This window comes from Paraburkholderia sp. CNPSo 3076 (genome assembly GCF_026343935.1).
Taxonomy (GTDB): domain Bacteria; phylum Pseudomonadota; class Gammaproteobacteria; order Burkholderiales; family Burkholderiaceae; genus Paraburkholderia; species Paraburkholderia nodosa.
This window is the reverse complement of the sequence record NZ_JAPMAL010000003.1, coordinates 393004-437690: the sequence shown is the minus strand read 5'-3', so window position 1 is coordinate 437690 and position 44687 is coordinate 393004. Positions and strand designations below refer to the sequence as shown.

Genomic DNA, 44687 nt, shown 5'->3' with positions numbered 1-44687 from the left:
GCCGCCGCCCTGGCTGATCGTGAAGCCGCCGCCCGCGCTGCTCTGGTGCGCGGCGCTGTTCGTCACGTCCTGCACACTCGCGATATTCAGGTTGCCGCCCACGTCCGCGATCACCTTGCCGCCGTTGATCTGCGAGCCGGTGACGTTCGTGTCGCCGCCCGAGATCACCGTCACGCTGTTCACGCCGTTCACGTGCGAGGCATTCTGGATCGCCGCGTCGCTGTTCGCGTCTCCGTGCGCGTTCGCCATCGCAGCCGACACACCAAAGCCGCCGGCCAGCGTGTACTGCACGCCAACGCTCGCGCTACTGGAGCTGTTCGAACTGCGCGTCGAATCGGTGTTCGTGGTGTTGACCACGTTCACCTGGTTCTTCGCGGCCAGCAGCACGTCGTTCGCACTCACGTTCGAACCGGCAATCGTGACGTTGCCGCTGCCGGGTGTACCGTCGCCCGTTGCGACGAACGCCGCCGTGCCGCCCGCCGCCACGTTCGAGCCTCGCTGCGTCGTCATGTCCTCCGACGACTGGCTTTGGCTCTTGCTCGAACCGATGCTCACCTTGATGCCGATATCGGGCTTCCCACCATCGGCAAGGGCCTTCACCCCCGTGCCTGCCATTGCCGCATCGCTACCTGCCGCAATCGCATGCAGTGCCGCCGCGCGGTCATTGCCGCTGCCCGCAGAATGGCTGACGGCGCGACCTTCCGAATACGCGTTGTTGATCGCATCGCCAACCGAACCGGCGAGGCCAATCGTCAGGCCGCTGCTGCTGGTCCTTTGCGTCTGCGCCCGCTGGGCGGTATCGGTGGCCGAATCGATGATGATGTTCGACGCCATCCCCGTGACGTTGCCACCCGCCAGCAGGTCACTACCCGTCACATGCAGCGTATCGCCCGCCTGGATCGCCAGATTCCCGTTGATCGACCCGACCGTGCTCGCGTGGTTCGTAACGCTCGACTCCTGGTCGGTCGTCGCGAGCTTGCTGGTGCCGACCGTCACCGTCAGGCCGCTCGTGCCCAGGCCAGTGCGCTTCTCCGCATAGCTGCCCGAGGACTGCATGGTGTCCTGCGACGTGCCGATGTTCACGTCATGCGTGGCAGCGAGCGCCACATCGTTCGTCCCGACAACCGTGCTGCCGTTCACGTTGATATCGCGGCCGCCCGAGATCGACACGCTATCCGCCGAGATCGTGCTGCCCTGCGAAAGCGTGACGGTCGTATCGCGCGAACTCGCCACCTCCTTGCCGCTGACCACGTTGCTGTGGCTGTGCTGTTCCTGCGAGTTATCGACGTGTGTTTCGGTCGCCGCACCAATATTGACATCGCCCGTTGCCGCAAGCGCCAGCGTGCCCTTGTCCAGGTTGACCGAGCTGCCGCTGACGTCGATGTTCTTGCCCGACACCACCGCGAGCGAATCCCCGGCATTGAGCGTGGTCGCCGTCAACGCATCGTGCGATCTGTGCGATGACTCCGAATAGCTGCCGTGACCGTCGCTGCCGGAACTGTTGCTATCGACGGTCGAGGTTGCCTTCGCTGCATCGAGCGTGACGGCGCCCTTCGCTGCGATGGTGCCGCCGCCGCCCAGGTTGAGCTTCGCGCCGCTCGCCGTCAGGTCGCCGCCCACGCCAATCACCGACACACCGCCCACGTTCACGGTGCTGCCCGTCACACTGTTGATGTTCGTGTCCGACACGCCATTCGCGCGCTCGACCACCTTGTGCTCGCCCGTCTGCACCGTGCCGATATCGTAGTTGCCGCCTACGGCCATACCGAGATTGCCGCCGACATTGAGGTTGCCCCCGTGCTGCTCGAAGTTGCCCCCTGTGATGATCGCCGCATCGCCCGCCAAGTTCATGCTCGCAACTGGCCCCATCGTCGCGCTCACGCGCGTGGCCCCCGTCGCACTCACCTGGTTGAGCGTTTTCGTGGCCATGTCGAGGATCACGTTGCCGCCCGCGTTGAGCACAAGACTCCCGGCGTTCACCTTCGCTGAGGTCAAATCGACGTTGCCTGCTGTCGCCAGCGCCATGAGGCCGCCGCTCGTAAGCGCGCCGAACGCGTTGTTGATCGACTGGCCGTCCATCTGCATCGAGTTCGCCGCCTGCACCGTGCCGCTGTTCGTGAAGGTCTGCGCGTTCTTGAGGTCGATATCGGTCGCCGCGATGAGTGGCCCGTCCATGTTCTGCTGGCTCGCCTTCGCGAGATAGACCACGGGCACGAGCACCGACTGTCCGTCCACAAGCTGCGTCTGCATGATGATGATGTTGCTCGTGAGCTGCGCCACTTGTTCGGGCGACAGGCTCATGCCGAGCGGCAGGTCCAGCGACTTCGAAAGCGACGCGCCCGCCGCAAGCATCGCTTCATACATCGACTGGAGATCGGTATAGGGTCCAGGTACCGCCTTGCCGGTGAGCGACGTGATCTGGTTGCGCACGAGTTGCTGCTCGTAGAAGCCATCGCCCAGGCGCTTTTCGGTCGTCTGCGGATTGAGGCCAAGCTGTTGCAGGTAGTAGTCGCTCGATATGAACGCTTTCTGGTTCGTGAACGCCGGGTTCGTCTCGATCAGGTAGTTCACACCAGGCGTGCTCACCGGCCTGAAGAGGCCACCCTGGGGGATCGTGAGGTTTCCCAGTACGTTCTGTGCGGTCGCGCTCGCGATGACCGGATCGACCATACTCCCACCGCCCTTGACCGAGGCCGTGCCGCCCTTCGTGCCGCCGGCATTACCGCTCACCGCGCCGATATCCACACCGGTCAGCGACTGGCCAGCGGCAAGCCCGAGTGAGGGGATGCCCGCGTTGGCCGCCGTGTTGTCGATGCGGATGCCCGTACCAGAAAGCGTGCCACCCGCGACGAAGCTGGATTCGTAACCCGGCAACGCGTAGTTGCGGATATCTGCGGGCGCGTTGCACTTGCTTGCGCAGAACGAGTAGGTCCAGTCGGGAATGCTGCCGTCATAGTTGCGGTAGTGGTAGAACCCCGAGTACGTGACCTGCACGCCAGGCGCTGCCTGTCCCGTCCAGCTAACCTGGTCGAGCGTCATGGGCGCAGCAATGTCGCCAACCGCCGCGACCGCGCTCCAGTCATTCTGGAACGTGCCGACCGATGACGTGTCGAGCCTGCCGCCCGAGACGATCTGCGCCTGCGGACTGATGCCCGCAATCAGGTTCGCGACCGCCACGCCCGTATAGGACGTGTACATGTAGTCGCTATTCATCTGGCCGCCGTGCGGCGGGTCGATGTACACGCCGCCGATGCTGTTCGGGTCCGGCGTGTTGACCTTGCCCGTGCGGCCCGAAAGGCTGATGCCACGCTGCGCCAGCAGGTCAGGATCGACAGGCTGGTTAAAGCCAGTTGCGGTCACCTCGCGCCGCGTGTTCGTCACCTGGCCGGCGTGCAGCTCCATATCGCCCGCCGACTCGACCAGCGCCGACTGATTGCGGATCAGCGCCGCGTTGGTGTAGTTTCCGTTCGCATCCTTGCCGCCCGCCAGCACGACCTTGCCGAGTCCGTAGATCGCGGTGGTCGCCTGCGTGTCGGTGGCCGTGGTGTCGTCGCGGTTCTCGATATCGTTCGCAAGCAGCTCCAGCGTGCCGTTGCTGTCAGTTGCACCGATGAGCGCGGTTGGCCCCACGTTGCTCAGGCCGCGGTTCGCATTCAGCGACACGCTGCCGCCCACCATGGCGCCCGTGTTCTGCAGTGTGCCCGAGTGCGTGGTGAGCGTGCCGCCCGCCATCATGGTCCCGCTATTGAAGATATCGTCCGCGTTGACGCCGAGGTTGTTGGCCGCCTCCACCAGCGCCGCATTGGTGAACGTTCCTGGCAGCGTGAAGGTGAGGTCGTGACCGGCGTTGAACTGCACGTCGGCCGCGGGCGCGAAATCGCCCAGCATGCTGATCGCCACGTCATTGGCTGCGCTGTACGCGCCGCCGCCCGTGAGCGTCGATGCCCTCACCGCGAGGTCGCGGGTCGCGCCGATCTGGCCGTTCGAGTTGTTGATCGCGCCCGTAGTCGTGACCGTCACATCGCCGGTCAGGCCCGTGACGTTGCCGATTGCGCCGCTGGCGTTGTCCAGGTTATCGCCCGTCACCGTGACGTTCGCGCCGCTCACCTGCGCGCCCTGGGTGTTCAGGATCGACGACGCATTGACGTCGAGACTGCCGTTGCCCGTGACCTGGCCGCCCGCATTCAGGAGTTCGCTGCCGCCCCGGACAGTCGTGTCGCCCCTGCCCAGGTTGCCGATGACACCGCGCCTGTTGTCAGTGGACGCTGCCCGTACGGCGAGCGTGCTGGCGTCGCCTGACGCCCCGCTGCCGGACTGGATCTGACCGTTCACGTTCGTGAGCGCACCGCCGCTGTCGATGGAAGCGGAAGCGAGCGAGCGCATCACACCCTGCGTGTTGTTCAGGACACCCGAGATGGTGGCCGAGAGATAGCCCTGTGCGGCGAATACGCCCGACGTGTTGTCGAAGCTCCCCGCGTTCGCGACGAGTTCGCCCGCCGTGATGATCCTGCCGCCCACGTTCGAGAGCGCACCCGCGCCGTTGCCCGGTGCAATCGTGAACGTGCCCGTGCCGGCGTGGAGGATCGAGCCTCCGTTGTTGTTGAGCGTCCCGGGCGTGAGCGAGAAGTCGGTGCTGCTGGTTTGCAGCGTGCCGCGCGACGAGTTGTCGAATGTCCCGCTGATGTTCAAGGCCATCTGCACGGCGTCGTATTGCGTGATCGTGCCGCCGTGGTTCAGCAGGTCGGTGGCCGAGAGCGCGAGCTGGTTCGCCTCGATATCGCCTTCGCTGTTGTCCAACGTACCGGCGCTCGAGATCGTGAGGTTCGGCGCGACGACCTTGCCGCCACTGTTCGTCATCGCCCCGGTGTGGATCGTCCCGTTGGCACCCGCGCCAAGCTGGCCGTTATCGTTCGTGAGTGTGGCGCTTGTGACGTTCAGGTCCGTGTTCGACAGTACCTTGCCGCCGGTATTGTCCAGCGTGCCGCTGACCGTCGCCGCGACGCCGCGCTGACCGCTGACCGAACCGGTCGTGTTGTTGAACGAGCCCGCCTGGGCCATGACATTCCCGTTGCTGGTGATCGCACCACCGGCGTTCGATACCGCTCCCGCGCCGTTGCCCGCGCTGACCGTCAGCGTGCCCGTACCGGCGTGCGCAATCGCGCCTGCGTCGTTATCAACCGCTGCTCCCGTTACGCGCAGGTTCGTCGCGTTCGACGCGATCTGCCCGCCGTTCGAGTTGTCCAGTCTGCCGCCCGCGCTCACGGTCTGCGCGCTGCTGCCCGTCTGCGTGATTGCGCCGCCCTCGTTGTTGAGGTTTCCCGGCGTCGAAACGGCTACGGTGTCCGCATCGATGTTGCCCTTCGCGTTGTCGATGGACGCACCCGTGACCGTCACGGTCGTACCTGAAAGCTTGCCGCCTGCATTGGAAAGCGCCCCGGTCGCGGTAGCCGTCAACGCATCGCCCGCGCTCGCCGAGCCGCTGTTGTTCAGGTTCCGTGCACTGAGCACGGCGTTATGCAGTGCGCTGACCTGCCCCGCGTTCGTGAAGGTGTAGGCGCTAACCTGCACATTGCCGTTACCGCCGATCACGCCACCCAGGCCGTTCAGCAGCGTGCCAGTCATGCCGAGGTTCAGCCCGTCGCCGTTCAGTGACGTAATGCGGCCTGCCGTGTTGTCCAGCGACGTGCCGGACAGCGAAAAGCCCATCGCGCTCTGCATCGTGCCCTGGCGGTTGGCGATGGATCCGCCGCCGCGCACTTGCATTGCGCCCTGCGAGACGAGCACACCGCCCTGGTTCGACACATCGCCTGCCGCCGTCGCATTGAGCGACCCCTGTGCGGAGACGTTGCCGCCCTGGTTCGAAAGTCTGCCCGCGTCGAGCGTCACGGCACCGCCCGTCATCGCGCCGTGGTCGTTGACGAGCGCGCCCGTGGCCTGCGCGTTCACCGCACCCTGCGCGCTCGTCGTCGCGCCCGAGAGACTCAGATCGCCTGCGTTCGCCCTGAGCGACAGGTTGCCGTCCGCCGCCGTTTCGCTGCCTGCGAGATTCACCGATGCACCCGAAAGCGTCGCGTCACCGCCTGCGACGTTGTGACCCCTGGCCGCAAGCGCGCCCGACGAGACGACATTCAAATTCGCCGCCTGCGTCACCACGCCATCGCCGTTCACGCCCGCGGCGAGCGAACCGGTCGAATTCACCGACCCCGCGCCCACATTGAGCACGCGCTGCGCAGCGAGCGTGCCGCTATTCGTGAGATCGCCTGCGCTATTCGCTGCAAGCGAACCCTGCGCGTAAGTGGTGCCGGTGTTCGTAATACCGGTATTCGAGTTCAGGGCGACATTGCCGCTTGCAGTCGTGCTGCCCGTGAGCAGGACGCGGCCATCCGAACTCAGCGTGAAGTCGCCCGCCTGGGCGGCAATCACGCCCGCGTTCGACACGCCCACGCCGTGCTCGTTGGATGCCAGATAAATCTTGCCGGCGTACATACCGCCTAGCTGACTGACGTCGATCGAGACGGGTGCAGGAACGCCATTGCCCGCGATCGGTGTCGCCGCGAGCGTATCGTGATTGACGTTGTTCGCGCCCGCGATGACGTTCAGGCTGTTGGCATAGACTGCCGCATTGATTTGCACGGCTCTTGCCAGTAAATCCACCTGATCGACATTCGACGCGTTAAACCCGTTGCCCTGTACGGCGATATTGCCGCCCGTGACGTTGTAGCCCGTAAGCGCGCCGTTTGCGTCGAGTTGCGGGACACCGGTCGTCAGAACGGCGCGGTTCGTATTGATGAAGCTGCCACCGTTGACGGAAATCCCCGACGGGTTTGCCAGCACCACCGTGGCACGCCGACCTGCGACTTCGAGTGGGCCATTGAACTGCGAAGGGTTGGCACTGTTGACCTGGTTGACGATGATCCGCGCCGACTGGCCCGCAGCATAGTTCTGATTCCCGTTAATCTGCCCCGCCAGCCGCGTGTTCACGATCGTCGGCGAATTATTGAGAATCGCGCCGCGTTGCTGGACGTCGAACTGCGAGTAGGTGTTCATCGACACGCCAGCGCCCGAGGGGCGATTGACGTTCACCTGCTGCAGGCCATTGGGCGTGTTGATGACGCCGGGTGCATGGGCGCCCGAAGGAACGATCTGGGCGTGCGCGAGCAGCGGCGTCCCGGTCAGCAGCAACACGGCCGCCGCCACGGCGGCCTCGCCGCTCCCCCGCTTGCCACATGCCGTCGCGCTCTCTTCGACTGCGACGAGCATGTTGCGCGCACGGCTGAACACCAGCCTGTAAATCTTGTTCATCGTCGCCCGACACTTTCAGTTGGTCAGGCGATTCTGGTCAGGCGGCTATCTCAAAACACGTCAAAAATTGTCAAAGCGGCGATTGCGCAGGAGTTTCAGATTTGTCCTAGATGTATTGACCCGTTGCGCATGAACCGTGTCGCAAACCGACAACGGCAACACCGGGTTATGAACGAGCAAAGCGTCGCGCTACGCTTCGCCCTCGCCGAACACCTCCGCACAAAACGCGCGCCCCTCATCCGACAGACTCGCCGTGCCGGTTCCATCTTCGGCCTGCGTCGTCACCACCAGCCCGCTGTCCACGAGCGCCGTGAGTTGCCTGCGCAGTCCGCTCATCGGCACGCCAGCCTGCTTCGAAAGTTTCGCGAGCGACCACGCTCGGCCCTGCCGCTCGTGATGCTCACGCTTCTCGGACTCGGCGCGCCACAACTGCTCGAGCACCGCAATCAGCACCGGATCGACGCCCTGCTCGTCTGCGTCGTCGTCTTCGCGCTCTTTGTCTGCGTTCATCGCCTGTCTCCTCATGCCATCTTCGCGGCCATTTCGCCTAGCGTCTTCAGCGCGGCTTCGGTCTGCGCGTTCCATGGGTAGCTGTAGTTCAGCCGGATGTAGTGGTGGTACTCGTTGCGCATCGAGAACATGTAGCCGGGCCCGATGGTAATGCCCTGCGCGAGCGCCGCCTGATAGAGCCGCATCGAATCGACGCGCGGCGGCAGTTCCACCCACAGCACGTAGCCGCCTTGCGGCTCCGAGGTGCGCGTGCCCGCCGGAAAGAAGCGCTCGACCATCGCCCGCATGAGCCGCGCCTGTTGCCGGTAGAAACGCCGCACGCGGCGCAGGTGCCGGTCGTAGCCATCGTGGCGCAAGTAGTCGGCCAGCGCCACCTGGGGAACCGAGGGTGTCGTGAGCGTATTGAGGAACTTGAGTTTCTCGACCTGCGCGCGGTAGCGCCCCGGCAGCGCCCAGCCGATGCGGTACGAGGCGGAAAGGCTCTTCGAAAACGAGGCGCAATGCAGCACGAGGCCGCGCGTGTCGAACTGCTTGAGCGTCGAAGGCCGCGTCTGCCCGAAGTACAGCTCCTGATAGACGTCGTTCTCGATCACGGGCAAGTCGTGCGCCTCGGCAAGCGCCACGAGCCGCGCCTTGTTCGCGTCGGGCATGCGAAAACCCAGCGGATTCTGGAAGTTCGGCATCACCATGCAGGCCGCGACCTTCTGGCGCGCCAGCACGCGCTCCAGCGCGTCGAGGTCGATGCCGGTATCCGCGTGCGTGCTCACTTCGATCGCGCGCATGCCCAGACGCTCGATGGCGTGCAACATCGCGTAGTAGGTGGGCGATTCGACGGCCACCGTGTCGCCCGGCTTGGCCACGGCTTGCAGGCTCAGGTTGATCGCCTCGGTCGCGCCCACGGTGATGACGATTTCCTCGGGATCGACGCTCACGCCGTTTTCGGCGTAGCGCCGCGCGATCTGGCGGATCAGCTCGGGGTTGCCGGGCGGCAGGTCGTCGATGAGGTTCCAGCTCGCATGGCGGCGCGCGATGGCGTTGGCGTACTGGTTGATGCGCCGCCAGGGGAACAGCGCCGGGTCCGGGTACGGCGAGCCGAGCGGCACAGCGTCCTGCGCGCCGATGCTGCGCAAGGTGGAAAGCACGAGGCGGCTTACGTCCACGTTGGCGGGCACGGGTTGCCTCGGCGCGCTCGCGCGGCGCGGCTTCCCAGGGGAAATGGCGTCCTTGCCCTGGGAGCCTTGTGCGCCCACCACGCCGCGCCCTTGCGGCGCACCCACGCGCGCACGCACGAAATAACCCGATTGCGGCCGCGACTCGATCACGCTGCGGCTTTCCAGCAGCGCATAGGCGCGCAGCACCGTCTTGATGCTCACGCCGTGCTGCTGGCTCGCGCGCCGCACGGAGAGAATGCGCTCGCCAAGCCCGAACACGCCGCGGCGCACGGCGGCTTCGATATCGTCGGCGAGTTGCTCGTAGCGGGTCACGTTCGGGTTGCGTCCTATCAGGCGAAGGGGTGGGGCCACGCGCGCGAGGCCGATCCCGGCAAGTCTATGACAAAACGCCGCAACTGTATCCCTTGCTTTTTGGTTTTTCTGTGATCTCCGGGGGCACAGGAACACAGTAGCCTTGGGTCATCGGGCAGACCGCCCTGGAAAACGAAAAGCCAACCGCATCATGAAGAAGCCGCAAGGTCGCATCGAGCCGTATCACCACCCCGCCGCCGGCTGGGGCGCGCTCAAGCAGGTCGCCATCAACCTGATCAAGGAGAAGGTGACGGGCGGCAATTACCGCACGCTGCTCAAGCAGAACCAGCCCGACGGCTTCGACTGCCCCGGCTGCGCATGGCCCGACCGCGAGCACGCTTCCACGTTCGAATTCTGCGAGAACGGCGTGAAGGCCGTGGCGGCGGAGGCGACCAGCAAGCGCGTGACGCCCCAGTTCTTCCAGGAGCACACCGTTAGCGAGCTGATGGCGCAGTCGGACTACGAGCTGGAGCAGCACGGCCGCCTGACCGATCCGCTCGTCTACGACGCGCTGCAGGACCGCTACGTGCCGATCGAGTGGAACGACGCGTTCAAGCTGGTCGCGAAGCACCTCAATGCGCTCGACGACCCGAACCGTGCTGCGTTCTACACCTCGGGGCGTGCGAGCAACGAGGCCGCATTCCTCTACCAGCTCTTCGTGCGCATGTACGGCACGAACAACTTCCCCGACTGCTCGAACATGTGCCACGAGGCCACGAGCCGCGGCCTGCCGGGCACGGTGGGCATCGGCAAGGGCACGGTCACGCTCGACGACTTCGAGCACGCCGACACGCTGCTCATCTTCGGCCAGAACCCCGCGACGAACCATCCGCGCATGCTCGGCGAGTTGCGCGACTGCGCGAAGCGCGGCGCGACCATCGTCTCGATCAATCCGTTGAAAGAGCGCGGGCTGGAGCGCTTCGCGAGCCCGCAGCACACGCTCGACATGCTCTCGCCCAAGGGCGTGCAGATCAGCTCCGTGTTCATCCGCCCGCGCGTGGGCGGTGACTTCGCGCTCATCAAGGGCGTGGCCAAGCGCGTGATCGAACTCGACGACGAAGCGCTCGCGCAAGGCACTCAACGCGTGCTCGACCTCGATTTCATCGCGGAGCACACCGTGGGTTTCGAGGCGTTCGCCGCCGACCTGCGCGCCGAATCGTGGGACACCATCGTGGCCGAAGCGGGCGTGCCGAACGAAGAAGTGCTCAAGCTCGCCGATATCTACGTGAAGGGCCGTGCCGTCATCTCGACGTGGGGCATGGGCCTCACGCAGCACAAGAATTCGGTGGCGACGATCCAGTTGCTTTCGAACCTCATGATGATGCGCGGCAATATCGGCCGCCGCGGCGCGGGCCTGTGCCCCGTGCGCGGCCATTCGAACGTGCAGGGCGATCGCACGGTGGGCATCGAGGAAAAGCCCACGCAGGCGTTTCTCGACCGTCTCGGCGAGGCCTACGACTTCGAGCCGCCGCGCGAGCACGGCTATGACGTCGTCGAAACGATTCACGCGATGCTCGAAGGCCACGTGAAGGTGTTCATCGGTCTGGGCGGCAACTTCTCGATCGCCACGCCCGACACGCCGCGCACGTGGGAAGCGATGCGCGCGTGCGCGCTCACGGTGCACGTAACGACGAAGCTCAACCGCAGCCACCTGGTTCACGGCCACGACGCGCTCATTTTGCCCACGCTCGGCCGCACCGAGATCGACCTGCAAAACGGCGTGCCGCAAGGCGTGAGCGTCGAGGACTCGATGAGCATGGTGCACATCTCCTACGGCATGAATCGTCCCGCTTCGACGAGCCTGCTTTCGGAAATCGCGATCGTCGCGCGCATGGCGCACGCCACACTCGGCAGCGACAAGGTAGACTGGCTCGACCTCGCCGCCGACTACGCGAAGATCCGCGACGGCATCGAAAAGGTGTTCGACGGCTTCGAGAACTACAACGAACGCCTGAAGCACCCCGGCGGCTTCCACCTGGGCGTGGCCTCGCGCGACCGCGTGTGGAAAACGCCCAGCAACAAGGCGCAGTTCGTGGTGCACGCCATCGCGCTCGATACGCCCATTCACCGCGCGCGCGCCGAGCATGGTCCGCGGCTCATGACGCTCATGACCACGCGCTCGCACGATCAGTACAACACGACGATCTACGGTCTCGATGACCGTTATCGCGGCGTGTACGGCCTGCGCCGCGTGCTGTTCGCGAACCGTGAAGACATGACGATGCTCGGCTTCGAGCCGGGCCAGCACGTGGACATCACGAGCGTGTGGGACGACGGCGTGGAGCGCCACGTCGAGGACTTCATGCTGGTGGAGTACGACATTCCGCGCGGCTGCCTCGGCGCGTACTATCCCGAGACCAATCCGCTCGTGCCGCTTTCGTCCATTGCAGACGGCGCGGGCACACCGACCTCGAAGTCGATTCCGGTGCTGCTGAGCCCTGCCACGGCTACCGATCATGCCATCGCGGCGTGATGTCGGGTCTGAAGGCCCCGGCAATGGCCCCGGGGCCTTATTGCATGCGCTGTGCTTAGCTCGCGAGCTTGCGGAACGTCTCCAGCACCGCTTCGCCCTTGAACGGCTTCACGATCCAGCCACGCACGCCGGCCGCCTTGCCGCGCTCCTTCATGGCCGGGCTGCTTTCCGTGGTCAGCATGACCACGTTCACGGCCGTGTTCGCGAGTTCGCTGCGGATCTTCTCGACCATCGTGAGGCCGTCCATGTTCGGCATGTTCACGTCGCTCACCACGAGCTTCACGCCGGGGTTCGAACGCAGCTTCGCCAGGCCGTCCTTGCCGTCCACGGCCGTGTCCACGTCCAGACCGTTCTTGCGCAGAAAGCCGGCCACTTCGTCGCGCACCGTGCTCGAATCGTCCACCACCAGAATCTTTGCCATGTTGTCCCTCTCTGTTGCGCCGCGTAGGGCGCGCATTTGATCAAAATAATTCGAGTTCGCCGCTGGCCTGCTCATCAACGGCGGCAGCGGCGGCCTGCGCGGCCGTCTCGTCAAACCCTTCGCGCGACCAGCCGAGGCTGAACACGAACCGCTGGTCGATCACCACTTCGCGGCCCGTATTCGGGCACGCGAGCCGGTACTTGATGCACAACTGCGGATTGTCGGAGCCAAACGACAGATAGCGCCGCCGATGATTGATGAGCAGCGGCACCTGCACCTGCGCGCGGCCCCAACCCGCCTCGTCGGCAGCGTGCGCGTTACCCAGATAGCGGTTACGGAACGCCCCCCACACGAGATTCGTGAGTTCGGCGAGCACGCCGTTCACGTCGCGGAAGTCGCTCGCTTCGTCGCGGCCCGCGCGCGGCGGCAGCAGCTCGATCAGCGGCGCCTCCTCGGTCTGCATGAGAAGCCAGCCGCGGCACCATGCGGTCTCGATCGGAATCAGCGTCAACACCTCGCCGAAGATGATGCGGTCGCGCACGATGCTCGGCGTGTCCCAGTTCACTTCGAGCTCGGCAAAGAGGCCACGCAGGCGCCCGAGCGTCATGTCGGTGATGCCGTCCACGAGCGGGTCCGGATAGTCGTGCGAGAACACGTGCGCTTCGAGCGCAGCGATCAGCGTTTGGGGATCGCTTTCGTGCCAGCCGGCGCACGGCAAGCGGCGCAACGGCTCGGGCAATGCATCGCCGTGCCCGTTTGCCGCGCGCCGCAGCACGACGGGCAGTTCGGGGCGCTCCGCCTCCAGCGCGACGGCCACCGCCGCCGCGGCGTCGAGCGAGCCGCCAAAGTCCTCGCCCAGCAGCACGCCGCCGAGGTCGTAATGCGTCTTCAGCGCCGCCGAGAGAGCGTCGCGTCGAACCGGCACGCACACGCAATTGTGTGCGGCTGCGGTTTGCGCGATCGCCTCGGCGCGCTCCGTATCGCTTTCCAGCAGCAACAGCTTGCTGACTGGCTTGTTCGCGTTCATGTTTCCTTTCTCTGCCTTCAAAACAATTCGAGTTCGCCCGCGCTGTCGTGCACCTCGACCGCGGCGGTGCTCGCCACGAAATCGAGCGGCGCTTGCGTGCAAACGCACAGCGTGGCGCCGAGCCGGACGTCGTGATCGATCGTGAGCGCATACGACTGCACGTAATCCGGCTTCAGTTCGCGCAGATACGGCAGGCATCCACTGCTGAGCGCATAGGGCGTGGACATGCCGAGGTCGGGGAAATGCTCGACCAGTTGCTGGTTCATGGCCCCGCAGCACAGGTTGCAGAACTCCATGAAGCATTCGGTGAGCGCGCGCGAGGCGTCGCCCACGTAATAGCGCTGCGTACGCTCGTCATCTTCGAAGTGCAGGAGCAACAGCAGGCGGAACTGCATCGACGAAATCGTCAGCACGACCAGATGCTCGCCCTGGGGCGCCTCGCCCACACGAGGCTCGATCTCGCAGCTGTGCTGCGCGTCGGTCACGAGACGCATGCGCGCCGCCGCGAAAAAAATCCGCTCGATGCTGTCCTTCGCGTGCGTGCCGATCATGCGTGCGCCCCGGCACGCGTCGCTTCGAGCTGGTGATGCAGCTGCTGCGACGACGCTTCCACGCTCGCCAGCGTCGCCGCGATCATCTTGCCGCCCGCCTGAATGTCCTGGAACGTCGCCGCCGTGATGAGGTCGTTGCGGTTCAGGCTGTCACGATAGCTCTTCGAAAGGTCCTGCGAACGCGTGGCGAGCGAGCGCACTTCGCCCGCCACGATCGAGAAGCCGCGGCCGGCCGCGCCCGCGCGTGCCGCTTCGATCGAAGCATTGAGCGAGACGATCAGCACATGGCTCACGATCGACGACAGCTCCTGGTTCTTCTTGTGCATGTCGTTGTTCTGCGCCATCAGCGAAATCATCTGCTCGTGCCAGCGCTCGAACGTCGACGACATGAGCTTCAGGCGTGAGGCCTCGCTCGCGATACGCGCCGCGTGCTGCATGGCGTCGTCACGCTGCGACCGCTCGCCGGCGAGCGCCGCTTCGAGTGCTTCGGCCACGGACCTGCGCTGCGCGAGTTCCGCGCGCAGCGACTCGATCTGCGCAGCCAGCCCCTCGCGCTCGCGCACGGCGTCTTCCTGCTGCGCCGTGTGGTGCGCTTGAGCCTGTGCGAGCGCGGCCGCGTGCGCGGCGTCCTGCGCGCGCGCTGCCTCACGTGCCTGTGTTTGCGTACGCTTGCCCCACGCGACGGCCACGCCGGCTGCCAGGGCGACGAGCGCCGCGCCTTCGATCAAATACGGTAAGACCACTGCCACCCCCGCGATGCGCTAGCCCGCCAGCGCTTCTTCTTGCTTTGCCTGCGTTGCATCCGCCACTTTTACGGCCCACTGCTGCGGCAAACGCACGACGGTCTGGAAATGCCGGTAATCGGCGCCCTGGCGGTCATCGGTGAAGCGCAGTTCGATTGCGCCGCCCTCGCGCTCGAGGAAATCACGTACCGCGTCCATGCCTACGCCGCGGCCCGAGACTTCGGTCACGCTCGCCGCGGTCGAAAAGCCGGGGCGGAAAATGAACGCCGCGATCACGTCGTCGCTCACCGCTTCATCCGCTTGTAGCCAGCCGCGCTCCACCGCAATGCCGCGGATGCGCGCGAGCGCGAGGCCGCGGCCGTCGTCGGCGAGCGTCAGTTGCAACGCACCGTTGTGCACGTTCACGTCGATGTCGATATGACCCGACTCGTCCTTGCCGATTGCGCGGCGTTGCGCCGGCATTTCGATGCCGTGGTCGAGCGAGTTGCGCAGCAGGTGCATGAACACGTTCTTCACCGTGCCGGCAGCCTCGCTGCGCAGGCGATAGCCGTTGTCCGCGATCCGCACCACCGGTTCGACCTTGTCGAGTTCCTGGGCGAGCGAGGGCAGCGAACCGGTCACGCCCGCGAGCGCATCGGCCACGCGCTCGGTGCCGATGGCGCGCAGCGTAGCGCGCAGTTCGACGCGCATCGCGCGCAGTGCGGGCAGGTCGTTGTCGTCGGTGCGATCGACGATGCGCAGCGTCTCTTCGATCGCTTCGCGCGTGACCGTGAGGCTCGCTGCGCCGTTCTGCGCGCCAGCCGCACGCGGGCCGCGCCCGAGGCTCACTTCGTTGATGCTCGAATAGTGCTCGAGCGCCGTCTTCACACGTTCCAGATCGTCGATGAGCGCCTGCTGGTCCCACGTGTGGCTCGTGTCTTCGCGGCGCAATGCGTCGTAGCGCTGCTCGACTTCGTGCACCACGCCCGTGAGATGCTGCAGGCTGTACGTACGCGCATTGCCCTTGATCGTATGCATGTTGCGGAACAGCGCGGCAATCGCGCTCGTGTCCGCGCAGTCGTGCTGGCGAATGATGTGCTCGTTCTCGTGAATGAAGCCCGCCGAGCTTTCGACGAAATGCTGGAACTTCTCTTCGCTCACCGCGAGGATTTCGCCGATCATTTCGAGGCGACGCTTCTGCTCTCCCGCTTCAGCCGCGAGTTCGCGCAGCTCCGTCACGTCGCGCACGCACAGCATGAGGCGCACGACCACGTCGTTTTCGTCCGTGATCGCCGACCAGCTCAGGTCGAGCACCTTCGCGCGGCCATCGGGCAGCGTGCGCGTGATTTCATTCACGAGCAGATGTTGATTGAAGGCGAAGTTCACGTCGTCTTCGCCAAGGCACGCGTGCACGGCGGCGTCGATTTGCGCGAGGGTGTCGGCGTCGAGATCCGTGTGCGAGAACACGAGGTCCATGAGCGAACGGCCCGCAATCTCGTTCGTTTCGAAGATTGCCTCTAGATACGCCGAATATTCGTTGTGGATCGTCGCGCCTTCCACCACCGTGAGAATGCCCTGCTGCATGTTCTGCAGCATCGCCTGAATGTCGGCGGTTTTGCGCTTGAGCTGCGCGGAGCTGTGCTGGATCTTCTCGATCATGCCGTTGAACGCGACGATCGAATGACCGATTTCGTCCATGCGGGCCACGGGCACGCGGCGCGTGAAGTCCTGGCTCGACGCGATCTCGCTCATCATGGCCTGCATGCGCGAGAGCGGCCGCGTGATCTGGCGGTAGAGCAGCGCGCCGATGAGCGTGAGCAACAGCACCGCGCCGCCCGTCACGCCAGCAATGGCGCTCGTCGTGGTGTCGAGCGTGCCGTTGAGGGTGCGGATTGCGTCGTCCTTCTGGCGGTTCTTTTCCACGCGCATCGTCATGACGATGCCTTCGAGCTCGTCGCGGTACTGCGCGACGTTCGCGAAGAGATAGGCCTGCGCGAGTTCGTTCTTGCCGCTCGCCTTCATCTTCGCGGTGTCGTCGATCGCGGAGAAGTAGTTCGCGAGGCTTTCCTGCGCCTGCGAAACCAGGCCTTCCTGCGCGTGGCTGGCTGCCGCCTTGCGCTGCACGTCGAGCGCGGCGCGCAACGCGGCTTCCTTGTCCTTGAGTTCGTTTTGCGCGAGCGACGCGACCGTGGCGTCGGGTGCGTAGACGAGCGTCATGGTCGCGAGCTGCACGTCTTTCACGAGCGACACGAGGTCGGATGAAGCGAGCGCGCTCGGCACGACGCCCTGGGTAACCTGGCGGACGTCGGTGGCGCTGCGGCGGGCCTGCCAGGCCGCGTAGCCGCCGATGGCGGACAGCGCGACGAACATCAGGACGATAAGTAGCGTGATGCGGTGACGAATGGTCATGTCGAAATCCCCGGGCCTTCGTCACGCCGGCCGCGCTATGGTTGCGCGGCTCGGGACACGTTGGCCAATTTATTCGCGGTGGATTATCGACGCTCAGGTATGACGAAATGATGACCATGCACAATTCGCCCGAGCGCACTGTGCGTTACACCACACTTGACGTTCGCGGTCCGTTGCGCACTGACCGGCGACGGCGTGCCGCTCAGTCGGGCACGGCGGGGTCGTCGAGAAAGCGCACCATGAGTTCGTCGTCGGCGTACTCGCCGTCGATGCACAGGCCGCGGGGCTCGACCCCGTAGCGCACGAAGCCGCACGAGCGGTAGAGCGCCTGGGCGCGGGGGTTCAGCACGCTCACCACCAGTTGCACCTGGAGCAAGCCTAGCGCGCGGGCGTGAGCGATGGCACCCTCCATCAATTGCCTTGCAATGCCGGCGCCTCGCCATGCAGGATCGACAAAGACGCCCCAAATGAGCCCCTTATGTGCGAGCTTGCGGCGCGGCTCGCGCATGAGGCCGGTGATGCCGACGAGCGTGTCGCCCACGAATGCGCCGAATACGACCTGGTTCCCGGTGGCGCGCACCCGGGCGCGGCTTTCTTCGGGCGTGCGTTTCGATTCCTCTTCATAGGTCGGGACGATACCGGCGGGATAATTTTCGGTCGCGTACAAACGCATGGCGTGAAACGCCTCCGCGTCCTGCTCGGTCAACGGGCGAATCGTTGCATTCGTCGCATTCGTTGGCTTCGTTTCGTTCATGTGCAGTGCCTGGCAATGGAAAGGGAATAAGCCGCGCGATTCGAACAAGCCTATCACGTCCCCCCTGCCTGCTCGCGTTGCGCTAATATGGACCACCTGTGTCGCTTCATGCGCGCAGCATCACTCCGAGGTCTCCCATGCCGCAAGCCACGACGTCCGACGCACAACCCTACTTCTGGCGTGACGCACAGCTGCCGTTCATCGAAGTCCGCGCAATCGCCGACGGCCGCAAAGTACGCTACGGCCGTCACGCACACAGCACGTTCTCGATCGGCGCGGTCACGGGCGGGCGCAGCACCTACCTGAACGGGAGCACGCTCTCGCATATCAGCGCGGGCGCGGTGGTGGTCATCAATCCGGAAGTCGTGCATGCATGCAACCCGGCCACGGACGAGCCCTGGGCCTACCGCATGTTCTATCTCGACACGGCGTGGCTCGCGAATCTGCAACACGACTTGGGCTTCGGAGCCCACGAAGGCTTTCGCCCGTTCGAACAGACCTTGAGCTGGGAGCGTGATTTGTTCGACGGGCTCAACGCGCTTTACGCGTTGCTCGTCGATACGAATGAGTCGGCACTGCGCAAGGAATGCGCCGTCGTCGCTTATTTCTCCAGGCTCCAGCAGTCACTGAATCCTGCGCCGGTCAGCGCACGCGAACCGAACGAGCGCCTCGAGCGTGCAGCCGAATTCATCGACGGCAACTACACGCGCACGCTCAAGCTCGAAGAGATCTGCGCCGCCGCCGATCTTTCGCCCTCGTACCTGATCCGGGCGTTTCGCAAGCAATACGGCATGACGCCGCACGCTTATGTCGTGAACCGCCGGATCGAGTTCAGCCGCGCGCAACTGCGTCGCGGGCACGCCATTGCAGATGTCGCGGCGCAGGCGGGTTTCGCCGATCAAGCGCATCTGCAGCGCGCGTTCCGCCAGTTCGTTGCCGCGACGCCTGGCCAATATCGCGGCTAACGTCGCCGCCGTGCGCTCAGGCAAGCACGAGCCAGACCGCACTGCCCGCCAGCAACAACGCCATGGCGCGGTTTACGAAACGCACGCGCGACGGCTCGCGCAAGGCCTGGCGCAGCGACGCGCCCGCCCATGCCCAGCACGCGATCGACACGTAGCACACCACAAAATAGATCGCGGCGAACTGCCAGACGAGCGCACTCTCGCCGGAGGCCGCATATAAGCCCATACCCGCGATCGAGGCGAGCCACGCCTTGGGATTGAGCCATTGCATCGTGGCGCCCACCATCAGCGAGGGCCCGCGCGCCGCGCTCGGAGAGTCGATGCGGCCATCGTCAGTGGCGAGCCGGTACGCGACGTACAGCAGGAAGACCACGCCTGCCCATTCGAGCGCGCGCGTGAGGAACGGCAGGCGCGCCAGCAGTTCCTGCATGCCGAGACCGATCAGCAGCAGCAACAACGTGAAGCCCACGGTCGCGCCGGCGACGTGGCGCAGGCTCGCGCGCAGCCCGTAGCGCGCGCCCGCGCTCAGCGCGACGATATTGACGGGTCCAGGGGTGACGGAAGTGGCCAGCGCGAAGGCGGCCATCGACAAGGCAGTGCTCACGGTTTTCCTCGCTACGCGCGTGGGCGATCAACAAGCGTCGAGGGTAGACGCGCGCGCCGCCCGCGTATTGAAGAAAATTGCCCTGCCCGCGAGCGCGGCACCGCGCCGAACTCGCGCTATCATTGCGCCGCACCGACGACGCACATTCCGGAACTGCAACGTGAAAAAGATCCTCATCATCGGCATCGGCGCGGGCGATCCGAAGTACCTGACCGTGCAGGCAATCGAGGCGCTCAACGCCGCCGACGTGTTCTTCGTGATGGACAAGGGCGCGGCCAAGGACAAGCTCGTCGCGCTGCGCAAGGAAATCTGCGCTCGCTTCATCAAGGACCACGACTATCGCATCGTGGAAGCCACGAGCCCCGAGCGGCGCCGCGACGAAGGCCTCGATTACAAGGCCGCCGTGGACGAGCTCAACCGCGACAAGCAGCACGTATTCGAGCGCCTGATCGAAGAGGAATTGACCGATGGCCAATGCGGCGCGTTTCTCGTCTGGGGCGACCCGTCGCTCTACGACAGCACGATCCGCATTCTCGATTCGATCCTGGCCAATGGTCGGCTCGCGTTCGACTTCGAGGTGATTCCCGGCATTAGCAGCGTGCAGGCGCTCGCGGCGAAGCATCGCGTGCCGCTCAACTTCATCGGCAAGCCGGTGAGCATCACGACGGGAAGGCGGCTGGCGGAGGGCGGTTTTCCGCAGGACGTGGACAGCGCGGTGGTCATGCTCGACGCGCAGAACGCGTACGCGCAGCTCACGGGCGAAGAACTCGATATCTACTGGGGCGCCTATGTCGGCACCCCTGACGAGATCCTGATGGCGGGCCGGCTGGAAGACGTGAAAGACGAGATCGTCCGCGTTCGCGCTCAGGCGCGCGAAGCGAACGGATGGATCATGGACACGTATTTGCTGCGCAAGCGCGGCGTGAAAGACTGAAATAGAACGGGCGCGAGCCTCGGCGTTCTCGCCCGTTGCCGGGTTCACACGTCGACGCTTACGCCAGCCCCACGCATACCGCGACGATAATCGAGCCGAACAGCAGCACGGCGCCCACCGTCTTGCGCTTGTTCAGCTCCGTCCACAGCAGCACGCCCGTGAGCGAAAGCAGAATGAGCGCGCCGGCAAAGCCGTCGATAAACAGCACCCAGCCGACGCTCATGCCCGTACCTTTGTGCAGGTTCGTGATCGTCGAGACGAGCGAATTGTCGTTGCGCTTGAGCGTGAGCTTGTCATTGCCCACCCAGTACTCGACCATCACGCTCTCGCCGGGCGACGTGAACATCATCTGCCAATGCTCGGGCTGCACGACCTGGCGATCGCCCCAGGCCACGTTGTGCTTGGGCTCCTTCTGCACGCGGCCCGTGCGCGCGGGCAGCTTCAGATCCGGTTGCGCGCGCAGCCATTTCACCATCTCGCGCGGCGTTTCGGGCGCGGGGTCGGGCACGGCAATCTGCACCGTCGAGACTTGCGGCGCGCCCGGCGAAATGCGCAGCGGCTCGGCGCGATGGTTGAGCACGAACCCCGTTGCGCCGAACAGCAGGCCAAGCGCCGCACCCCACAGGCCCACCCAGCCGTGGACCTTGCGCAGCCACTTGATGAAGGTCGCGCGGCGCGAGCGCTTCGCGCGTTCGTCGCGCTGTTCGGCGTAGAGACGCGTGCGCGGCGTTACCGGCGCGTCGATCTCGGCGGTATCGGAAAAGCTCATGTTTCACTCCAGAGTCGCAACGTACAGCAGGAAGGCCACTCCCGCCCATTCGAGCGCGCGCGTGAGAAACGGCAGGCGCGCCAGCAGTTCCTGCATGCCGAGACCGACCAACAGCAGCAGCAATGTGAAGCCGAGTTCGCCACCGTCGTATTCGTCGGGCGACGAGAGAAAAAGCGTGCAGGAAACGTCGGTGCGCAGTTACCACGCCGTTGGGCAGCACACGCACTGCGCCATCCACGGGACTGCCGGACGTCATGCCGCCTTCGTAGCGGTTTAAGAACAGCGCATAGACCTGGTTGGGGTTGGGCAGGGGTCCACAGTAATGAGAATCGATATCATTCCATATTTTGTATTTTCTTTCAAATGGAATTGGCTTTTAGCGACACCGCCGGCGACATCAAGGTAAATGTGTTTTTTTGCGAATGACGATCGAATTGGCACGCCGATGCCGACCCGGAGCGCTCGTTTGACGAGGCCGGGCTGACCGAAGAGGAGAAGGATTTCGTGCGCCGCCGCGACTGGCGCGGACTGATTCACTACGGCGTGGTTTTCTTTATGCTGGAAAAGCCTGGCGCAGTCGTCGGGACTTCGAACCTTCACATCTACGCGGCCATGCGAGGCGGCCGCCCGGTTGCGGCCGCCGCATTGAATACCTGCGATCAGTCGAGCGCCCGATCGTTCGGATGCGCAAACAGCGCCCGATTTTCGTTGGACAGCGGATAGTTCAGGTTCATCCCCTTGGGCGGAACGGGCTGCGTAAACCACTTCGTGTACAGCCGCTGGGCTTCACCCGAAGTCTGCAGGCTAGCGATCACGCCATCGGCGAGTTTCTTGAAGACGGGATCGTCCTTGCGCACCATGCAGCCATAAACTTCCGAGAGCGGCGGCGTACCGGTGATCACGTAGTCCTGCTGGTCCGCTTCCTTGGCCCGCGCCCCGTACAACAGCGGCTCGTCCATCACGAACGCGACCGCGCGCCCCGTCTTCACGTTGAGAAACGACTCCGCGTGGTCTTTGGCGGCGATGAGCTGCATGCCCATCTTCTTGTCGTTGTTCATCTCGCGCAGCAGCCGGTCCTCCGACGTGCCCGCCGTGGTCACGACCGTCTTGCCTGCGAGATCGGGGAAATCCTTGATGCCGGAATCCTTTTTCGCAATCAGGCGCACGCCGTACTGAAAGAAGCTGTTCGTGAACGCGACCTGGTTGTCGCGCTCCTTTGTGTGCGTGGTCGAACCACATTCGATATCGATCGTGCCGTTCTGGACCAGCGTAATGCGGTTCTGCGAAGTGATCGGAATTTCCTTGACCGTGAGCTTGTCGAGCTTCAGCTCCTTTTTCACCTCGTCGACGATCTTCAGCGCGATGTCCTGCGCATAGCCGATCGTGTGTTGCTCGCTGTCGTAGTAGGAAAACGGCACTGACGATTCCCGCACGCCCAGGGAAATCACGCCTGTATCGCGGATTTTTTTGAGGGTAGCGCTCGTGGCGTCTTGCGCCTGGACCGGCGCGAGATACGTGCATCCCATGACGACGGCTGCGAGCGTTGCAACTTTTTTCATTTAGTCTCCTCCGGATGGTCCGTCGGCGCTTCGTGCGCCGCACCCGAGTATTCATGCCTTGCAGCGAGACAGCAATTGAAATCGGTTACGTCGACATAACTCAAGGTTAAGTCGCTAGTGAAGGCGCGCCGTTCGACGCGCTGCCGTCGAAGCCGGATTCGGTGGCAACACGAACCGTTCCGCGCGCCATGACTTGTCCACACATTTTGTTGGCAGCCCTGTGTGTAACCCTTGGAAGACCGCATCAAGTCGTTGATGCGTTTCGGTTAACCCACAGCGTTCCCAATCGCGGCAACACCGTCTCGCAGCGCCTCGAAACGCCCCGTCTTTTCCACAGATTTTGTTGGCAGCCCTGTGCACAACTTCTGGACAGAGACCCTAAGTCCCTGATCGCAAACGCCAATGCGCCGCGCGACAGAGAAGTTGCACGTTTTGGAGGCACTGGACTTGTCCACAGTTAACGGGGAAAAGTCTGTGCATATACCCCCCAACATCCGCGCCAATCCATTGATAGCACAACGGATTTTCTCGCTGCGCGCGAATCGGCCCATACGCGCCTCACGCGTGCAAATCCCTAAAGTTTGTAAGGGAAATGCCGTTATGCCTCGCTGTGTTGTTGGGTCTCAAGCGGCCCCATCGAAGGAATCTCATGCGCAACAATCAACCGGTCACGCAACAGGAATTCGACTATCCCGCTTCGCAGATGCTCGTCTCGGCTACCGACCTCAAGGGCCGCATTCAGTACTGCAATCCTGCGTTCGTCGCGGTGTCAGCCTTTACGAAAGAAGAGCTGATCGGCAAGGCACATAACATCATTCGTCATCCCGACATGCCGGCCGAAGCGTTCGCCGACTTGTGGGAAACCGTTCGCGAAGGCCGTCCCTGGACCGCGATCGTCAAGAACCGCCGCAAGTCCGGCGATCACTATTGGGTGCGCGCGAACGTAACGCCCGTCTCCGAGCAAGGCACGGTGGTCGGCTATCTGAGCGTGCGCGTGAAGCCCACGCGCGAGGAAGTCCGCACGGCCGATGCCTTCTACGCGCAAATGCGCGACGGCCGTCTGCAAGGCGTGCGGCTGCGCCACGGGTCCGTTGTGCGCACGGGCCTGGTGGGCGCGCTGCAGGCGCTCCTGCGCGTGCCTATCGCCACGCGTATCGCCTTCGGTTATGGCGCCGTGCCCGCCGTGTTCACCGCGGCCGGCTTCGCCGCCTGGCAGGGCCTGCCGCCGCTGCCGTTCTGGGGCGCATTCGGCGCGGCCTGCGTGTGTGCGCTCGGCGCCTGGCGTCTCACCACGCGCCACCTCGGCGCGCCGCTCGCGCAGATGACCACGGCCTCCACGCGCATGGCCGCGGGCGACCTCACGGCCACGCTCGCGGTCGCCACGAACGACGATCTCGGCGACGTGCTCCAGGCGCTCAACCAGTTGCAGGCCAATCTCACGGCGATCGTGTTCGACGTGCGCTCGCAGATCGACGGCATGCTCGACGCCGCGCACGAAATCTCGAGCGGCAATCTCGATCTCTCGCGCCGCACCGAAATGCAGGCCGCATCGCTCGAAGAAACCGCCGCCACGATGGATCAACTCACGACCACCGTGCAGGCCAACGCCGAAGCCAGCGCCCGTGCACTCGATCTCGCGCGCGACGCGCAGTCGGTCGCCGCCGAGGGCGGCTCGATCGCCGCGCAAATGGAGCGCACGATGACGGGCATCACCGACGCGTCGCGCCGTATCAGCGACATCACCGGCGTGATCGACGGCATCGCGTTCCAGACCAACATCCTCGCGCTCAACGCCGCTGTCGAAGCCGCGCGCGCGGGCGAGGCCGGCCGCTCGTTCGCTGTGGTGGCGGGCGAGGTGCGCATGCTCGCGCAGCGCTGCGCGGCGTCGGCCAGGGAGATCAAGCAGGTCGTGGACGCCAGCGTCAACGAGATCGCCGAAGGCACGCGCCTCGTGGGCAACACGACTGCGCAGATGCGCTCGATCGACGAAGCCGTGAGCCGCGTCTCTTCGATCATCACCGAGGTCGCGAACGCAAGCGGCGAGCAGGCCGAAGGTATCCGCCAGGTCAATCAGGCCGTCGCGCACCTGGACAGCGCCACGCAGCAGAACGCTGCGCTCGTCGAGCAGGCCGCCGCCACGGCGCAGCGGCTCGCCGAGCAGGCCGACGTGCTCGACGAGGCCGTGCGTCTCTTCACCGTGGCGGGCGCGGAGGCGGCAACGCGCTCGAAGCCCGCTCACACCCCGGCGCGCCGCCAGAGCGTCAATCTTGCCGAAGCGGCCGAGGACATCGCGGCATAACGACCGGCTCGCACGCCTCGCCGCCAGCGCAGTCGAACCGCCGCGTCTATTGGTCTGAGAGATCGGCGTTAGTCCCATCTCGACAGTGCGGCGCGCGGGCGGCACCATCAAAACCGTCAGCAAGCCGGACCACGGTTTGCTGATCCGAGTAACAACGGCGTTTCAACGGCTCGTCCGGCCTGCCCGGGTGGGCCGTTTTTTCTGGCGCGCACGCCTGGCGCCTGGCATTGCTTTGCTTCGCAACCATGACAGCGGTGCAACGCGCAACGCATTTCGCATGGCCCGTTGCAGGGCGCGCAAAAACGGGCGTTGCGGCGGCGAGTCGCGTTACACTGGCTGGCCAGGGTCGCGGCACAGCGATCTCGCTGTGTGTGTCTGCGCTCACTTGCATAAACACGCCGCGCAGCCGACCCCGTACAATGGCTCGACCATCCAACGCACGAGGACAACATCAATGCGCACGACCGGGTCTTCCGGAAACATGACCCTGCTCACCGAGCATGACGACGCGACCGGACGCGAACTGCGTTCACTGCGCCTCGAATCGGCGGCCGACGGCAAAAGCCTCTTGCTGGTCGAAGTCGACGAGCGCAAGCCGGGCATCCATCGCGAAGTGCGTTACGAAATTACGCCGGCCGAGCTGATCGCGGCAATTCGCGCACAAGGCGCCGAGTTGCCCGGGGAATCACACACGCGTTAAGCGCACGGAAACTGGCGCCACGAACGCGGCACGCGCAGTCTCGTGTGCGCCGCGTTCTGTCGCTTTCCACTCAACGCGCGCATCTCGCGAACACTTCGCGTTTCACTCTTTTCAGTCCGGCGCTTTTTTCATATGCCTCCCCCACTCGGCAGGCATTCTCACGCGCGTGCAGGGGTCGCTTGCACGCCTTCGAAATGCGTTCATAATCTTTACGTTACCCTCCTATCTTTCCCGTTCCTCGCCTCAAGGCGCAACGGAAGTAAGCCGATGCTACATGACCTCATCGCGCAATACGGGCCTGCGCTGGTGTTCATCAATGTGCTTGCCGGATCGCTTGGGCTGCCCGTGCCCGCGATGCCCGCGCTCGTGTTGTTCGGCGCAATGGCGGCCATGCATCCCGGTTCGATCGGCCAGCAGGTCGCGCCGGTGCTCGGGCTCGCCATCTTCGCCATGCTGATCGGCGACAGCGTGTGGTTCATGGCCGGGCGCCTCTACGGCGGCAACACGCTCAAGACGCTCTGCAAGCTCTCGCTCTCGCGCGACACCTGCGTGAAAAAGACCGAGCGCTTTTTCGGCCGCTGGGGCGTGCGCGTACTCGCCGTCGCCAAGTTCGTGCCGGGGCTGTCGCTCGTTTCCGTGCCGATGGCCGGCGCGATGGGCGTGCCCTACCGCCAGTTCGTCGGCTTCGACGGCATTGGCGCGGCGCTGTGGTCCGGCACCGGCCTGCTCATCGGCGTGATGTTCGCGCCGCAGATCGACATGCTCATGAGCGGCGCGAGCCGCCTTGGCCGCTTCGCCCTCGTCGTGGTGGTCGTGCTGCTGGTGCTCTACGCGACCTACCGCTGGCAGCGCCGCCGCCAGCTCATCAAAAAGCTCGCGAACGCGCGCATTACGGTGGAAGACCTTTACCGCGCGATGGGCGCGAAGCCGCCGCCGGTCGTGTTCGACATTCGTTCAGAAGAAAAGCGCAAGCTCGATCCGTACATCATCCCGGGTGCGTTGTTCGCCGACGAGCGCAAGCTCGACGAGATCGTCGGCAAGTTTCCGAACGACCAGAAGCTCGTGATCTACTGCTCGTGCCCCAATGAAATTTCCGCGGCCTGGATGGCGAAGAAACTCGCCGAGGCCGGCTTTACCGATGTGGTGCCGCTGCTTGGCGGTCTCGATGCGTGGCGCGATGCCGGCCGCACGCTCGAGTCGCTCCAGGTGCTCGCCCACGCCGACGTCCCGGTCAACATCACGCCTAAAGCTGTCTGATCCGGGCGGCCCGCTCCCGAGCCGCCCGCACGAGGAGAACCGCCAGATGGGCACGATCACCGAAGCCGAGGTTCCGGAATCCGCGGAGCTTCCTTCCGCGAGCCGCCACTCCGACACGCAGCCGCAACCCGCCGAAGCGCCGTTCTCGACGCTCTCCACGCGGCGCCACCAGATGTTCCCCGAGCTCAACGACGACGAAATCGCGCGCCTTGCGCGCTTCGGCGAAGAGCGCCACTGGTCGGCAGGGCAGTTGCTCTTTCGCACGGGCGAAACCGGCCCCGGCATGTTCGTGCTGCTCTCCGGTTCGGTGAAAGTGTCCCAGCGCGACGGGCTGGGCCGCGAGCGGCTCATCGTCGAGCATGGGCGCGGGCATTTTCTCGCCGAAGTGGGCCAGCTTTCGGGGGGCCCGGCGCTCGTGGACGGCACAGCGCTCGAACCCGTCGACGCGATCCTGATTCCGCCCGAGCAGCTGCGCGCGGCCATCGTCGCCGAAGCCGAACTCGGCGAGCGCATCGTGCGTGCGCTGATCCTGCGCCGCGTCTCGCTGATCGAAAAGGGCGCGGGCGGCCCGATTCTCGTGGGCAAGCACGACGATCCCACGCTCGTTTCGCTGCAAGGCTTCCTCTCGCGCAACGGCCATCCGTATTCCGTGCTCGACGAGCGCGACGAAGGCATGCTTTGCGGCGTGATCGAGCGTTTCGCTGCGCGCTGCGAAGACCTGCCGCTCGTGATCTGCCCCGACGGGTCGGTGCTGCGCCATCCCAGTGCCCCCGAACTGGCCACGTGCCTCGGCATCCTGCCCGAGCTGGACGGCGAGCGCGTCTACGACGTCGCCGTGGTGGGCGCGGGCCCGGCCGGTCTCGCCACGGCGGTCTATGCCGCTTCCGAAGGCCTTTCGGTGATCGTGCTCGACTCGCGCGCGCCCGGCGGCCAGGCGGGCGCCAGCTCGCGCATCGAAAACTATCTGGGCTTTCCCACGGGCATATCCGGCCAGGCGCTCGCGGGCCGCGCGTTCGTGCAGGCACAGAAGTTCGGCGCGCACGTGGCCATTCCGGTCTCGGTGCGCAAGCTGATCTGCGATGAAGAACCGCGCCGGCTCGAAACCTGCAGCGGCGACGTGCGCGCGCATACGGTCGTGATCGCGAGCGGCGCCGTGTACCGCAAGCCCGCGATCGAGGGTATCGATCGCTATACGGGGCGCGGGATTTACTACTGGGCCTCGCCGGTCGAGGCGAAGCTTTGCAAGCACGAGAACATCGTGCTCGTGGGCGGCGGCAATTCGGCGGGCCAGGCGATCGTCTATCTCTCCACGCACGCGCGCCAGATCGACGTGCTGATCCGCAAGGCCGGTTTCGAATCGACGATGTCGCGTTATCTGATCGACCGTATCGCCTCGCTCTCGAACGTACGTGTGCATGGGCACAGCGAGATCGGCGGCCTGGACGAAGACAACAGCGGCCTCGCTGCGGTGCGTCTGAAGATGCCGTGCCCGGAGGGCGTCGACCATTTCGATTCGCGCCACCTGTTCCTCTTCACGGGTGCGGACCCGAACACTGGCTGGCTGCGAGCGTGCGGCGTGAAGCTCGACCCACACGGCTTCGTGCTGACCGGCGACAACGAGTCGTGCAGCCTCGCGACTTCGGTGGAAGGCGTCTACGCGATCGGCGACGCGCGCGCGGGCTCGACCAAGCGTGTGGCCGCGGCGGTGGGCGAAGGTGCGGCCGTGGTCGCGCAGATCCATCAACGGCTCGCGACGCTGCGGCCGGTGACGGTGGTTGCGGGCGTCCATGCGTGAGCGAGCTGTGGAGGTTGCAGAAGCGCCCACGGTTTCCGAAGCCGGTTCCTCGCTAGTTCTGCCGCTCGCGGCGGCCCGCACGCTGCATCTCGCGGCGCAAGGGCTGCTCGCGCCGCCGCGCCGCAAGGCGACCCGGGACGACGTGCTCGACGCGATCCGCCGCATGGCGCAGTTGCAGATCGACACGATCCACGTGGTCGCGCGCAGTCCCTATTTCGTGCTGTTCAGCCGCGTTGGCGCGTTCGAGCCGGCCTGGCTCGACGCGCACCTTGCGCAAGGACGCCTGTTCGAATACTGGGCGCATGAGGCCTGCTTCCTGCCCATCGAAGACTACGGGCTGCTGCGCCATCGCATGCTCGATCCTTCCGGCATGGGCTGGAAATACGCGGCCGAGTGGCACGACCAATACCGTAACGAGATCGACGCGCTGCTCGAGCGCATTCGCGCCGAGGGCGCCGTTCGTTCCGCCGACTTCGCGCGCGCCGAGGGCGCCAAAGGCAGCGGCTGGTGGGACTGGAAGCCGGAGAAGCGGCATCTGGAAGTGCTGTTCGCAACCGGCGCGCTGATGGTGGCCGAGCGCCACAACTTCCAGCGTGTGTATGACGTCGCCGAGCGCGTGCTGCCGCACTGGAACGACGCGCGCGACCTGCCGCCACGCGCCGAAGCGGAACGCGAACTGCTCCTGCGCTCCTGCCGCGCGCTCGGCGTGATCCGCGCGGACTGGGCCGCCGACTACTTCCGCCTGCCGCGCCGCCCGTATGCCGACGCCCTGCACGCACTCGCCGACGCGGGCGAGTTGCTGCCCGTGCGCGTGGAGGGCTGGAAGCACGACGCGTTCGTGCATCGCGAGCACGCGGCGCTCATCGACGAAGCGGCGAGCGGCAAGCTCGCCTCCACGGTCACGACCCTGCTCTCGCCCTTCGATCCAGTGGTGTGGGACCGCAAGCGAGCACTCGCGCTATTCGATTTCGATTACGCCATGGAATGCTATGTGCCGGCTGCGAAGCGCAAATTCGGTTACTTCGTACTGCCGATCTTGAATCGCGGGCGGCTGGTCGGGCGCATCGACGCAAAGGCGCATCGGGCGCAGCAGGTGTTCGAGGTGAAGTCGCTGCATCTGGAGCCCGGCGTGCGCGCGAGCGGCCGTCTGGTGGCCGACTTGCGCCGGGCGCTGCAGCGTTGCGCGGATTGGCACGGTACGCCGGAGCTACGCATTGGCACAGCGCCGGACGGCCTCGCGGCCGCCCTGCTGGCTGCGTGAGCGTGCGGCTGCCGACCCGGCAGAGCCGCCGCACGCGTTGAGAACGACTAGTGCTCCAGCTTGGCGCGCAGCTCGCGCGCGGCTTCGAGCAACCCTTCGTAGCCCGAACGCGCGTGTTGCGGCAGGTCGGGGTCACCCACCAACGCGCCCAGCGTTTCGACGAGGCTGAAGACGAGGCCCTTCGCCGCGCCCGCCGCGATCTTGCCGGATTTCACACCTTCGTCGACGTGACTGAAGGCGGCGTTCAGACTCTCCAGATCCGGTTGCGATGAACCGGCACCAGGCTTTTGAGCGTCCTGCTTTTGCTTGTCGTCGCTCGTCATGATGAACTCGATCTCCCTTGGTGAGCAGTAGTCAAAAGAATCCCGCACTTTTTAATGTTATATACCCATCGGGTGCGGGCGTCCATTCGAGGCCAGGCAGCGCGAGGGGCAACGCAAAGTGCACTCCCGAATCTTCTCACCTTTGCCGCCCACGCGCCGCGGCCGCGAGCGCGAAGGCTTGTCGCTTCGTCGTGCCCGGCGAATAAAAAACGCCTTGAAATCAGGGCTAATGTGGGTTTCGCACGATGGCTTGGCAGGTGCCTCGCCTCGCTTCGCGTGATCGCCGATGGCGCTCTCCAGCCTCTCCCGTAAGCGCTCACCTTTGTGCTTCGAAGCGTGGATTCACGCCGCTTCGAGTGCGCCTGCCGATCGGCTCGCGCTCACCGCAGCACGCGCTGGGTTTGCGTTTCGCCCTTGTTTTCAAGGTACTTTTGCTCGTGACGGCACGACCCACGCGCTCGCGCCATTGCGTTCACGGTGCGTCAACACGTGCCAACCGGCTCACTCCCGAAAAGCCTCACCTCTCGCGCGAACGTCCATGCGGGCGCTCAATGCGAAGCCTGAACGATGCCGCGCAATGCGGTATCGTACGTGGATATCTGCAGATGCCAATACGAGGAATCACACGATGAACTACGCAACGCACGCGCCCGCCCGCAAGGAAATCGACTCGCTCAGCGGGGCCGCCGTCGTCGAATTCGGCACCGACTGGTGCGGCTATTGCCAGGGTGCGCAACCGCTGATCGGCGCGGCGTTCGAGCGCAATCCGCAGGTGCGTCGCCTGAAAGTGGAAGATGGACCGGGCCGCGCGCTAGGCCGCTCGTTTCGCGTGAAACTCTGGCCCACGCTCATTTTCCTGCGCGACGGCGTGGAGGTCGCGCGCGTGGTGCGTCCGCAAAATGCCGCCGAACTCGACGAGGCGTTCGCTGCGCTCGCGTAGTCCCGTCACGCCCTCCTACGCGGTCCGAACGATCCGCGCGGGCCACTCCCGAAAAGCCTCACCTTTGCCCGAAAGCGCGCCCGAAAGCGCGCGCCACGCTCACGCCTCCAGGCCGGCCAGCAGATCGTCGATCGCGCGATACACCCGCTCGACCACCTCCGGCCCCACCTCCGCTTCCAGCGCCTTGTAGCGCGCCTCCAGTTCCTTCGAAATCGCTTTCACGAGCTGATGGCTCTTCTTCGTGAGCGAGACGAGCACGCGCCGCTGGTCGTCGGCGAAACGCTCCTTCGTGACGAGGCCGAGCGCTTCCATGCGCGCGAGCACACCCGCCATGCTCGGGCTGGATATCGTGCACAGGTCGGAAATCTGCCGCGGCTCGAGCGGTCCGCTTTCGTTGAGCGCGCGTATCACGCGCCACTGCTGCTCGGTGAGGCCGTGCGACGTGATGAGCGGGCGAAAGCGTTCCATCATCTTTTCGCGTGCGCGCAACAGCAGCATGGGCAGGTTGCGGTGCGCAACGCGAGTGGTCGGACGCGAAGTATCGGACATGGCGGTTTCAGCTAAACGAGGAATTCGACGATCTGGGGGCCCCTGGGGGAAACCCGAAAAATTCTCATGGACGATTGACGACGGATGATAGCAAGCGCACTATCACTCACATATTAGTGTTTCCGTGAAGCCTATCCAAGCCATGTTTTCCGTTGCCGATCATCTGCTGCACGTCGAAGGCGAGGCCTTGCCGCGCGACGTGAGCGCCGCTGCCATGCGCGGGCTGCTCGCCACCGGCACGCGTTGCCGGGCGCCGGTGAGCGGCGCTGTCTACGGCACGCTGCTCAACGACCGCCCCGCGCTCGAAGCGCTGGGTAAAGCCGTGAACGCACCTCCTTATAAGGCGCCGCCGCGCGCGCCCATCCTCTACCTGAAGCCGCGCAACACGCTCGCGGGGCACCGCGCGCGCGTGGTCGTGCCCGGCAGCGAAGGCGTCCAGGTGGGCGCATCGCTCGGCGTCGTGATTGGACGAACCGCCGCGCGCGTCGCCGCACCTGAAGCATTCGATTACATCGCGGGGTATACGCTCGTGGCCGATCTGAGCGTGCCGCACGCGAGCGTCTATCGCCCTTCGGTGCGGTTTCGCGCGCGCGACAACTTCTGCGTAATCGGCCCCGCCGTGGTCGCGCGCCGCCATGTGGCCGATCCCGATGAGCTGGCCATTGCGGTGAACGTCGAAGGCGGCGCGGCCTTCCATGCAACAACGGCCACTTGCGTTCGCGGCGTCGCCCAGTTGCTCGCCGATGTCACCGACTTCATGACGCTCGCCCCTGGCGACGTCATCACGCTCGGCGTGCCGCATGGCGCACCCGTGGTTCAGGCCGGTGCGCGTGCAGCCATCTCCGTTGGAGACTGGGCGCCGCTCGAAATCGAATTCGTCGCGGCAGGCGTGGCGCAGGGAGCCCAGGCATGATGCGCGGACGCGTTGCCTATGCAGGCGCCATACACGAAGCCACACCCGAAGGAAACCGCGTGCGGCTCGCCGACGGGCGCGTGCGCGCAGAGCACGAAGTCGTCTGGCTCGCGCCTTTCGAGCCCGGCACGATCTTCGCCCTTGGGCTCAATTACGCCGAGCACGCCAAAGAGTTGCAATTCTCGAAGCAGGAGGAGCCGCTCGTGTTCCTCAAGGGGCCGGGCAGCGTGATCGGCCATCGCGGCACCACGCGCCGCCCCGCCGACGTCACGTTCATGCACTACGAGTGCGAGCTCGCCGTCGTGATCGGCCGCACCGCGCAGCACGTGAAATGCGAGGACGCCATGCAGTACGTGGCCGGCTACACGATCGCGAACGACTACGCGATCCGCGACTATCTGGAGAACTACTACCGCCCGAACCTGCGCGTGAAAAACCGCGACGGCGGCACCGTGCTGGGCCCCTGGTTCGTCAACGCCGCCGATGTCGCCGACGTCAATGCGCTCGGGCTGCGCACCTACGTGAACGGCGAACTCAGGCAGAACGGCAACACGCGCGATTTCGTCACCGGCATCGCGGAACTCATCGAGTATTTGAGCGGCTTCATGACGCTCGCCGCTGGCGACGTCATTCTGACCGGCACGCCCGAAGGCGTCGTCAACGTGAATGCGGGCGACGAAGTGGTGTGCGAGATCGACGGTCTGGGCCGTCTCGTCAACACCATCGCGAGCGACGCCGACTACGGGCGCTGATCCGCCAACGAATCGAACACGGACTACGTTAGACATGCGAATCGACCATCTGATCAACGGCCGCGCGCACCCCGGGCGCGACTACTTCGAAACCGTGAATCCTGCGAACCAGGACGTGCTCGCGGAAGTGGCGCGTGGCGACGCACAGGAAGTCGATCTCGCGGTGCGCGCCGCGAAAGACGCGTTCCCTGCATGGGCGGCCACGCCCGCCGCTGAGCGCGCCAAGGCGATTCGCAAGCTCGGCGAGCTGATCGCGAAGCACGTGCCCGAAATCGCGCAGACAGAAACGAAGGACACGGGCCAGACCATTTCGCAAACCGGCAAGCAACTCGTGCCGCGCGCCGCCGACAACTTCAGCTACTTCGCCGAAGTCTGTACCGCCGTGGACGGCCACACCTACCCCACGTCCACGCATCTGAACTACACGCTCTTTCATCCCGTCGGCGTGTGCGCGCTCATCTCGCCCTGGAACGTGCCGTTCATGACCGCCACGTGGAAGGTCGCACCCTGCCTCGCGTTCGGCAATACCGCGGTGCTGAAGATGAGCGAGCTATCGCCGCTCACGGCCTCGATGCTCGGCCAGTTCGCGCTCGACGCGGGCATTCCGGCGGGCGTGCTCAATATCGTGCATGGCTATGGCAAGGAAGCGGGCGAGCCGCTCGTTGCGCACCCCGATGTGCGCGCGGTTTCGTTCACGGGCTCGACGGCCACGGGCAACCGCATCGTACAGGCCGCGGGCCTCAAGAAGTTTTCGATGGAGCTGGGCGGCAAATCGCCGTTCGTGATCTTCGACGACGCCGATTTCGAGCGCGCGCTCGACGCCGCCGTGTTCATGATCTTCTCGAACAACGGCGAGCGCTGCACGGCCGGCTCGCGTATTCTCGTGCAACGTTCGATCTACGCGAAGTTCGCTGAGCGCTTCGTCGAGCGTGCGAAGCGCATTAGCGTGGGCGATCCGCTCGACGAGAAAACCATCGTCGGCCCGATGATCAGCCAGGGCCATCTCGCGAAGGTACGCAGCTATATCGAACTCGGGCCGAAGGAAGGCGCGACGCTCGCGTGCGGCGGCCTCGACGCGCCGGCGCTGCCCGACGCGGTGAAGAAGGGAAACTTCGTTCAGCCGACCGTGTTCGTCGATGTCGATAACCGCATGCGCATCGCCCAGGAAGAAATCTTCGGCCCGGTTGCGTGCCTGATTCCCTTCGAAGACGAAGCTCACGCGATCCGCCTTTCCAACGACATCGCCTATGGTCTGTCCAGCTACGTGTGGACCGAGAACACCGGCCGCGCGCTGCGCGTGGCCGCCGCCGTCGAAGCGGGCATGTGCTTCGTGAACAGCCAGAACGTGCGCGACCTGCGCCAGCCGTTCGGCGGCACGAAGGCGTCGGGCGTGGGCCGCGAAGGCGGCACATGGAGCTACGAAGTGTTCCTCGAGCCGAAGAACGTGTGTGTCTCGCTTGGCTCGCATCACATTCCGCACTGGGGCGTGTAATGGGCAAACTCGCGCTGGCAGCCAAGGTCACGCACGTGCCATCGCTGTACCTTTCGGAACTGGACGGCCCCCACAAGGGCTGCCGCCAGGCGGCCATCGACGGCCATCGCGAGATCGGCCGCCGCTGCCGCGAGCTGGGCGTCGATACGATCGTCGTGTTCGATGTGCACTGGCTCGTGAACAGCGATTATCACATCAACTGTGCGCCGCGCTTCGAAGGCGTCTACACGAGCAACGAACTGCCGCATTTCATCAAGAACATGCCGTATGCGTATCCCGGCAATCCGCAGCTCGGCCATCTGATTGCCGATGTCGCGAACGAAATGGGCGTCAAGACGCGCGCGCATAGCGAAACCACGCTCGACCTCGAATACGGCACGCTCGTCCCCATGCGCTATATGAACGGCGACGAACATTTCCGCACGGTTTCGGTGGCGGGCTGGTGCATGTGGCACGACCTCGCCACGAGCGCACGCTTTGGCCTCGCCGTGCGCCGCGCGATCGAACAGCGCTACGACGGCACGGTGGCAATACTCGCGAGCGGCTCGCTGAGCCACCACTTCGCCAACAACGGCACGGCCGAAGCCTTCATGCACAAGGTCTGGGACCCGTTTCTCGAAGCGACCGATCGCAACGTCGTGGCGATGTGGGAGCGCGGCGACTGGAAAACCTTCTGCGACATGCTGCCGATGTACAACGAAAAGTGCTGGGGCGAGGGCGGCATGCACGACACCGCCATGCTGCTCGGCGCGCTCGGGTGGGACCGCTACGAAGGCCACGCGGAAGTCGTCACGCCGTATTTCGGCAGCTCCGGCACCGGGCAGATCAACGCCATCTTGCCGGTCACGCCGCTGCCGGCTTGATCACGGGAGAACGCCATGCCCCATCTCACCCTCGAATACAGCGCGAATCTCGCCGATGCGAGCCGCATGGGCCGGCTCTGCGAAACGCTTGCTCACGTGCTCGATGCCCAACGCGATGAAAACGGCGCACGCGTCTATCCACGCGGCGGCATTCGCACGCGCGCGCTGCGCTGCGAACAGTACTTCGTTGCCGACGGCGATCCCGGGAACGCCTTCCTGCATGGCTGCCTGAAGATCGGCGCGGGCCGCTCCCTGGCCGTGCGCCGGGCAACGGGCGATGCGCTCTTCGATGCGATCAAGCAGCACTTCGCCCAAGCCTTCGCGTCGCACGGCCTCGCGCTCTCGCTCGAAATCGTCGAGTTCAGCGAGGAAGGTGCGTGGAAGCACAACAACCTGCACACCCGGCTCAAAAACGTGAGTTCATGATGCTAGATCAGCAAACCATCTGCGAGCTGGCTGCACGGCTCGACGAAGCGGAACGCACGCGCACGCAGCTGCGGCATTTTTCACGGTCGCATCCGGACATGACGATCGACGACGGCTACGCGATCCAGCGCGAGTGGGTCAAACTCAAGCTCGCCGCGGGCCACACGATCAAGGGCCGCAAGATTGGCCTTACGTCGCGCGCCATGCAGCGCGCTTCGCAGATCGACGAGCCCGACTACGCGCCGCTGCTCGACAGCATGTTCATCCCCGCAGGCAGCGAGATTCGCGCGGACCGCTTCATCGCGCCGCGCGTGGAGGTGGAACTGGCGTTCGTGCTGAACCGGCCGCTGCAAGGGCCCAACGTCACACTCTTCGACGTGCTCGACGCAACGGCCTACGTGACGCCGGCCATCGAGATCATCGACGCGCGCATCGAGCAGTTCGACCGCGAAACCAAAGCGCCGCGCAAGGTGTTCGACACGATTTCCGACTTCGCTGCCAACGCGGGCGTCGTGCTGGGTGGCCGCCCGGTCAAGCCGCTCGACGTGGACCTGCGCTGGGTCGGCGCGCTGCTCTACAGGAACGGCGCCGTGGAGGAAAGCGGGCTGGCCGCTGCGGTGCTCAACCATCCGGCAACCGGCGTTGCCTGGCTCGCCAACAAGATCGCGCGCCACGACGAGCGCCTCGGAGCCGGCGACGTGATTCTGAGCGGCTCGTTCACGGCCCCGGTTCCGGCGCGCGCGGGCGATACGTTCCATGCCGATTACGGCCCGCTGGGCGGCATCGGCTTCAATTTCATCTGATCAGGACGCCGTATCCATGGCCGTACCCGCCAACCCGTTCAAGCGCGCGCTCGCGCAAGGCCGCCCGCAAATCGGCCTCTGGGCCGCACTCGCCGACTCGTACGTGAGCGAACTGCTTGCGAACACGGGCTTCGACTGGCTGCTGATCGACGGCGAGCACGCGCCCAACGATCTGCGCAGCACGCTCGCACAACTGCAGGCCGTCGCGCCCTACCCCACGCACGCGATCGTGCGGCCCGTGCGCAACGACGCCGCCATCATCAAGCAACTGCTCGACATCGGCACGCAAACGCTGCTCGTGCCGATGATCGAGAACGCCGAAGAGGCACGCGCCGCCGTGGCCGCGACGCGCTATCCGCCGCACGGCGTGCGCGGCGTGGGCAGCGCGCTTGCGCGCGCCTCGCGCTGGAACGGCTCAGCCGACTATCTGCATCACGCAGCGGAAGCACTGTGCGTCCTGGTCCAGGTGGAAACGGCAAGCGCGCTCGCCCAGCTCGAAGCCATCGCGCAGGTGGAAGGCGTGGACGGCGTATTCTTCGGGCCGGCGGACCTAAGCGCTTCGATGGGCCTGCTGGGCCAACCGGGATCGCCACCGGTGCGCGAGGCGATCTGCACCGGTATTCGCACCGTGCGCGCCCAAGGCAAGGGCGCGGGCGTGCTCGCGGCCGATCCGGTCATTGCGAACGAATATCTGGAAGCCGGCGCGACGTTCGTCGCCGTGGGCAGCGACGTGTCGTTGCTCGCACGCGGCGCGAGCGAACTGGCCGCGAAATTCCGCCGGCCTGCGGCGCGCGGCTAACGCACGCTCATCCCGCGTTCACCCCATCACGCGCGGGGCGCGCTTCATTCGCCCTCTTCCCCGCTTTCCACGAGCTTGGCCAGCACGGTCGCCAGCACGTCGCGCTCGTGCTCGCTGAGCGCGGCAAGAATCGCGTCGTTCGTCGCCTTCGAGATCGTCGCGGCGCGCCGGCAGGTGCTGCGCCCCTGCGCCGTGAGCGCGACGAGCACGCCGCGCGCGTCCGCCTCGTTCGAGGTCTTGGCGAGCAGCCCCTTGCGTTCGAGCACGTCGGTGGCGCGGCTCGCCTGGCTGCGGTCGAGATTCGACACGCGCCCGAGATCCGACACCGACAACGATCCGAACGCGCCCACGCTGAGCAGCAGCCGCGCCTCCGTGAGCGACAGGGAAAGCGCCGCCTCGAACGCTTCGCTCATCGTGCGATCGGTCTGCTTCTTGAGCACATGGAGCCGGTAGGTGAACAGCTCTGCGATGTTGTACTTCCCCGTCATCGATCTTCCCGCCTGGTTTTCACCGGCCGCGAAATGCGGCCACGCCATCAGGATAGCATCGATGAAAGCCCCATCCTGAAGGCATTTCATGGAAAATTTGATGCTTGCACACGCATTTATTTGCGCGTAGGATCGACGTGATCAGAGCCCGCCATGAGGAGACTTTCATGAATGAAAACATCCAGCGCACGCGTCCCGAATGGTGCGACCCCACGGAATGGGCGGCACGGGTGCAGCTTGCCGCCGTGTATCGCGTGTTTCATCTCGTGGGCTGGACCGAACTGATCTTCAATCACATTACGCTGCGCGTGCCCGGGCCGCACAAACATTTCCTCATCAACCCGTTCGGGCTCACGTATGACGAAATCAAGGCCTCGAATCTCGTCAAGATCGATCTCGAAGGCCGTGTCCTGAGTCCGAGCGAGTATCCGATCAACCCGGCCGGCTTCGTGATTCACAGCGCGATTCATGCAACCGTGGAAGACGCGCATTGCGTAATGCACACGCATACCACGGCAGGGCTCGCGGTGGCGTGTATGGACGGCGGCCTTGCGTATACAAACTTCTATTCGGCGCAGCTGCACGACATGGTCGCGTATCACGATTTCGAAGGCATCACCGTGCACGCCGAAGAAAAATCGCGCATTCTGAAGTCGATGGGCGACAAGCGGCTGCTCATCCTGCGCAATCACGGGCTGCTCTCGCACGGTGTAACCCTCGCGCACGCTTTCGCGCTGCTGTGGACGCTCAATCGCGCATGTGAGGTGCAGGTCGTGACCGATTCGATGCGCGGCCAGACGCTGCCGATCTCGCCCGCCATTACCGAACGCGCGACGCGCGACGCTTTGCAGTTCTCGCCCGAACATGGCGCGGGCCAGAACGTGCTCGACGCGCTGGTCCGTCGTGTCACGCGCATCGACCCTTCCTATCAGGAGTGAGAGTTTGAACACCCCGAATCAAAAGTTCACCGTCGTCGGTGGCGGTGCGATCGGCGGCCTGATCGCGGCGCGTCTTGCCCGCGCGGGCATCGCCGTGAATCTGCTCGCACGTGGCGCGCATCTGGAAGCGATTCGCCGCGACGGTCTGACGATCGTCGAAGGCGCCACGCGCTACACGCAACCCGTCAACGCCACCCACGACGCCGCAACGCTTGGCGCGCAAGACGTCGTCTTCATTTGCCTGAAGGGTCAGTCGCTCGCACATTCGGCAGCTTCGCTCGCGCCGCTCGTGGGCGCGCACACGCATATCGTCTCGGCGATGAACGGCGTACCCTGGTGGTTCCTCCACGGATTCGGCGGCACGCACGAGAACGGCCGGCTCGAAGCGGTCGATCCGGGCGGTGTCGTCTCGAAGGCGCTGCCGCCCGCGCAGGCTTCGGGCTGCGTCGTGCATCTATCGTCGTCGATTGCGGGGCCGGGCGTGATCCGCAAGGGCGGCGGCAATCATCTGATCGTCGGCGAAGGATCGGCGCCCATGGCCGCGCGTGCGCAGGAAGCGCGCGATCTGCTTGCGAGGGCTGGCTTCGAGGTCACGAAAGCCGCGCCGATTCAGGCCGATATCTGGGCGAAGCTCTGGGGCAATATGACGATGAACCCCATCAGTGCGCTCACGCGCTCGACCGCCGACGTGATTCTCGACGACCCGCTCACGGCGCAGCTCGTGAGCGCGGTCATGGCCGAGGCGCGTGCGATTGGCGAAGCGCTCGGCATTCGCCTCGCGATGACCATCGAGGAGCGCAACGCGATCACGCGCAAGCTAGGCGCGTTCAAGACCTCGATGCTGCAAGACGTAGAAGCGCAGCGCTCGCTCGAAGTCGAAGCCCTGCTAGGCGCGCCATATGAACTGGCGCAGCGCGTGGGCATCGCGGCGTCGTCGCTCGGCATGCTCTACGGTCTTGCGCGCCAGCTCGACGCGAATCTCGAAGCGGCGCGCCAGAAACGCTAGCCATCAATCCTCGAGCGGCTTGCCCGTGAGGTCGCGAATGAACGGCAACGCGAGGCACGAGATCGCCACGCACGCCATCACGTACCACGCGGGCGCGAGCAGATTGCCCGTGCTCTTCACGAGCCAGGTGGCAACGGTCTGCGCGAAGCCGCCGAAAATCGCCACGCCGATGCCGTAGACGATCGCCATGCCCGTCGCGCGCACCGCGCGCGGGAACATCTCGGGCAGCATCGTGATGGAGGGCGCGGCCTGCAGCCCCAGCAGCACGCTCAGGCCGCCTACGGTGATCAAAAGCCGCGTGGCGTCCGGGCCGCTCGCCAGCCACAGGAACGCCGGGTAAATCAGCAGCAAGACGCCCGCGCGCGGCCAGAAGATCAGCGCGCGGCGGCTGAACCGGTCGCACAGCAGGCCCGACACGGGCGCCACCAGAAAGGTCACGACGCCGGAAACGAGCCCCGCCAGCAAGGCCGTGGGCGCGGGTACCTTCAGTTCGTGAATCGCATACGTCGGCATATAGAACGTCACGACATAGGCCGTGACCGTGGAGCCGATCGTCAGCAAGATGCCGAGCGCCGCGCGCCGCCAGTGGTCACGCAGCACGGCGAGCACCGGCATGCGCACCGCGTTCGCCTGCTGCGGCAACTGTTCGTCCAGACGCCGGCGAATCCACATGCCGATCGGCGCGATCGCCACGCCCATGAGGAAAGGCACGCGCCAGCCCCAGGCGAGCAGTGTGTCGGCGGCGAGGAAAGTCGTCAGGAGTCCCGCCATTAACGCGCCGAGCGAAACGCCCAGCCCCTGGCTCGCGAACTGCCAGCTGCCAAGCAGGCCGCGATTGGCGGGCGTGCCCGCCTCGATCAGCAGCGTGGTGGAAGCGCCCACTTCGCCGCCTGCGGAAAACCCCTGCAGCAAGCGCGCGAATACGATCAAGACCGGTGCGGCCACACCGATCTGCGCATAGGTGGGCGCGAGGCCGATCAGCGTGCAGCCCAGCGCCATCATGAAGATGGTGAGCGTCATGGCGGGCTTGCGTCCCGCGCGGTCGGCATAAGCGCCGATCACGACGCCGCCCAGCGGCCGCATGACGAAGCCCACGCCGAAAGTCGCCACCGAGGCGAGCAACTGCCCGTAGCTCGACATGGTGGGAAAGAACAACTTGCCGATGGTCAGCGCGAAGAAGCTGTAGACGGTGAAATCGAAGAATTCGAGCGCATTGCCGATTGTCGCGGCGACGATCAACTGCGCATGGCTCAGTTTGCCCTTGCGCGCTCCGGTCATGCTGACGCTATTCATGGCTCTCCTCGTCGGCCTCTGGCGGGCCTGAATGTTGACCGTGCAACGGTAGCATTCGCCCGGGCGCACGCGCCACTGATCAAAACCCGCGTAGTCGGCGCACCGAGTACGCCGTCGAAGCGTCCCTTTTATCGGCGACCCGGCGCGCGCCTAATCCGCGTTCGTAAGGTAAAAGAGGCATACTCCCGCCATAGTCAGCACTTACGTTTCGCGCGCCGCGCCGTTTTTGGCGGTTCCGCAAACGCCATGTGGCCCACCTACGCACAAGTGGGCACCAAAATTGCGGCAGCGCGTCGAACGTTCCGACGAATCGGGCGGCGACAGGCTGTACGCCGCGCCAATGCGCTTCCAGCCGCGCGTTTCGTCCCGCTGTCGTTTCCTCCGCCGCCACTGAAGGGTCGCCGCAGTCGCGACCCGTAAGCCAATGACAAGGATGTCCCTTTCTTCTGCCTTTCGGTTCCCGCGCACATCGCGCCTGCATGCTCTCGTTGCCGTTCTCGCCGTTTCTGCCGGCCTGACGCTCGCGCTCGGCGCGTCGAATGCGACGGCGGCGACACCGGCCACCGTCGCCGAAGCGCTCAAGCCCGGCGCGAGCCCCGCGCGTCCCGCCCAGCCTGCCGCGCCCGCCACTGACGCCAACGCGGCCAACCCCGCCGCCCCGGTGGCGCTCACGCCCACTCAGGCGCAAGCCGCCCTCCGGGTTCTCGACGATCCCGTGCAGCGCGGCCACATGGAAGACACGCTGCGGGCCATCGCCGCCGCCGGCGCGCTCGCCGTGCCCGCCTCGGCGAGCGCGCCGGCCAGTGCACCGGCCGCGGCCTCCGGCGCGGCGGCGGCCACGTCCGCTTCGACGCCGCTCGCGGGCGCGCTGCGCTCCAACGGTCTGGTCGTGCAGATCGCCGATCACGCCGCGCACGGCGCACGCACGGTCGGCCAGCATCTGAACCATACGTTCGCGACGCTGCTCGGCCTCTGGTCCACGCGCAACTGGTGGCAGGACCATCTGAACACGCCGCAAAGCCACGCGCTGCTGCTTGCGCTGCTGCGCGTGCTGCTGCTCACGCTCGTACCCGCGCTCGCGCTCGCCACGGTGCTGCGCCGCGTCGTCGCCACGCCGGAGCGCGCCATTGCCGCGCATCAGGCCGCGAAACAGCGCGACGACGCCGAGCCGCCGCAAGGCGGCACGCCAACGGCACAGCCACAAACGCCTGAAGCGACGGGCACGAGCGTCGCGCTCGCCGCGCAAGCGAAAGCCGCCGATGCGCAAGCCGACGCCCAGCAAGACGCCCTGCGCGAAGCCGCCGGCATGGAGCCGGCCGAGGGCAAGGGCGGCAAGGACAGCGACCCGAACGCCGGCCCCCATGCGAACGCGAGCGCCAACGCGGCGGCGCGGGCCACCGTGGTCGCGGCGCAAGCCGAGGACAACGCCGGCGCCTCGCCCAAAACCGCCGCGGACCGCGCGAAAGAGGCATACCACGCGCTGCGCGGCGCGCATCACTGGCGCCTCTTGCAGCGCCTGCCCGGCGCGCTGCTCGTGATGCTGCTCGAAGTCGTGCCCGTGGTCGCCTTCGGCCTGTGCGCCGCGGGCGTGCTGTCGCTGTTCGGCCCCGACGACGCCGCGCCCGCTGAAGCCGTGGGTCAGATCGTCGATACGTATGTGATCTGCCGCGTGATCGTGATGTTCGGCAAGCTGCTGTTCGCGCCCGACGCCGCCGCGCTGCGCCTCGTGCCGCTGCCCGACGACTGGGCCGCTTACGCGCAGCGCTGGCTCGTGCGCATCGTCGTGATCGGCGGCGTGGGCGGCGCGCTTGGCGGCGCGGTGCCGCTCGGCATGACCGAGGACGCGCATCTCGCGCTCGTGAAGGTCGTCACGCTGGTCGGCCACCTCGCGCTCGCCGTGATGATCCTGCAACTGCGCCGCCCCGTGGCCGACGCCATGCGCGCCGCCGCCGCGCGCCATGGCTCGTATGCCTGGTTCATGCAATGGTTCGCCGACATCTGGGTTGGCGTGGCGCTCTTCGTCGTCCTGGCGCTCTGGTTCGTCTGGGCGCTCGATCTGCGCGGCGGCTATGCGGCGCTGCTGCGCGCGGGTGGACTCTCGCTCGTCGTGCTGCTCGCCGCGCGCGTGAGCGCCATCGTGCTGCTCGGCGCATTGAGCCGCGCGTTCGGGTTGCGCGAGGATCAGGAGAAGATGAGCTTCGGCCAGCGCCGTGCGTACCGCTATTACCCGGCGCTGCGGCGCATCGTCGTCGTGGCGATCGGGATCGTGACGCTCGACCTGCTGCTGCACGTCTGGGGCCTGCGTCCCGCACGCATTCTCGCGCTCGCGCCGATCGGGCATTTGCTGGGATCGGCACTCCTGACTATTGTGATCGCCATCGTCGCCGCCGTCGCGATCTGGGAGTTCGCGAACGGCGCGGCCGAGCGGCGCCTGAACACGTGGACCGACGCCGGCGACTTCGTGCGCGCCGCGCGGCTACGTACGCTCTTGCCGATGTTCCGCACCACGCTGCTCGTTTCGATCCTCGTCGTGGTCGGGCTCACCGCGCTCTCGCAACTCGGCGTGAACACCGCGCCGCTGATTGCCGGCGCGAGTATTTTCGGCGTGGCGCTCGGCTTTGGCTCGCAAAAGCTCGTGCAGGACTTCATCACCGGCATCTTCCTGTTGACGGAAAACGCCATGCAGGTGGGCGACTGGGTGACGGTGGCGGGCGTCTCGGGCACGGTCGAGTTTCTCTCGATCCGCACCGTGCGCCTGCGCGGCGGCGACGGCTCGCTCTACACCGTGCCGTTCAGTTCCGTGACGACCGTGAACAACACGAATCGCGGCATCGGCAACGCGGCGGTGAAGGTGCAGATCGCGCATGGCGCGGATCTGCAGCGCGCCATCGACACGCTCAAGGACATCGGCGCCGAGATCCGCAAGGAAGACGCGTTCAAGAACGGCATCCTCAGCGACTTCGCGTACTGGGGCGTCGATCAGGTGGATGGCGCGACCGTGACGCTCGTCGGGCAGATTCAGTGCAAGGACTCGGCGCGCTGGGGCGTGCAGCGCGAGTTCAACAAGCGCGTGTTGCTGCGCTTCACGGAACGCGGCATCGAGCTGGCGAATCCGCAGCGCAACTTCCTCGTGGGCATGGCGCGCGGCGACGACGTCGAAGGGCATACGTATGGTGACGATCACGACGACGACGCCACCGACAACGATCGCGGGCAGGCGCAGGCGCGCGGCGCTTCCAAGGCGGCTTCGCAAGGCGGCAAGCCGCG

General features: G+C 65.5%; 35 protein-coding genes and 2 pseudogenes (1 of these 37 running past the window's edge). 20 read left to right on the top strand and 17 right to left on the bottom strand.

The annotated features are described in order from the left end of the window. From M3A49_RS05820 to M3A49_RS05810, 3 genes are all read right to left on the bottom strand, one after another. The coding region (locus tag M3A49_RS05820) for a hemagglutinin repeat-containing protein (RefSeq protein WP_266227820.1) at window positions 1-7302 on the bottom strand (7302 nt) is incomplete at its 3' end. A gap of 189 nt (window positions 7303-7491) precedes the next feature. Beyond that, entirely contained in the window at window positions 7492-7812 is a 321-nt protein-coding gene (locus M3A49_RS05815; RefSeq protein ID WP_254353488.1) for a helix-turn-helix domain-containing protein, read from the bottom strand. 11 nt (window positions 7813-7823) lie between these two features. Beyond that, window positions 7824-9296, bottom strand: coding sequence for a PLP-dependent aminotransferase family protein (locus tag M3A49_RS05810; protein WP_254353694.1), 1473 nt, complete (start codon window positions 9294-9296; stop codon window positions 7824-7826). A 190-nt stretch (window positions 9297-9486) separates the two neighbouring features. On the opposite strand from M3A49_RS05810, the gene M3A49_RS05805 reads away from it, so the two are divergent. Further along, the gene (locus tag M3A49_RS05805) at window positions 9487-11808 is read left to right on the top strand and encodes an FdhF/YdeP family oxidoreductase (RefSeq protein ID WP_266227819.1); all 2322 of its coding nucleotides are present in this window, start codon (window positions 9487-9489) and stop codon (window positions 11806-11808) included. A gap of 55 nt (window positions 11809-11863) precedes the next feature. Here M3A49_RS05805 and M3A49_RS05800 read toward each other — a convergent pair whose 3' ends face one another. From M3A49_RS05800 to M3A49_RS05775, 6 genes are all read right to left on the bottom strand, one after another. Next, window positions 11864-12229: a response regulator gene (locus M3A49_RS05800; RefSeq protein ID WP_028229743.1), complete on the bottom strand. Its 366-nt coding sequence runs from the start codon at window positions 12227-12229 to the stop codon at window positions 11864-11866. A gap of 40 nt (window positions 12230-12269) precedes the next feature. Then, on the bottom strand, window positions 12270-13256 hold the full coding sequence (locus M3A49_RS05795) for a chemotaxis protein CheX (protein WP_266227818.1): 987 nt from the start codon (window positions 13254-13256) through the stop codon (window positions 12270-12272). Window positions 13257-13273: 17 nt separating this feature from the next. Beyond that, the gene (locus M3A49_RS05790; RefSeq protein WP_266227817.1) at window positions 13274-13807 is read right to left on the bottom strand and encodes a hypothetical protein; all 534 of its coding nucleotides are present in this window, start codon (window positions 13805-13807) and stop codon (window positions 13274-13276) included. Continuing rightward, window positions 13804-14550: a methyl-accepting chemotaxis protein gene (locus M3A49_RS05785; RefSeq protein WP_266227849.1), complete on the bottom strand. Its 747-nt coding sequence runs from the start codon at window positions 14548-14550 to the stop codon at window positions 13804-13806. Before M3A49_RS05785 ends, M3A49_RS05790 begins: the two co-directional genes overlap by 4 nt. Before the next feature lie 18 nt (window positions 14551-14568). Then, window positions 14569-16938, bottom strand: a complete 2370-nt coding sequence (locus M3A49_RS05780; protein ID WP_266227816.1) for a HAMP domain-containing protein — start codon at window positions 16936-16938, stop codon at window positions 14569-14571. Window positions 16939-17140: 202 nt separating this feature from the next. Next, window positions 17141-17692: a GNAT family N-acetyltransferase gene (locus M3A49_RS05775; protein WP_266227815.1), complete on the bottom strand. Its 552-nt coding sequence runs from the start codon at window positions 17690-17692 to the stop codon at window positions 17141-17143. 137 nt (window positions 17693-17829) lie between these two features. Here M3A49_RS05775 and M3A49_RS05770 point away from each other — a divergent pair, with 137 nt between their 5' ends. Further along, window positions 17830-18657, top strand: coding sequence for a helix-turn-helix transcriptional regulator (locus M3A49_RS05770; RefSeq protein ID WP_266227814.1), 828 nt, complete (start codon window positions 17830-17832; stop codon window positions 18655-18657). Window positions 18658-18673: 16 nt separating this feature from the next. On the opposite strand, the gene M3A49_RS05765 is transcribed toward M3A49_RS05770, so the two are convergent. Then, window positions 18674-19261, bottom strand: a complete 588-nt coding sequence (locus M3A49_RS05765) for a LysE family translocator (protein ID WP_266227813.1) — start codon at window positions 19259-19261, stop codon at window positions 18674-18676. A 160-nt stretch (window positions 19262-19421) separates the two neighbouring features. Between M3A49_RS05765 and cobF the strand changes: the two genes are divergently transcribed. Next, window positions 19422-20195, top strand: coding sequence for a precorrin-6A synthase (deacetylating) (gene cobF / locus M3A49_RS05760; protein ID WP_266227812.1), 774 nt, complete (start codon window positions 19422-19424; stop codon window positions 20193-20195). Between the two features lie 58 nt (window positions 20196-20253). Here cobF and M3A49_RS05755 read toward each other — a convergent pair whose 3' ends face one another. Both M3A49_RS05755 and M3A49_RS05750 read right to left on the bottom strand, forming a co-directional pair. Continuing rightward, complete coding sequence (locus M3A49_RS05755) at window positions 20254-20964, bottom strand: PepSY-associated TM helix domain-containing protein (RefSeq protein ID WP_266227810.1); 711 nt, start codon at window positions 20962-20964, stop codon at window positions 20254-20256. Window positions 20965-21096: 132 nt separating this feature from the next. Beyond that, window positions 21097-21220: pseudogene (locus M3A49_RS05750) on the bottom strand (PKHD-type hydroxylase); the annotation flags it as partial. A 191-nt stretch (window positions 21221-21411) separates the two neighbouring features. On the opposite strand from M3A49_RS05750, the pseudogene M3A49_RS05745 reads away from it, so the two are divergent. Beyond that, window positions 21412-21585, top strand: a pseudogene (locus M3A49_RS05745) (gallate dioxygenase); the annotation flags it as partial. Window positions 21586-21623: 38 nt separating this feature from the next. Here the strand turns inward: M3A49_RS05745 and M3A49_RS05740 are convergent. Continuing rightward, window positions 21624-22523, bottom strand: a complete 900-nt coding sequence (locus M3A49_RS05740; protein ID WP_416338921.1) for a transporter substrate-binding domain-containing protein — start codon at window positions 22521-22523, stop codon at window positions 21624-21626. 649 nt (window positions 22524-23172) lie between these two features. Here M3A49_RS05740 and M3A49_RS05735 point away from each other — a divergent pair. The 5 genes from M3A49_RS05735 to M3A49_RS05715 all read left to right on the top strand — a co-directional run bounded on the left by M3A49_RS05735 (window position 23173) and on the right by M3A49_RS05715 (window position 29835). After that, on the top strand, window positions 23173-24822 hold the full coding sequence (locus M3A49_RS05735) for a PAS domain-containing methyl-accepting chemotaxis protein (protein ID WP_266227809.1): 1650 nt from the start codon (window positions 23173-23175) through the stop codon (window positions 24820-24822). Window positions 24823-25276: 454 nt separating this feature from the next. Beyond that, on the top strand, window positions 25277-25522 hold the full coding sequence (locus M3A49_RS05730; protein WP_028207914.1) for a hypothetical protein: 246 nt from the start codon (window positions 25277-25279) through the stop codon (window positions 25520-25522). 267 nt (window positions 25523-25789) lie between these two features. Beyond that, window positions 25790-26779, top strand: coding sequence for a DedA family protein/thiosulfate sulfurtransferase GlpE (locus M3A49_RS05725; RefSeq protein ID WP_266227808.1), 990 nt, complete (start codon window positions 25790-25792; stop codon window positions 26777-26779). A 46-nt stretch (window positions 26780-26825) separates the two neighbouring features. Then, window positions 26826-28574, top strand: coding sequence for an FAD-dependent oxidoreductase (locus M3A49_RS05720; protein WP_266227806.1), 1749 nt, complete (start codon window positions 26826-26828; stop codon window positions 28572-28574). Beyond that, window positions 28567-29835: a winged helix-turn-helix domain-containing protein gene (locus M3A49_RS05715; protein ID WP_266227805.1), complete on the top strand. Its 1269-nt coding sequence runs from the start codon at window positions 28567-28569 to the stop codon at window positions 29833-29835. Before M3A49_RS05720 ends, M3A49_RS05715 begins: the two co-directional genes overlap by 8 nt. Before the next feature lie 47 nt (window positions 29836-29882). On the opposite strand, the gene M3A49_RS05710 is transcribed toward M3A49_RS05715, so the two are convergent. After that, window positions 29883-30158 carry a hypothetical protein gene (locus M3A49_RS05710; protein WP_028207911.1) on the bottom strand — a complete coding sequence of 92 codons (276 nt, stop codon included), beginning with the start codon at window positions 30156-30158 and terminating at the stop codon, window positions 29883-29885. Between the two features lie 628 nt (window positions 30159-30786). Here M3A49_RS05710 and M3A49_RS05705 point away from each other — a divergent pair. Continuing rightward, window positions 30787-31098 carry a thioredoxin family protein gene (locus tag M3A49_RS05705; protein WP_028207910.1) on the top strand — a complete coding sequence of 104 codons (312 nt, stop codon included), beginning with the start codon at window positions 30787-30789 and terminating at the stop codon, window positions 31096-31098. Window positions 31099-31197: 99 nt separating this feature from the next. On the opposite strand, the gene hpaR is transcribed toward M3A49_RS05705, so the two are convergent. Beyond that, window positions 31198-31596 (bottom strand): homoprotocatechuate degradation operon regulator HpaR, encoded by a 399-nt coding sequence (gene hpaR, locus M3A49_RS05700; protein WP_028207909.1) that lies wholly within the window; start codon window positions 31594-31596, stop codon window positions 31198-31200. 193 nt (window positions 31597-31789) lie between these two features. Between hpaR and M3A49_RS05695 the strand changes: the two genes are divergently transcribed. Genes M3A49_RS05695 through hpaI form a run of 7 tightly spaced genes read left to right on the top strand, consistent with a single transcriptional unit; the run spans window position 31790 to window position 37695 of the window. Further along, window positions 31790-32560, top strand: coding sequence for a fumarylacetoacetate hydrolase family protein (locus M3A49_RS05695; RefSeq protein WP_266227846.1), 771 nt, complete (start codon window positions 31790-31792; stop codon window positions 32558-32560). Continuing rightward, the gene (locus M3A49_RS05690) at window positions 32557-33312 is read left to right on the top strand and encodes a fumarylacetoacetate hydrolase family protein (RefSeq protein WP_266227804.1); all 756 of its coding nucleotides are present in this window, start codon (window positions 32557-32559) and stop codon (window positions 33310-33312) included. The genes M3A49_RS05695 and M3A49_RS05690 overlap by 4 nt, the downstream gene beginning before the upstream one ends. Before the next feature lie 34 nt (window positions 33313-33346). Beyond that, on the top strand, window positions 33347-34804 hold the full coding sequence (hpaE, locus tag M3A49_RS05685) for a 5-carboxymethyl-2-hydroxymuconate semialdehyde dehydrogenase (protein WP_266227803.1): 1458 nt from the start codon (window positions 33347-33349) through the stop codon (window positions 34802-34804). After that, entirely contained in the window at window positions 34804-35667 is an 864-nt protein-coding gene (gene hpaD / locus M3A49_RS05680) for a 3,4-dihydroxyphenylacetate 2,3-dioxygenase (RefSeq protein WP_266227802.1), read from the top strand. The genes hpaE and hpaD overlap by 1 nt, the downstream gene beginning before the upstream one ends. A 15-nt stretch (window positions 35668-35682) precedes the next feature. After that, on the top strand, window positions 35683-36093 hold the full coding sequence (locus M3A49_RS05675) for a 5-carboxymethyl-2-hydroxymuconate Delta-isomerase (RefSeq protein ID WP_266227801.1): 411 nt from the start codon (window positions 35683-35685) through the stop codon (window positions 36091-36093). Further along, window positions 36093-36896 carry a 2-oxo-hept-4-ene-1,7-dioate hydratase gene (gene hpaH, locus M3A49_RS05670; RefSeq protein ID WP_266227843.1) on the top strand — a complete coding sequence of 268 codons (804 nt, stop codon included), beginning with the start codon at window positions 36093-36095 and terminating at the stop codon, window positions 36894-36896. The genes M3A49_RS05675 and hpaH overlap by 1 nt, the downstream gene beginning before the upstream one ends. Window positions 36897-36912: 16 nt before the next feature. Further along, entirely contained in the window at window positions 36913-37695 is a 783-nt protein-coding gene (hpaI, locus tag M3A49_RS05665; protein WP_266227799.1) for a 4-hydroxy-2-oxoheptanedioate aldolase, read from the top strand. Window positions 37696-37739: 44 nt separating this feature from the next. Here the strand turns inward: hpaI and M3A49_RS05660 are convergent, their stop codons facing one another. Next, window positions 37740-38273, bottom strand: a complete 534-nt coding sequence (locus M3A49_RS05660; protein ID WP_266227798.1) for a MarR family winged helix-turn-helix transcriptional regulator — start codon at window positions 38271-38273, stop codon at window positions 37740-37742. A gap of 77 nt (window positions 38274-38350) precedes the next feature. Here M3A49_RS05660 and M3A49_RS05655 point away from each other — a divergent pair, with 77 nt between their 5' ends. Further along, window positions 38351-39121: a class II aldolase/adducin family protein gene (locus M3A49_RS05655; protein ID WP_266227797.1), complete on the top strand. Its 771-nt coding sequence runs from the start codon at window positions 38351-38353 to the stop codon at window positions 39119-39121. 4 nt (window positions 39122-39125) lie between these two features. Beyond that, the gene (locus tag M3A49_RS05650) at window positions 39126-40127 is read left to right on the top strand and encodes a 2-dehydropantoate 2-reductase (RefSeq protein WP_266227795.1); all 1002 of its coding nucleotides are present in this window, start codon (window positions 39126-39128) and stop codon (window positions 40125-40127) included. A gap of 3 nt (window positions 40128-40130) precedes the next feature. On the opposite strand, the gene M3A49_RS05645 is transcribed toward M3A49_RS05650, so the two are convergent. Next, a complete protein-coding gene (locus M3A49_RS05645) occupies window positions 40131-41420 on the bottom strand; it encodes an MFS transporter (protein WP_266227794.1) in 1290 nt (429 codons plus the stop codon). Window positions 41421-41853: 433 nt separating this feature from the next. On the opposite strand from M3A49_RS05645, the gene M3A49_RS05640 reads away from it, so the two are divergent. Beyond that, on the top strand, window positions 41854-44687 hold the 5' portion of the coding sequence (locus M3A49_RS05640) for a mechanosensitive ion channel family protein (protein ID WP_266227792.1). It continues 61 nt past the right edge of the window; the window shows 2834 of its 2895 coding nt (coding positions 1-2834); the start codon lies at window positions 41854-41856; its stop codon lies beyond the right edge, outside the window.

What these genes read in the sequence shown, in the direction of transcription:
- M3A49_RS05645 (WP_266227794.1), bottom strand. Translation starts at nt 41,420, where the DNA reads ATGAATAGCGTCAGCATGACCGGAGCGCGCAAGGGCAAACTGAGCCAT.
- M3A49_RS05805 (WP_266227819.1), top strand. Translation starts at nt 9,487, where the DNA reads ATGAAGAAGCCGCAAGGTCGCATCGAGCCGTATCACCACCCCGCCGCC.
- M3A49_RS05730 (WP_028207914.1), top strand. Translation starts at nt 25,277, where the DNA reads ATGCGCACGACCGGGTCTTCCGGAAACATGACCCTGCTCACCGAGCAT.
- hpaR (WP_028207909.1), bottom strand. Translation starts at nt 31,596, where the DNA reads ATGCTGCTGTTGCGCGCACGCGAAAAGATGATGGAACGCTTTCGCCCG.
- M3A49_RS05755 (WP_266227810.1), bottom strand. Translation starts at nt 20,964, where the DNA reads ATGAGCTTTTCCGATACCGCCGAGATCGACGCGCCGGTAACGCCGCGC.
- M3A49_RS05780 (WP_266227816.1), bottom strand. Translation starts at nt 16,938, where the DNA reads ATGACCATTCGTCACCGCATCACGCTACTTATCGTCCTGATGTTCGTC.
- M3A49_RS05695 (WP_266227846.1), top strand. Translation starts at nt 31,790, where the DNA reads ATGTTTTCCGTTGCCGATCATCTGCTGCACGTCGAAGGCGAGGCCTTG.
- M3A49_RS05790 (WP_266227817.1), bottom strand. Translation starts at nt 13,807, where the DNA reads ATGATCGGCACGCACGCGAAGGACAGCATCGAGCGGATTTTTTTCGCG.
- M3A49_RS05770 (WP_266227814.1), top strand. Translation starts at nt 17,830, where the DNA reads ATGCCGCAAGCCACGACGTCCGACGCACAACCCTACTTCTGGCGTGAC.
- M3A49_RS05710 (WP_028207911.1), bottom strand. Translation starts at nt 30,158, where the DNA reads ATGACGAGCGACGACAAGCAAAAGCAGGACGCTCAAAAGCCTGGTGCC.
- M3A49_RS05655 (WP_266227797.1), top strand. Translation starts at nt 38,351, where the DNA reads ATGAATGAAAACATCCAGCGCACGCGTCCCGAATGGTGCGACCCCACG.
- hpaD (WP_266227802.1), top strand. Translation starts at nt 34,804, where the DNA reads ATGGGCAAACTCGCGCTGGCAGCCAAGGTCACGCACGTGCCATCGCTG.
- M3A49_RS05705 (WP_028207910.1), top strand. Translation starts at nt 30,787, where the DNA reads ATGAACTACGCAACGCACGCGCCCGCCCGCAAGGAAATCGACTCGCTC.
- M3A49_RS05815 (WP_254353488.1), bottom strand. Translation starts at nt 7,812, where the DNA reads ATGAACGCAGACAAAGAGCGCGAAGACGACGACGCAGACGAGCAGGGC.
- M3A49_RS05800 (WP_028229743.1), bottom strand. Translation starts at nt 12,229, where the DNA reads ATGGCAAAGATTCTGGTGGTGGACGATTCGAGCACGGTGCGCGACGAA.
- M3A49_RS05775 (WP_266227815.1), bottom strand. Translation starts at nt 17,692, where the DNA reads ATGAACGAAACGAAGCCAACGAATGCGACGAATGCAACGATTCGCCCG.
- M3A49_RS05740 (WP_416338921.1), bottom strand. Translation starts at nt 22,523, where the DNA reads ATGAAAAAAGTTGCAACGCTCGCAGCCGTCGTCATGGGATGCACGTAT.
- M3A49_RS05690 (WP_266227804.1), top strand. Translation starts at nt 32,557, where the DNA reads ATGATGCGCGGACGCGTTGCCTATGCAGGCGCCATACACGAAGCCACA.
- M3A49_RS05720 (WP_266227806.1), top strand. Translation starts at nt 26,826, where the DNA reads ATGGGCACGATCACCGAAGCCGAGGTTCCGGAATCCGCGGAGCTTCCT.
- hpaI (WP_266227799.1), top strand. Translation starts at nt 36,913, where the DNA reads ATGGCCGTACCCGCCAACCCGTTCAAGCGCGCGCTCGCGCAAGGCCGC.
- M3A49_RS05715 (WP_266227805.1), top strand. Translation starts at nt 28,567, where the DNA reads ATGCGTGAGCGAGCTGTGGAGGTTGCAGAAGCGCCCACGGTTTCCGAA.
- M3A49_RS05795 (WP_266227818.1), bottom strand. Translation starts at nt 13,256, where the DNA reads ATGAACGCGAACAAGCCAGTCAGCAAGCTGTTGCTGCTGGAAAGCGAT.
- M3A49_RS05675 (WP_266227801.1), top strand. Translation starts at nt 35,683, where the DNA reads ATGCCCCATCTCACCCTCGAATACAGCGCGAATCTCGCCGATGCGAGC.
- hpaE (WP_266227803.1), top strand. Translation starts at nt 33,347, where the DNA reads ATGCGAATCGACCATCTGATCAACGGCCGCGCGCACCCCGGGCGCGAC.
- M3A49_RS05735 (WP_266227809.1), top strand. Translation starts at nt 23,173, where the DNA reads ATGCGCAACAATCAACCGGTCACGCAACAGGAATTCGACTATCCCGCT.
- M3A49_RS05660 (WP_266227798.1), bottom strand. Translation starts at nt 38,273, where the DNA reads ATGAAATGCCTTCAGGATGGGGCTTTCATCGATGCTATCCTGATGGCG.
- M3A49_RS05725 (WP_266227808.1), top strand. Translation starts at nt 25,790, where the DNA reads ATGCTACATGACCTCATCGCGCAATACGGGCCTGCGCTGGTGTTCATC.
- hpaH (WP_266227843.1), top strand. Translation starts at nt 36,093, where the DNA reads ATGCTAGATCAGCAAACCATCTGCGAGCTGGCTGCACGGCTCGACGAA.